The organism is Streptomyces sp. NPDC027672 (assembly GCF_055566335.1).
Window position 1 is genome coordinate 1 of sequence record NZ_JBVHSO010000015.1, and the last position, 56,754, is coordinate 56,754.

A 56,754-nucleotide genomic window follows, 5' to 3' on the forward strand; every position below is an offset into this window, starting at 1 on the left:
TGTGCGCAGCGGGTTGATCTCCGAGACGGCGCCGACGAACGTGGTCTTGCCCACGCCGAAGCCGCCCGCCACCACGATCTTCGCGGAGGTGGTGGAGCGGGAAGGACCGCCGCTAGAGCTTGCGAAGTCCACTGAGCACCCTTTCGAGCAGTGTCACGTCTGGCTGGCCACCGGCGTTCTCGTCGCCGCCGGGCTGATGGATGGCGACCAGGCCCGCCTCCGCCAAGTCGGCGACGAGGATCCTGGCCACGCCGAGGGGGATCGTCAGCAGGGCCGAGACCTCGGCCACCGACTTGATCTCCCGGCACAGGTTGCAGATCCGCTGATGCTCGGGCAGCTGGCCCTGCATCTGGTGCGGAGCAGCGGTGGTGTGCACCAGCGCCTCGATGGCGAGCTGGTAGCGCGGGCGGGTCCGGCCGCCGGTCATGGCGTACGGACGCACCAGGGGGTTGTTCGCGGCCGCCGGGGCCGGCTCGGGACGGCGCTGCGGCTGCACCGGCTGGATGCGCGGGGCCGGCGGCTGGTCGTACGGAGACGGGCCGGGGCCCTGCGGGACGTAGGGCTGACGGTGGCCGGGGGTGGAGGGGTAGCCGTACCGGTTCGCCGAACCGTCACCCTGGCCCTGTCCGGGGCCGTACGACCAGTTGCCCGTAGACGATCCGCCTGGGGGTGTTGCCACTTTCTCCTCCTCCGACTGCGCCGGGCCCCCATCCCTGGGGTGCCGCGTCCCGAAACCTTACGGTGCCGGGACACGCATACGCATCGTCCGATTACTAGTTGAGAAGGCTGCCCTGGAGCTCCGCGCGGAGATCCGGGGTGAGAACCGTGCCCGCGCGGTCCACCAGCAGGGCCATCTCGTACCCGATGAGGCCGATGTCCGCCTCCGGGTGCGCCAGGACGGCGAGCGACGAACCGTCGGAGATGGACATGATGAAGAGAAATCCTCGCTCCATCTCCACAACCGTCTGGTTCACGCTGCCGCCCTCGAAGATGCGCGAGGCACCCGCGGTCAGCGAGGTCAGACCGGAGGCGACGGCCGCGAGCTGGTCGGCACGGTCGCGGGGAAAGCCTTCGGACATCGCCAGAAGGAGTCCGTCGGCGGAGACCACCACCGTGTGGGACACCCCCGGGGTGTTGTCCACGAAGTTGGTGATCAACCAGTTCAGGTTCTGTGCCGCCTGGCTCATCGGGCTCACACTAACGCTCCTGGTTGTAGGTGCTGTCAGGACCGAAGCCCTGGCCGTTCGTTTCACTGCCTGCGCTGCGTCCGCGCTGGACGCCCCGGCGCAGGTTGCTCAGCCTGCCCCGGACGTCCTCCGGGGCGCGGGAGACCTGGGGGCCTCCCTGGGGGGTGGACTCGGCGGAACCCTCGACCAGGTTGGCCTTGGGCACCCGCCGCGGCAGACCGGAGGAGGTCACCCCGCCCGCCTTGGGCTTGCGGAGCTGCGCGGCCTGCTGCCACCGCTCGTCGTTCGCCGTGCGCCAGCCGCTGTCGCCGCCGGCGTCCGGTGCGTCGCCCGGTGCCGGGGCCGGCCCGTCCTGCCGCGCACGCGGCGTGCCGTTCGGGCTTCCGGCGTCGGGGGAGCCGCTCGCGGGGGCACCGCGGCGGGGCAGCCCGGCGTCGGTCAGCTCGTGGGCGGCGGGAGATGCCGTTCCCGGACGGTCGAAGCCTACGCGGTCCGGCTCGCTCACGTCACCGGCCTGCGGCGATCCCGTCTCCGGAGCGTACTGGGCCGGATAGCCGTTGCGGTAGCCGTCCTGCTGCGGCCAGTCGTCCTGGTAGGAGGGCGTCCGGGCGGGCTCCCCGTACGGGGCCCCGGACTCGCCGTAGCCGCCGGCCGGGGAGAAGCCCTCGTGCTGCGACGCCTCGCCGTCCGGCGCGTAGTACCGCTCGTCGTACGACTGCTCGTAGGACTGCTCGTACGCCGTGGAGTGCTGCTGCTCCTCGTACGCCGGCGCCCCGTACGCCTGCTGCGGCTGCTCGCCGTACGCCTGCTGCTGCTCCTGGTACGGCTGCTGCGGCTGCTCGCCGTAAGGTTCCTGCTCGCCGTAGGGCTGCTGCCGCTCCGGGTAGGCGTGCTGCCCGGTGAAGGGGTCCTGGTAGCCGGCCGGGGCCTCGGCGGACTCCTGCCGCGGCGCCTCGGACTGCTGGCCGTGGCCCTGGGCCTCCAGCGCGGCGCGGCGCTCCTCGCGCAGCCGCGTCCGGCCGACCGGGTCGAGATCCCGGGCGTCGTCGGGGACCTCGGTGTACCGGCTGTCGTCGAAGCCCAGTTCGGCGGCGGTGCGCTGCTGCGGCTGCTGCTGCCGGCCGAAGTCCTCACCCTGGAACTGCTGCTCCGGGATGATCTGCGAGACCGTGAACTCCTCGCGGTCCAGCGGCATCTCGCCGCCGCCGCCGTGCGTGATCGCGTCCGGGAGCATGACCAGCGAGGTCGTGCCGGCCTGCTCGCCCGAGGGGCGGAGCTGGACCCGGATGCCGTGCCGGTCGGACAGCCGGCCGACCACGAACAGGCCCATGCGCTGGGAGATCGCGGCGTCCACGGTCGGCGGGTTGGCCAGCTTGTGGTTGATGTCCGCGAAGTCCTCGGCGGTCAGACCGATGCCCTTGTCGTGGATCTCGACCATGACGCGGCCGTCGGGCAGCCGGGTCGCCGTCACCTTGACCTTGGTCTGCGGCGAGGAGAACGTGGTGGCGTTCTCCAGCAGCTCGGCCAGCAGGTGCACGAGGTCGGTGACCGCGCGGCCGTGGATCTCGGCCTCCGGTACGCCGGACAGCTCGATGCGCTCGTACTGCTCCACCTCGGAGGAGGCGGCGCGCAGCACGTCGACCAGCGGCACCGGCTGGTCCCAGCGGCGGCCGGGCTCCTCGCCGGCGAGGACCAGCAGGTTCTCGCCGTTGCGGCGCATACGGGTGGCCAGGTGGTCCAGCCGGAAGAGGTTCTCCAACTGGTCCGGGTCGGCCTCGTTGTTCTCCAGGTCGGTGATGAGGGTGAGCTGGCCCTCGATCAGCGACTGGTTGCGGCGCGAGAGGTTGGTGAAGATCGCGTTGATGTTGCCCCGCAGCAGGGCCTGCTCGGAGGCGAGCCGGACGGCCTCGCGGTGCACCTGGTCGAAGGCGCGGGCGACCTCGCCGATCTCGTCCTTGGTGGTGATCGGGATCGGCGTGACCCGGGTGTCGACCCGGCCGGGATCGGTGCGCGAGAGCTGGTCGACCAGCATCGGCAGGCGCTGCTCGGCGACGTTGAAGGCGGCGTTGCGCAGCCGGCGCATCGAGCGGCTCATCTGCCGGGCCACCAGCCCGGCCAGCAGGAACGCGGCGAGCAGGGCGATGACGACCACGGCGCCGGTGATGAAGGCGGAGGTCTTGGCGTCGTCGGCGATGTCCGACGCCTCGTTCACCGCCTTGTCGGCCATGTCCGCCTCGATCTGGCGGTAGGCCTTGTACTTCAGGGTGTTGACCGCCCACCAGTTCTCGACGGTGACGCCCTTGCCGGCCAGCGCGGCCCGGCTGGCGGCGCTGGTGTCCGGCATGGTGGCCAGCGCCGTGACCATGCCGGTGTCCCCGGCCGGCGGGGCGACGTACTGCGGGTTCTCCGCCTTCGCCTTCCGGGCCAGCTCGGCCGCGTCCGCCTCGATCTTCGTCTTGGCGTCCTTCAGCTTCTGCGCGTCCGCCTCGGTGCCGCCGCCCTTGTACTCCTCCAGGGCGATGCGCTCCAGATAGGCGTACGAGGACAGGGAGATCTGCTGGGTGGTGAGGTTCGGCGCGTCCGGACCGGGCTTGACCAGCAGGTGCGTGCCGATCGACCGCTCCAGCGACAGCGCCGCCTTGGTCAGCGAGATCGCGTAGACGGTACGGCCGTAGGAGGTGATGTTTCCGGTGCCGAGGCCGAGTTCGTTGGCGAACTCCATCAGCGGGTGGGCGACGGCGACGTAGCCCTCCTCCGACTGCACGCCGGTCATCCGGGAGGTGTACGCCGACTGCCGCAGCTGCGCCAGCGAGGGCTCGTCCTCGCGGAACAGCTTCAGCCGGCGGTTGAGGCCGGGCTCGTCCGGCATGCTCGCGGCCGCCTGGTCGAAGGCGTCGGCGGCCTGGTCCGTGGCCCGGCGGGCGGCGTCGACGGTCTGCTTGCCCGCCGCGTCCTTCTTGTTCAGCAGCAGCGGTGCCGCGGTGACGTCCCGCTCGTTCTCCAGGGCGTCGGCGTAGGCGAGGGCGGCACGCACCAGCCGCGCGGTGTTCTCCGCGTCCCGGGCCTGCTGCCAGGTGTCGATCGAACTCTTCACCTGGAAGCCGCCCATGACGAGGCCGACCGCCACGGGTATGAGAAGGATGGCGTTCAGCCGGGTCGGCACCCGCCAGTTCCGCGGGGAGAAACGGCCGCCGGCCGAGGGGGTGGCCGTCGGCTCCGCACCGGAAACGGGGGTGGGCGCCGCAGCGCGCGGCGGCGGGGTGAAGTTGCCCCGTGCCGACGGCTCGGGACCGTTCTTGCTTCGCCTCACTCGACCAACAACCTCTCGGCGGTCGGCACCTACGTCGTGCCGCAGTCTCTCAGAGCCCGGTTCGCCACAGACCAGTACGGAGTACGTCTAGGACCCATGGGCAGTTCAGGCATTCCAGCACGTGGACCAGCGCACTTCCAAACAGTGGAGGCCCGGTGACGGAGCGCTTGTAAACGCGAGATAAAACGGTCATATAGAGCGAGCCTTGCCAAAAGGCGGGACGAACGTGCGCGCAGGGGCACCGGACGACCGCGTCGAGTGGCGATCACCGGCGATTCCTCTGCCGAACTGTTATGAACACCGGAGCCGACCGTGTCAAAGGCCACAGCCGGCTCCGGAACCGGTACGGCAACTGCCCTACCGTCCGTCGTACTTGAGTGCTACTTCAAGCGTGCCATCAGGGCGTGTTCGACGAGGGTGATGAGGGCGCTCTTGGCGTCGGCGCGGTGGCGGGCGTCGGTGGTGATGATGGGGGTGTCGGGGCCGATCTGGAGTGCTTCGCGGACTTCGTCGGGGCTGTAGGGCTGTTGTCCGTCGAAGCCGTTGAGGGCGATGACGAAGGGCAGGCCGGAGTTCTCGAAGTAGTCGACGGCGGGGAAGCAGTCGGCGAGGCGGCGGGTGTCGACGAGGACGATGGCGCCGATGGCGCCGCGGACCAGGTCGTCCCACATGAACCAGAAGCGGTCCTGTCCGGGGGTGCCGAACAGGTAGAGGATGAGGTCCTGGTCCAGGGTGATGCGGCCGAAGTCCATGGCCACCGTGGTGGTGGTCTTGTCCCCGGTGTGGGTGAGGTCGTCGATGCCGGCGGACGCGGACGTCATGACGGCCTCTGTGCGCAGCGGGTTGATCTCCGAGACGGCGCCGACGAACGTGGTCTTGCCCACGCCGAAGCCGCCCGCCACCACGATCTTCGCGGAGGTGGTGGCCCGGCCCGCGTCAGAGCTTGCGAAGTCCACTGAGCACCCTTTCGAGCAGCGTCACGTCCGGAGCGCCGCCGTTGTTCTCGTCGCCACCAGGCTGGTGGATGGCGACCAGGCCGGCCTCGGCGAGGTCGGCCACCAGGATCCGGGCCACACCGAGCGGCATGGCCAGCAGCGCGGAGACCTCCGCGACCGACTTGACCTCGCGGCACAGGTGGCAGATCCGCTGATGCTCGGGGAGCAGCCCCATGAGCGCTGCCGGGTCGGCCGTGGTGCTGATCAGCGCCTCGATGGCGAGCTGGTAGCGGGGCCGGGTCCGGCCGCCGGTCATGGCGTACGGACGCACCAGCGGCTGGTCGCCCTCGTCCCCGTACGGTTCCGCGTACGGATCATGATGGGCGGTGGGCGGGGTCATGGATCCTCCGGGCGGGACAGCAAGTCGGTCAGTCAAGCCGTCTGACGGGGCCGGTGGGGGGATTGTGGCGGCCGGACGGTGTTTTTGTGAGGTGGGTGGTGCCGGGGCCGGTCAGTGAAGCAGACTGCCTTGGAGTTCGGCGCGCAGGTCCGGGGTGAGTACCGCACCCGCGCGGTCGACGAGCAGTGCCATCTCGTAGCCGACGAGACCGATGTCGCACTCGGGGTGGGCCAGGACCGCGAGGGACGACCCGTCCGAGACGGACATCAGGAAGAGGAACCCGCGTTCCATCTCGACGACCGTCTGCGCCACGGTGCCGCCCTCGAAGATCCGGGACGCCCCGGCCGTCAGCGAGGTCAGGCCGGACGCGACCGCCGCCAACTGGTCGGCGCGGTCCCGTGGGAAGCCTTCGGACATCGCCAGCAGAAGGCCGTCGGCGGAGACCACCACTGTGTGGGACACCCCGGGGGTGTTGTCCACGAAGTTGGTGATCAACCAGTTCAGGTTCTGTGCCGCCTGGCTCATCGGACTCAACTAACGCTCCTGCTGGTGAGTGGGGCTCGGGAAGCTGCCGGTCTGGCCGCTGCCGGCCTGACGGCCCTGAGCGATGCCCCGACGGAGATTGGTCAGCCGGCCGCGTACGTCGTCAGGCGCACGCGAGACCTGCGGACCGCTTTGGTGCTGTTGCTGCTGGGCCGTGCCCGGTACGAGGTTCGCCCGGGGCACCCGGCGCGGCAGGCCGGAGGTGGTGACCCCGCCCGCCGCGGGCTGCCGGACCCGCTCGGCCTGCCGGACGAGTTCGTCGTTCGGCGAGGTGCGCCAGGAACCGGTGCCCGGCCCGGACCGCTGCGGAGCGGACGCGGACTGCTGCGGTGACGCGGGCGCGCCCTCCTGCTGCCCGTTCTCCTGCTGCTGCTGGTGGAACCAGTTGGTCTCCAGCGTGTCGTACAGCGGGGTACGGCCGTCGCCCGGACCGCTGGCCGGCGGCAGGGCCCAGCCGTCACCCTGCGCCCGGCCCTCGTCGGGCCGCTGCGCGGCACCGCGGTGGTCGGGCTCCGGGTGGACCGGACGCTGCTGCGGGGCCGGCGGGCGCGGGGCGCCGAACTCGTCCCGGCCGGCCGGCTGCGGACGCTCGAACTGCCCGGTGTGGCCGGGGTTGTTCCGGGCGGGCAGGGCGTGCTGGCCGGTGGAGCCGCCGTCGTAACCGCCGTCGTACGCCTGCGGGGCCTGCGGGGCCGGGAACTGGCCGGTGTGCTGCGCGCCGCCGTCCGGCCGCCCGTTGGCCGGCGCGCTGCCGAACACATCGGAGCGGACGAACGGGTCGGAGCCGCCCTGCCGGCCGTCGGGCCCGTCGAACCGGCCCTGCTGCGGGTCGGCGTCGGGGCGCGGATACTGGCCGGTCTGCTGCGGGCTGTCGGGCCGCGCGAACGGGTCCGTCTGCCGGGCGCTGTCCGGGCGGGCGTACTGGCCGGTCTGCTGGGCGTCGTCCGGACGGGCGTACTGGCCCTGCTGCGGGTCGGCGTCGGGGCGCGGGTACTGGCCGGTCTGCTGCGGGCTGTCGGGCCGCGCGAACGGGTCCGTCTGCCGGGCGTTGTCCGGGCGGGCGTACTGGCCGGTCTGCTGGGCGTCGTCCAGGTGCGGGAACTGGCCCGTCTGCGGGGCGGAGCCGTCCGCGCCGGGCAGTTCGGCGCGCGGGAACGCGCCCGTCGCCGGTCCCTGGGCGTCGATCCGGGGCATCTCCGCGGTCGCGCCCGGACCCTGCCGGTCGTCGACGCGCGGCAGGTGCGAGGTCTGCGCCGGGTCCTGCTCGTCATGGCCGCGCGGCGTGTCCAGCGAGGCGCGGGACACCGGGGCCGGGCCGCCGGCCCAGTCCGGGGTGCGCGACTGCGGGGCACCGCCGGGCAGTTCGGCCCGCGGGCCGCCGCGCGGCGGAAGCTGGGGCCGGCGGCCCTGCTCCGCGGGCGCACCGGGCCGCTTCCGGCCGCCGCCGAAGAGGTCCTGCTGCGGGCCGCCGGGACGCGCGGCCTGCAAGCCCTGCGGCGCGCCGGGCGTCTGGCCGCCGAAGCCGCCCGCGCCGGACCCGGCCGTCGTCCGGCCGCCCTGCTGCGGGGCACCGCCGGGACCGCCCTGGGGACCGCGCGCTCCGCCCGGCGCACCGGGACGGCCGCCCTGGCCCGTGCCGGGCAGCGCCCGGGAGCCCGGGGCGGAACCGACCTGGCCGCGCGGGCCAGGCCCGCCGCCGAGCAGACCGCCGCCGGCCGGGGCACCGCCCTGGCCGCCGTTCTGCCGCCGGGCCGCGGCCGCGCCCGCGGCGGCCTGCGCGGCGGCCGGACCACCGGACACGGACCCGCCGGGCTTGCCCGGAACGGGCTTCTTGCCGCCCTGGGCCACGTCCACGGGCAGCATGACCAGCGCGGTCGTGCCACCGGAGTCGGACGGACGGAGCTGGATGCGGATGCCGTGGCGCTGCGACAGCCGGCCGACCACGAACAGACCCATGCGGCGCGAGACCGACACGTCCACGGTGGGCGGCGAGGCGAGCCGCTCGTTGATCGCCGCGAGGTCCTCGGGGGAGAGGCCGATACCGGTGTCGTGGATCTCGATGAGCACCCGGCCGTCGGGCAGCGCGTGGCCGGTGACCTTGACCTTGGTCTGCGGCGAGGAGAACGACGTCGCGTTCTCCAGCAGCTCGGCGAGCAGGTGCACGAGGTCGTTGACGACCCGGCCGGCGACCTCGGTGGTGGGCACCGAGGCCAGCTCGATGCGCTCGTACTGCTCCACCTCGGAGGCGGCGGCACGCAGCACGTCGACCAGCGGGACCGGCCGCGTCCACCGGCGGCCGGGCTCCTCGCCGGCGAGGACGAGCAGGTTCTCGCCGTTACGGCGCATACGGGTGGCGAGGTGGTCCAGCTTGAACAGGGAGGAGAGCTGGTCCGGGTCGGCCTCGCGGGACTCCAGCTCGGAGATCAGCGAGAGCTGGCGCTGGATCAGACCCTGGGAGCGGCGCGAGAGGTTGGTGAACATCGCGTTGACGTTGCCCCGCAGCAGGGCCTGCTCGGCGGCGAGGCGGACCGCCTCGCGGTGCACGTCGTCGAAGGCCGCGGCCACCTGGCCGATCTCGTCCCGGGAGTGCACACCGACCGACTCCACGGAGGTGTCCACGTCCTGCGGGTCGGACTCGGAGAGCTGCTTGACCAGCTCGGGCAGCCGGTCCTGGGCGACCTTGGTCGCGGTCTCCTGGAGCCGGCGCAGCGAGCGGATCATGGAGCGGGCCACGACGAACGCGCCGACCAGCGAGACACCGAGCACGAGCAGGATCAGCGCACCGGAGATGATGGCGTCACGCTGGGTGGCGCTCTTCAGCTCGCGGGCCTTCTGCTCCATCTCCTCCAGGAGCGTGTGCTCGATCTTCTTCATCTGCTCGATCTTGGTCGAGCTGTCGTCCACCCAGTCCTTGTAGGACCGCGCCGGAAGCTGCTGGAGACCGTCCGGGGACTCGAAGGACCGCTTGGCATAGGTGTCGGCGGACTCGATCGTCGGGTTGCCCTCGTCGATCGGCCGCAGCAGTTCCTCGGCGTCGTGGTCCGCGTAGATCTTGCGGAAGATCGCCAGCTCGGAGTTCTCGCTCTCGTACGCCGACTGGCCGTAGAGACGGTCGTTCTCCGTCAGGTCGCCCTTGGTGGCGGGCGTCGGGGGCAGCGCCGCGGCGATCATGGCGCGCTGCACGGACGCGTACTCCTTGGCGGTGGAGAACGCCGCCAGGGCACGGGTACGGGAGATCATCTCCGGGTTGCTGGACGCCTCGGCCATGTCCTGGGACAGGCCGATGAGCTGGGTGATGAGCCGGTGGTACGACTCGACCGTCTGCGAGGCGTTCTGCTTCGAGCCGTACGCCTTCTGGCGGATCTTGGCGAGGTCGTCGAGCTGGTTGGCGAGGCCGACGAGCGCGTCCCGCACACCCTGGAGGTTGCCGTTCTTGCTCGCCGCGTCGATCTCCTCGGAGGCGTCGAGGAAGTTGTCGCGGGCCCGGTCGCTCTTCTGCTGGTACGCCTTGATCTGGTAGTCGTTCGTCTTCAGGCCGCCGTGGGCCAGCGGGCCGGCGGACTGGTCGCGCTCGTCCTGGAGCGCCATGGCCAGCTCGGTGGCCTGCTTGGTCATCTCCGTCAGCAGCTTCATGTTGTCGAGCTGCTGGATGTCGTTCATGTTCTCGTTGATGCGCAGCGCGCCCAGCGAGGTGGCCGCGACCACGGGCAGCGCGAGCAGCGAGACCAGGCGGGTGGAGATGCGCCAGTTGCGCAGGTGCAGCCGGGAGCCGGGGCCGGTGGGTCCCTGCACGGGCTTGACCGTGGGCGTGGGGGTGCCCGCGGGGGTCGCCGTGCCGGACGCCGAGGAGGCCGCCGCGCCCGGACGTCCGCCCCGGTCACCGCCGTCGCCGGGCGGGGTCTGGCCCGGGTTCTGGGCGTGCTGGGGCGAGGAGCCGACGGCCTTGGGGCCAGTCCCGCCCTGCGGCTCCGGCTCCGCCGAAGCGCTGCCATCCCTCTTGAAACGTCCCTGCACTAGCGTCGCAACCTCTGGACCAGGCGCCCCTCCGCGTGAACGGAGGGACACGGTGTCGGCGTTGTGGAGAGCGCCCTGAATACGCCCCCCGGTGGTCTTGAGTGACCGGCGCTGGTTCCCCCTATCTCGCCGCCACTCGGCGCGGTGTCGCGCTCGCTGTGCGCCGGCTCGATCCTGCGGCGGTCCGTGAGATTCCAGCACAGTGCCGGATCTCCAACAAGGGCAGCGGGCCGAGCTGTGACCTACGTGACGGGGTGTGAGGGGCGGACTACCAGCCGTGGAACCGGTTTCGGCCAATAACGGGCATACCTTGGCGAGTCGTCGGCCGGTGCCTGGTGTCCCAGTCGCCATGATCAGGAGCGGAATGATGGCTTCAGTAGGCCAATGTCCGTTTCGTTAAGGCCGGTTGGCGGCCGGAATTGACCGGTTTGCCAGCGAGTTCGTGAGCAAACTCACAGGGTTCGCGGGGGCAGTTGGCGGCTTCGTCGGGGAATCGGATGTTTAGCCTGACGCTTTACAAGAGGGACGACTCTGCCAACCCCACTCGACCAGAGGCCACAGGACGACAACGGTGAAGACGACGATGATGTTCCACAAGATAGCCAACCCGCGACGCACGACCCTGGCGCACCTCAAGGACGCCGGCGAGCTGCACACGCCCCAGGTTCCGGAGCACACCGCCGACCTCCCGGCCCAGACGGCCAACCCCCGGCGCACCATCCTGATGGAGATCCCGGCCGGCGCGGGCGCCCCGGCCGGCGAGTGACCGACGGCTCCACCGGGCGCGGCGGACGGGACGGCACGAGCGTCCCCCCGGCCGCGCCCTCGTCGTATCCGGCCGCGCCGGTCTCCCCCCGGTTCCCTTCGTTCCCTTCGTTCCCTTCGTTCCCTTCATTCCCTCCCGGCCCGCCCCTGACCCGCCTCTGACCTGCGGCGACACCCCGGCAGCGGAGAAGCGCGTATAGCTCCGATAACCTGGGGCGTCAATACGCCGGTTCTCAGTGAGGGGCGCAGGAATCCCGTGCGCATCGCCAGGTTCTCCATCGACGGGAACGTAGCCTTCGGCGCGGTCGAGGGCGACAAGCAGGACGAACTCGTCCTCGACATCATCAAGGGCATCCCGTTCGCGGACCACGAGCTGTCCGGCACCAAGGTGCCGCTGAGCAAGGTCAGGCTGCTGCCGCCGGTCCTCCCCAACAAGGTCGTCGCGTTCGGCCGCAACTATGCCGAGCACGCGCGCGAGCTGGGCAACGAGGTGCCCGAGGCGCCGTTCGCCTTCTTCAAGCCGTCCACCTCGGTGATCGGCCCCGGCGACGCCATCCAGTACCCCGCGTTCACCCGGGAACTGCACCACGAGGCCGAGCTGGCCGTCGTCATCGGCCGGATGTGCCGCGAGGTCCCGCGCGACCGCGTCAAGGACGTCATCCTCGGCTACACCTGCGCCAATGACGTCACCGCCCGCGACGTGCAGCGGCGCGAGAAGCAGTGGGCCCGCGCCAAGGGCTTCGACAGCTCCTGCCCGCTCGGCCCCTGGGTGGAGACGGACCTCGACCTGGAGCGCGCGAACGACCTGACCATCCAGCTCACCGTCAACGGCGAACAGCGCCAGCTCGGCCGGACGAGCGAGATGATTCACCCCATCGAGGACCTGATCGTCAACATCTCGGAGGCCATGACCCTGCTCCCCGGCGACGTCATCCTCACCGGCACCCCCGCGGGGGTCGGCCCCCTCGGCGTCGGCGACGAGGTCGCCGTCACCATCGAAGGCATCGGCACTCTCACCAACAAGGTTGTCAAGCGTGGCTAGCGCACCCTCCCCCAAGCTCTCGACCCCGCTCGGGCAGGGGGTACCCCCCCGCGTCCGTTTCTGTCCCTCGCCCACCGGCAACCCGCACGTGGGCCTGGTGCGCACCGCCCTGTTCAACTGGGCGTTCGCCCGGCACCACCAGGGCACCCTGGTCTTCCGCATCGAGGACACCGACGCCGCCCGCGACTCGGAGGAGTCCTACCAGCAGCTCCTCGACGCGATGCGCTGGCTCGGCTTCGACTGGGACGAGGGCCCCGAGGTCGGCGGCCCGCACGCGCCGTACCGCCAGTCGCAGCGCATGGACATCTACGCCGACGTGGCGCGCAAGCTGCTGGACGGCGGCTACGCCTACCACTGCTACTGCTCCCAGGAGGAGCTGGACAGCCGCCGCGAGGCCGCCCGCGCCGCCGGCCGGCCCTCCGGCTACGACGGCCACTGCCGCGAGCTGACCGCCGCGCAGGTCGAGGAGTACCGCGCCCAGGGCCGCCAGCCGATCGTCCGCTTCCGCATGCCGGACGAGACGATCACCTTCACCGACCTGGTCCGCGGCGAGCTGACCTTCACCCCGGAGAACGTGCCCGACTACGGCATCGTCCGGGCCAACGGCGCCCCGCTGTACACGCTGGTCAACCCGGTGGACGACGCGCTGATGGAGATCACCCACGTGCTGCGCGGCGAGGACCTGCTGTCCTCCACCCCGCGGCAGATCGCCCTCTACAAGGCGCTGACCGAGCTGGGCATCGCCAAGGGGACCCCCGCCTTCGGCCACCTGCCGTACGTGATGGGCGAGGGCAACAAGAAGCTCTCCAAGCGCGACCCGCAGGCCTCCCTCAACCTCTACCGCGAGCAGGGCTTCCTGCCCGAGGGCCTGCTCAACTACCTGTCGCTGCTCGGCTGGTCGCTCTCCGCCGACCAGGACATCTTCACGGTGGAGGAGATGGTCGCGGCCTTCGAGATCTCCGACGTGAACCCCAACCCGGCCCGTTTCGACCTCAAGAAGTGCGAGGCGATCAACGGCGACCACATCCGCATGCTGACGGTGGAGGACTTCACCGAGCGCTGCCGTCCGTGGCTGCGGGCGCCGTTCGCCCCGTGGGCGCCGGAGGACTTCGACGAGGCCCGGTGGCAGGCCGTCGCCCCGCACGCCCAGACCCGGCTGAAGGTGCTCTCCGAGATCACCGCCAACGTCGACTTCCTGTTCCTCCCGGAGCCGGTCTTCGACGAGGCCTCGTGGACCAAGGCGATGAAGGAGGGCTCCGACGCCCTGCTGCGCACGGCCCGCGAGAAGCTCCAGGCCGCGGACTGGACCTCGGCCGAGTCGCTGAAGGAGGCCGTCCTGGCCGCCGGCGAGGCGCACGGCCTGAAGCTGGGCAAGGCCCAGGCGCCGGTCCGGGTGGCCGTCACCGGCCGCACCGTCGGCCTGCCGCTCTTCGAGTCCCTGGAGATCCTGGGCAAGGACAAGACCCTGGCCCGCATCGACGCGGCCCTGGCGAAGCTGACCGCCTGACCGCCCGACCGGCCCGTACGCGCGGGGCGGCACCCGGACCCCCGGGCGCCGCCCCGCACGCGTTCCCGCGCCCCGCGCGCACCGGCCGCGCCGGGGCCTGCCCGGGGCCGGTCCCGCGGCGGTACCGTCGGGGCATGACGATCAGAGCCGTGGTCTGGGACGTCGACGACACCCTCTTCGACTACACGACCGCCGACCGGGCGGGCATGCACGCCCATCTGCTGGCCGAGGGGCTGCTCGCCGCGCACGGCGGCGTGGAGCGGGCCCTGCCGCGCTGGCGGGAGATCACGGACGCCCAGTGGGCCCGGTTCGCCGCCGGCGAGGTGGACTTCGTCACACAGCGCCGCGACCGGATCCGCGTCTTCCTGGGCCGGGAGCTGGCCGACGAGGAGGCCGACGCCTGGTTCGCGCGCTATCTGGTCCACTACGAGGCCGCCTGGAGCCTGTTCCCGGACGTCCTGCCCGCCCTGGACGCCCTCGCGGCCGGCTACCGGCACGCGGTGCTGTCCAACTCCAGCCTCGTCGTCCAGGAGCGCAAGCTGCGCGCCCTCGGCCTGCACGACCGCTTCGAGACCGTCCTGTGCGCCGCCGAGCTGGGCGTCTCCAAGCCGGCGGCCGGCGCCTTCCTGGCGGCCTGCGAGGCGCTGGACCTGCCCCCGCACGAGGTGGCCTACGTCGGCGACCACCCGGAGATCGACGGGCGGGGCGCCGCCGAGGCCGGGCTGCTGTCCGTGTGGATCGACCGCGGGACGGTCCCGGCGCGGGCCGCCGGACAGGCCCTCGCGCACCGGATCGCGAGCCTCGCCGAACTCCCGGCGCTCGTCCGCGCGGATACCCGTTTTGGAGCCCCGTCCACCTTCGGGTAATGTTCTTTCTGCGCCGAGGGGCGCGGGCCGGAAGGCCGAAGCCCCGAGGAGCGAACTAGAACGAGAACCCCGCAGGGGGATTGAGTTCCAGTGGCCTATGGTGTAATTGGCAGCACGACTGATTCTGGTTCAGTTAGTCTTGGTTCGAGTCCAGGTAGGCCAGCTCGCAGAGCTCATCTGCAAAGCCCCCGTTGTGTAGCGGCCTAGCACGCTGCCCTCTCAAGGCAGTAGCGCCGGTTCGAATCCGGTCGGGGGTACTGATCTCGATCATGTCGGGATCGCTAGGGCCCCCGTTGTGTAGCGGCCTAGCACGCCGCCCTCTCAAGGCGGTAGCGCCGGTTCGAATCCGGTCGGGGGTACTGTCTGGTCTAAACCATCATTGGTCTATGGTGTAATTGGCAGCACGACTGATTCTGGTTCAGTTAGTCTTGGTTCGAGTCCAGGTAGACCAGCTCGGATCTGCGGAAACGCAAGATCCTCGCCCCCGTTGTGTAGCGGCCTAGCACGCCGCCCTCTCAAGGCGGTAGCGCCGGTTCGAATCCGGTCGGGGGTACGTGCGTACGGAAGCCTCTCAGTTATCTGAGAGGCTTCCGTCGTCTCGGATGCGCCAGCGGTCATCAGGTGGGGAGCCTCGATGACGCACGTGGCAGGGGCAGGGGGAGTGCGTGGCCGACTTTCAGGGCGTGGCCGGAGTGCGCGCGGCGGAAGCCAAGGCGCTGGCTGACTCGGGTCACTACCTCGGAGCCGTCTACTTGGCCGGTTACGTGGTCGAGTGTCGCTTGAAGACCTACTTGCAACTCAACGGTATCCGCTTCCCACGGGGCGGCAGCGAGGGGCACAACCTGCGAGGGTTGTGGCGGTCCGCCGAGTTCCCGCCACCGCGCGGCCATGCCGGCCTGTTCATCGCCCACTGGGGTACGGAACTGCGCTACGAGACCCGTTTGCCCGCCGAGGTGGACCCGAAAGACCTGCTCAAGGGCGGAAGGGAGCTGGCAAGCTGGGTGGCGACGCGTATCCGGCAGGCGAGCTCCCGACGAGGGACCGCCGGCCGTAGGTGGAACGAATCAGGAAGGCCGATGTGATGTCCGACCATGACTCCACTGAGAAGATCACGGCAGCCGTACGAGAGGTTGTTCCGTCGGCAGTGGTTCACGTGGTCCGTGACGCCGGAGGTCTCCTGGTGCGCGCCGAGAGCGACAGCTTCGGCCCGTGGACACCCGACGAGCGGAAGGCCAGGGTGGAGGCACAGCTCGACGGTGATGTGGTGCGCGAGGTGCACACCTGGGAACTGATCACGTCGGCGGAAGCCGAGTGGTACGGCGACTTGGGCCACACCGATGCCGATGATCGCGTGCCACACTGGACGTCCGCTCTGGAGCGCGCCCAGGATGCGAACCGCGCGCTGTCCACCGTGACCTTCGCCAGCGATCTGGACGAGGACCTCGACTCCGCGCCGGTCGTCACCTTCTACAGCCTGAAGGGCGGAGTCGGGCGCAGCACGGCACTGGTGTCGGTAGCGCGCCGTCTGAGCAGCGATCACGGGCTCACCGTCGTCTGCATCGACATGGACCTGGAGGCGCCCGGTCTCGACTCTCTCTTCGGGATCGAGAGCCAGGTCGACACCGACCAAGGCGTGGTGTCAGCTCTGCTGCACTACGAGTTCGGGGAACAGGGATCGGTGCTCAAGCACCTCATCCCGGTGGACGACGCGGGACGGTTGTACTGCATGCCCGCCGGCCGGATCGACAGTTCCTACGCCGCGCAGTTGCGGTCGCTTGAACCGGAGATCTGGTACCGGGAGCGGACCAACGCTCTGCATCGCCTCATCGACGAAGTACGTGAATCCAACCTGAGGCCCGATGTCATCCTGATCGACTCGCGCACCGGTGTGAGCCCTGTCGCCGCTCCTCTGCTGTTCGACGTGTCGGACATGGCGGTGATCTGCTTTCATCCGCATGCGCAAGCCCGGGCAGGCACCGAAATGCTGACCAAGGCCCTCTTGGGTGCCACCACGCGGCGCAGCACCGCCGACCGCGTCCTGACGCCCGAGCCGCGTTTCGTGGTGTCGCCGATGCCGCCCGGCATCAGCGCGACGCGCCTGGCCGAACGCGCCAAATCCTGGGTCGAGACGTGGACGGCGACCGCAGGCTCCCAGCGGCAGGATGCTCAGGCGCTGTCGGCCGAAGAGATCACGCACATGGTCCCGTACAACGCCGAGGTGGCTTTCGCCGACACGGTGAGCCCCTCCGGCAGTCGGCTGACCCCCTACGCACGTATCGCCGACTGGATCGTCCAGATCGTGCCCGAGCCCACGCCCACGCTGGCCATCCAGAACCAGACCTCCGCCAGCAAGGCCGAGGCGCTGCGGCAGCTGTCGTTCTCCACGGGTACGGCCGAGATCCTCGATCACGACGAGTTCTTGCAGGACTACGTCGTGACACGCCAGGTCAACGAGACGGCCGCCCCGGACGTGCCGTTGATCCTGGGCCGGAAAGGCACGGGCAAGACGGCCCTGTTCCGGTGGCTGGCGGCTGGAAAACTGGTCGGCTGGGAACCGGTGCTGGTGACGACGCCGAACCAGTACAAGGATCGCCCGGCCTGGTCCTTCGGGCCGGACAACTACGCGGCTGTCGGTGGTGCACTCGAACAGCGAGGTCTGGACTGGGGTTCCTTCTGGCAGGTGCTCATGGCTCTTGCCATCTACCGGTCCTACGCCCCGGCCTTGGAACACGGGGCTCCGCACCCGGCTCTCGCTGAACTGGGGGACGGCGACTTCGCGGTGACGCAGGCGGTCTTCGACGTTCTCGACGACCCCATGGGCCCGCTTCGGTGCGGAGACTGGCTGCGTCGTGTGGACGTCAACGGCGACCAGGGCCTCCTCCTGCTCTTCGACGGCTTGGACACGGCTTTCGGTCACTCGCCGGTTCAACGGTCGCGCAGGTCGGCCGCCATCGCCGGGCTGCTCACGAAGCAGGCGGACCTCGCGTCCCGCCTGCACAGGATTCGTCTCAAGGTTTTCGTAAGGCAGGACATCTGGCAGGGGCTGCGCTTCGAGAACAAGAGCCACTTCTTCGGTCTGTCCCGCCGTCTTCAGTGGGAGGACCGGGAGGACTACTTCAAGGTCGTGCTCAAGCGTGCCGTACGCGCCTCCGCCTTCGCGGATGTACTGGCTGTGCTCGATCCCGCTCTGTCCACGACGGAAGTGGCGGCCTGGAGCCCTGAACAGGTGGTCGTCGCCTGGAGTGCCCTGGTGGGCGAGCGCATGCGAGGCGAGCGCACGGCTTTCACGGCCAACTGGGTCTGGAACCGGCTCGCGGACGGCAACGGTGACCATTCGCCGCGTGCCCTGCTGCAGCTCTTCGCGGCCGCGCTGGACTGGGAGAGGGCGGAGGAGAAGCGCAGTGGTTACGACCGTTCCGTTCTCCGGCCACGCAGTCTCGCACTCAGCCTGGAGAGCGTGAGCGACAAGGCTCTGTCCGCCCTGCTCGACGAGGAGTTCCAGGAGCTCAGGGAGATGGCCGAGGCCTTGCGGGAGTACGGCCGGACGCCCGTCAGCGAGGATGCCCTGGGTGACATGGAGGAAGACCTCGTCGTGCTGGCTCAGGAGGCGGGACTGCTGGAGGCCCTCGACGGCGATGGGTCGGAGCGGTTGTTCAAGGTTCCGGATCTGTACCGGTGGGCACTTGGTGTGACCCGTCGCGGGCCGATGTAGGGGCTCGCGGCAGCGGCACGGGCGAGAAACAACGGGCCGGGCACGTGCGCGGTGAGGGCGGAAGCAGCCCTCACTCGAAGCCGTACCGCCGGGCCGACTCCTCCTCCTGGGCCAGCCGGCGCAGCGCCTGGAGCATCGGCTCGGTCAGCACGGCGCCGAGCACGGCCGTCTCCGCCTTCTCCGCCTCCGTGCGGTGCGTCTCCACGAAGTCCAGGTCGAGCCGGGCCGCCTCGTGCATCAACCGGGCGTACGAGGCGAGCAGTTCGGTGTCCCAGGCGTAGCCGATCCGGCGCAGCGCGGCGATCGCCACCACCAGCGAGCGGTAGGCGGGGGAGATCGTGGTCAGCAACTTCGCGCGGGACCACTCCAGCCGGTCCAGCAGCGCGTCCGCCTCCCGGTGCGCCGCCCGGACGAACTCGTCGTCCTCGTCCGGCTCCGGGACCTGCGGCAGCGCCCACAGGGCCGCGCCGAGCCGGAGGGTGCGGCCGAGGGAGTCGTCGTCCACGTGCCCCAGCACCTCGCGGACCGTCGCCACCGGCAGCCGGCCGACCTGGATCATCGCGCGCACCAGACGGAGCCGGCGCAGGTGCTCCTCGTCGTACTCCGCGGTCGTCGCGTTGACCTGGCGGCCCGGCGGCAGCAGGCCCTCGCGCAGGTAGTACTTGATCGTCGCGGCGGACACCCCGCTGCGTCTGCTGAGTTCGGCGAGCCGCATCCCTTGCGCCCCTTCTCGGATACCGGCACTATCCAAGCACCGGCCATTGGATAGCGCCGCTCACCGATAAGGGGGGAACCCATGGTGTCCCGTACGACCGCCGACGCGCGGGGCGAGGTCGTCGTCCTGCTGATCGGCATGCGCGTCAACCGTTTCCGGGCCGTCCACCTGTGGCTGCCCGTGCTGATCGCGATGATCCGCATGCTGCGGGAGCTGGAGCGCGACCCCGCCCGGGGCCTGCGCGCCAAGGTCCTGCTGACGGCCTCGCCGCGGACGTACTACGCCGTGCAGTACTGGGAGTCGAAGGAGAAGCTGTACGCCTACGCGACCGCGCCGGACGCCCTGCACCACCGGGCCTGGGCCCTGGTCAACCGCAAGGAGCGGCAGGGCGGGCTGCGCGGACAGGTCGGGATCTGGCACGAGACGTACGTCGTGCCGGAGGGCTCGTACGAGGCGGTCTACGGCGACATGCCGGCGTTCGGGCTGGCGGCGGCGCACGGACAGGTGCCGCTCGCCGCGCGGGGCCGGTACGCGAAGGACCGGTTCGCCCACCGCTCGGGAACGGACACGCGCCTCTAGAGACGGCCGGCCGCGGACGGACCTGTACCGGGGAAGGGTCCGCCGCGGCGTCGAGACGGGTTCCTTCCCGGCGGGGCCGTCCGCGCGGGCGGGGCCGGCCGTGCGCGGGGCAGTCTGTGCGGGCGGGGTCGTCCGTGCGTATGGGGCCGGCCATGCGCGGAGCCGGCCGTGTGCACACGGCGGTCCGTGCGGGCGGGGCTGGCCCTCCCGCGGGGCCGGCCGTGCGCTCAGGGCCCGCCCTCCGTCGATGCCGACGGTGGCGCCCGGCGGGGGCCGGCCCGTGCATGCGGCGGCCCGTGCGCGGGGCCGTCCGTGCCCGCGGGGCCGGTGGGGGCGTGCGGGGTGACGGTTTGGTCGGGCGCGCGGTCGGCCCCCCGGGGTCAGCCTGAGCGGCGCAGGGCCTCGGAGAGGCGGGTGGCCGCGTCGATGACCGCCTGGGCGTGCATCCGGCCCGGGTGGCGGGTCAGCCGCTCGATGGGCCCGGAGACGGACACGGCGGCCACCACGCGGTTGGAGGGACCGCGCACGGGCGCGGAGACGGACGCGACGCCCGGTTCGCGTTCGCCGATGGACTGGGCCCAGCCCCGCCGCCGTACGCCCGACAGCGCCGTCGCCGTGAAGCGGGCGCCCTGGAGGCCCCGGTGCAGGCGCTCGGGCTCCTCCCAGGCCATCAGGATCTGCGCCGAGGAGCCCGCCTTCATCGTCAGGGTGGAGCCGACCGGCACGGTGTCCCGCAGCCCGGAGAGACGTTCCGCCGCGGCCACACAGATCCGCATGTCGCCCTGGCGGCGGTAGAGCTGCGCGCTCTCGCCGGTGACATCACGGAGGTGGGTGAGCACGGGGCCCGCCGTCGCCAGCAGGCGGTCCTCGCCCGCCGCGGCCGCCAGCTCCGCCAGGCGCGGGCCGAGGATGAACCGGCCCTGCATGTCGCGTGCCACCATGCGGTGGTGTTCCAGGGCCACGGCCAGGCGGTGGGCCGTGGGTCGTGCCAGTCCGGTGGCTCCGACCAGACCCGCGAGGGTGGCCGGACCGGACTCCAGGGCGCTCAGGACGAGGGCCGCCTTGTCCAGAACGCCCACGCCGCTACTGTTGTCCATGCAACGATACTCACGTCTCACTCTGTGAAACGCAAGTTCAATTTTCCGTGGAACGCGCCACCCTGGAATCACACGACGGCCCGACGACCAGCGGGCCCGGCGGTGGACGCCCGGAATCACGACGTTCAGGGGCCCCCAGGTAGGGCAGCCACCGCCCCTCAAGATCTCTAGTTGGGTCGGTGGACGCTTGCCGGCCGGAGGGAAAGCGATGGGTAGGACACTCGCGGAGAAGGTCTGGGACGACCATGTCGTCCGGCGCGCCGAGGGCGAGCCCGACCTCCTCTACATCGATCTGCACCTGCTGCACGAGGTGACCAGCCCCCAGGCCTTCGACGGGCTGCGCAAGAGCGGGCGGAAGGTGCGCCGTCTCGACCTGACCATCGCCACCGAGGACCACAACACCCCGACCCTCGACATCGACAAGCCCATCGCGGACCCGGTCTCCCGCGCCCAGCTCGAGACCCTGCGCAAGAACTGCGCCGAGTTCGGCGTGCGGCTGCACCCGCTGGGCGACGTCGAGCAGGGCGTCGTGCACGTCGTCGGCCCCCAGCTGGGCCTGACCCAGCCCGGCACCACCGTCGTCTGCGGCGACTCGCACACCTCCACGCACGGCGCCTTCGGCGCGCTGGCGTTCGGCATCGGCACCTCCCAGGTCGAGCACGTGCTGGCCACCCAGACGCTGCCGATGGCCCGCCCCAAGACCATGGCGATCACCGTCGAGGGCGAGCTGCCCGACGGCGTCACCGCCAAGGACCTGATCCTGGCGATCATCGCGCGGATCGGCACCGGCGGCGGCCAGGGCTACGTCCTGGAGTACCGCGGCCCCGCCATCGAGAAGCTCTCGATGGAGGCCCGGATGACCATCTGCAACATGTCGATCGAGGCCGGCGCCCGCGCGGGCATGATCGCCCCGGACGAGACGACCTTCGCCTACCTCCAGGGCCGCCCGCACGCCCCCGAGGGCGCCGACTGGGACGCGGCCGTCGCGTACTGGAAGACCCTGCGCACCGACGACGACGCCGTCTTCGACGCCGAGGTCGTCATCGACGCCACGGAACTGTCGCCGTTCGTCACCTGGGGCACCAACCCCGGCCAGGGCGCGCCGCTTTCGGCGTCCGTCCCCGACCCGGCTTCGTACGAAGACGCTTCGGAGCGCCTGTCCGCCGAAAAGGCCCTGGAGTACATGGGGTTGGCGGCCGGACAGCCGCTGCGCAGCATCAGCGTGGACACCGTCTTCGTAGGCTCGTGCACCAACGGCCGCATCGAGGACCTGCGGGCCGCCGCGGACATCCTGCGGGACCGCAAAGTCGCCGACGGGGTACGGATGCTGGTCGTGCCGGGCTCCGCGCGGGTCGGTCTCCAGGCCGTCTCCGAGGGCCTGGATGTGGTCTTCAAGGAGGCCGGCGCCGAGTGGCGGCACGCGGGCTGCTCGATGTGCCTCGGCATGAACCCCGACCAGCTCGCCCCGGGCGAGCGCTCCGCCTCCACCTCCAACCGCAACTTCGAGGGCCGGCAGGGCAAGGGCGGCCGTACGCACCTGGTGTCGCCGCAGGTCGCGGCGGCCACCGCCGTCCTGGGCCACCTGGCCTCCCCGGCCGACCTGACCGACGTCCCCGCTGGAGTCCGATAACCATGGAAGCCTTCACCACCCACACCGGCCGGGCCGTCCCGCTGCGCCGCAGCAATGTGGACACCGACCAGATCATCCCCGCTCACTGGCTCAAGAAGGTCACCCGCGACGGCTTCGAGGACGGGCTGTTCGAGGCCTGGCGCAAGGACCCGGAGTTCATCCTCAACCGGCCCGAGCGGCAGGGCGCCACGGTCCTGGTCGCCGGCCCCGACTTCGGCACCGGCTCCTCCCGCGAGCACGCCGTCTGGGCGCTGCAGAACTACGGCTTCAAGACCGTGATCTCCTCCCGCTTCGCCGACATCTTCCGCGGCAACTCGCTGAAGAACGGCCTGCTCACGGTGGTGCTGGAGCAGCGCACCGTGGACGCGCTGTGGGAGCTGACCGAGCAGGACCCCACGGTCGAGGTCACCGTGGACCTCCAGACCCGTGAGGTGCGCGCCCCGGGCATCACCGCCTCCTTCGAGCTGGACGAGAACGCCCGCTGGCGGCTGCTGAACGGCCTGGACGACATCTCCCTCACGCTCCGGAACGAGGCGGACATCGCCGCCTACGAGTCCGGGCGCCCCGCCTACAAGCCGCGGACGCTCCCGGTCTGATCCGGCCGCCGGCCGGGCCCGCGAGGGTCGGGTTTCGGCCACCCCAACACTCCGTCTGTACCCCCGATCGCCACGATTGGGGGTACAGCCATGTCTGCCCCCGGACGGACCTGCGGTGATCTCCCCGCAGGGGCAACTCCCCACGTTAAAAAGGCCGTTGGCTGGGTAGGTGAGTGGTGCGTTCCGACCCGCCGCAAGTGCCTGGAAGGCCATTTGAGGCGGCAGTTACCACCCTGCGCAGGCGACAACTCGCCCCAGATGGCACAATCTGTGCATGGGACACGACGGCCAACTCCAGCTCTATACGGCGGTCGCGAACCAGCTCAAGGAAGCGCACTCCAAAGTGCGCGCACTGCAAGTCCCGGAGGGCGTACGGATGGCGCTGACCCGGAAGCTGCTGGTCATTACGGCCGCGGCCAAGCACGACCTGGCCGACGCGGCAAGGCGGCTCGACCGGTTCACGGCAGACCTCGACGCGGGTCGGATCCCCGGAGAGGACCACTGAACCGTCCGGTGCGGCCGAGTCCGTTGCGGCACAAGGGTGATAAGCCCGTTTCGTGTTTGATTTGCGGTATATATCTGCCTAACGTGCGAAAACGCTTGAACACTTTCGTTCTGGCAATGTCTCCGAAGGGGAAGACGTGAACAAGGCGCAGCTCGTGGAAGCGATTGCCGACAAGTTGGGGGGCCGCCAGCAGGCCGCCGACGCTGTCGATCATGTCCTGGACGCCATCGTCCGCGCGGTCGTCGCGGGCGAGCGGGTCTCGGTCACCGGCTTCGGGTCCTTCGAGAAGGTGGACCGCCCCGCCCGTTACGCCCGCAACCCGCAGACCGGCGAGCGGGTTCGGGTCAAGAAGACCTCCGTGCCGCGCTTCCGCGCCGGTCAGGGCTTCAAGGACCTGGTGAGCGGCTCCAAGAAGCTGCCGAAGGGCGGCGAGGTCGCCGTGAAGAAGGCGCCCAAGGGCAGCCTGTCCGGCCCGCCGCCCACCATCGCCAAGGCCGCCGGCAAGAAGGCCGCCGCCAAGAAGACGGCGGGTGCGGCGAAGAAGACCACGGCGAAGAAGGCGCCCGCCAAGAAGACCACGGCCACCGCCGCCGCGAAGCAGACCCAGGCCCCGGCGAAGAAGGCCCCCGCCAAGAAGACCACGGCGACCGCCAAGACCACCGCGGCCAAGAAGACCACCGCCAAGAAGGCCCCGGCGCAGAAGGTCACCGCGAAGAAGGCCCCGGCCAAGAAGTCGACGGCCCGCAAGACCACGGCCAAGAAGACGACCGCCCGCAAGGCGACGTCGTAAGGCCGCCAGGCACTCACGCGCCGGGCCGGACTCCCGTGGGGAGCCCGGCCCGCGGCGTGTGCGGGGACGGTTACAGGGTGTGCAGGGTGACGAGGGTGACCCGGGCGGCCTCGCCCTCGCCCTCGGTCTCGATCCGCACCCGCTGCCCGGGACGCAGCAGCAGCAGACCGCCGGCGTCGAACGCGGCGGCGCCGAACGGCACCGGGGTGCCGTCGTCGAGCAGCACCTGACCGCTGCGGGTCTGCGGGTCGTACGTGTACGCGGTCGCCTGCATGACGGCCAGCGTAGTGCCTCCCGCCGCACCCCGCCGGGCCCGTCCGCGGCCGCCCGCTCCCGTCACGGCCCCGGAATCAGCAGCCCCGCCGAGACCTTCGCCGTATACGGTCCGACGCCCAGCGCCAGCGCGGCGCGCAAGTCGTCCCCGGTGTCCACGTCCTGCCGTACCGAACCGACGCCCGCCGGCGAGAGTTCCGTCGCGCCCGACGCCCGGTGCCGGATACGGGAATCGGCGCCGAACGCGGGCCGCAGGGCCTGATCGCCGGCCGCCGTCAGCAAAGTCGTGCCCACTTCCGCGGCGTCCGGGAGAAATGCGCGCGGGAATTGCGCGGCCGAGTCCAGCACCCGGAACAGTTCGGTGGCGCGCAGCGCCGGCAGATCGGCGTTCAGGGCCGCCACCGCGGCGCCGGGACGGCCCTGGCGCACGGCCGCCGCGCCATGGGCCAGGGCGGCGTTCAGACCGGCGCCCGGAACGTCCGGGACGATCCGCGCGCCGAGCGCCGCCAGCTCCCGGCCGGCGAGTTCGTCGTCCGTGACGACCACCACATCCGACACCGCCGCGCAGGCCAGCGCCGCCGCCACGGTGTCCTGCGCGAACGCCAGCGCCAGAGCCGGGCGCACCCCGTCGTCCGCGGTGTCCGCCAGCCTGCTCTTCGCCCGGGCCAGGGGCTTCAGGGGGATGACCAAGGTCCACTGCACCGGCGTACCGTCCCTCTCTTGTCGCGTTCATTGTCCCCCGGGCCATCCGGTCCGACGGGAGGCGGGGCGTACGGTGTTCTCGACAGACCGGCGGCCCGGGGCCAGACTTGTGCGGCCCCCGCCGGGGTGGCAGTCCTAGAGGAAGGTGTCCTTGTGCCCCGCCGCAGAATCGGCTTCTGGTACCGCTTCGCCGCGGTGATCTGCAAACCACTGCTGGTGGTTCTGATCAAGCGGGACTGGCGTGGAATGGAGCACATTCCGGCCGAGGGCGGATTTATCACCGTGGTGAACCACAATTCCCACGTGGACCCCTTCGCATACGCGCACTATCAGTACAACACCGGACGGGTTCCGCGATTCCTGGCGAAGAGCGGGCTTTTCAAGAAAGGATTCGTCGGCGCCGCCATGCGCGGCACCGGACAGATCCCCGTCTACCGTGAGTCCACGGACGCGCTCAGCGCCTTCCGGGCCGCCATCGACGCCGTGCAGCGTGGCGAGTGCGTCGCCTTCTACCCCGAGGGCACCCTCACCCGCGACCCGGACGGCTGGCCCATGACCGGCAAGACCGGCGCCGCCCGGGTCGCCCTGGAGACCAGGTGTCCGGTCGTCCCGGTCGCCCAGTGGGGCGCCAACGAACTGCTGCCGCCGTACGCCAGGAAGCCGGACCTCTTCCCGCGCAAGACCCACCGCGTGCTGGCCGGCCCGCCGGTGGACCTCTCCCGTTTCTACGGCCGGGAGATGACCCCGGACGTGCTGAAGGAGGCCACCGAGGTCATCATGGCGGCCATCACCCGCCTGCTGGAGGAGATCCGCGGCGAGAAGGCGCCCGACAAGCCGTACGACCCGCGCCGGGAACGGATCGAGCAGCGCCGCCGCACCCAGGCCCAGGCACGGGCGCAGGCCCAGGCGCAGGAACAGGCGCGGACCCAGGCCAGGCAAGCGGAAGGGCAGAGCAAGTGAGCGAGCCTGTGCGGGCGGCCGTCATGGGCACCGGATCGTGGGGCACCGCCTTCGGCATGGTGCTCGCCGACGCCGGCTGCGACGTGACCCTGTGGGCCCGCCGGCCGGAGCTGGCCGAGGCGGTCAACTCCACCCGGACCAACCCCGACTACCTGCCCGGCGTGGCCCTTCCGGAGAACCTGCGTGCCACCGCCGACGCGGCCGCGGCGCTGCGGGACGCGGACTTCACCGTGCTCGCCGTCCCCTCCCAGACGCTGCGCGCCAACCTCGCCGGCTGGGCCCCGCTGCTCGCGCCGGACACCGTCCTCGTCTCCCTGATGAAGGGCGTCGAACTCGGCTCCACCATGCGCATGAGCGAGGTCGTCGAGGACGTCGCCAAGGTCGGCGCCGACCGCATCGCGGTGGTCACCGGACCCAACCTGGCCCGCGAGATCGCCGCCCGCATGCCCGCGGCGGCCGTGGTGGCCTGCACCGACGAACAGGTCGCGCGGCGGCTCCAGGCCGCGTGCCACACGCCGTACTTCCGGCCGTACACCAACACCGACGTGGTCGGCTGCGAACTCGGCGGCGCGGTCAAGAACGTCATCGGGCTCGCCGTCGGCATCGCCGACGGCATGGGGCTCGGCGACAACGCCAAGGGCTCGCTCATCACGCGCGGCCTCGCCGAGACCACCCGGCTCGGCCTCGCGATGGGCGCCGACCCGCTGACCTTCTCCGGACTCGCGGGCCTGGGCGACCTGGTGGCCACCTGCTCCTCGCCGCTGTCGCGCAACCACACCTTCGGCACCAACCTCGGCAAGGGCATGACCCTGGCGGAGACCATCGCGGTGACCCGGCAGACCGCCGAGGGCGTCAAGTCCTGCGAGTCCGTGCTCGATCTGGCCCGCCGGCACGGTGTCGACATGCCCCTCACCGAGACGGTCGTCGGCATCGTGCACGAGGGCAAGTCGCCGGTCGCCGCGCTCAAGGAGCTGATGGCGCGCAGCGCCAAGCCCGAACGGCGCTGACCGGCCCGCCCGGGCCCCGCCAGGGGGCCGTCCGCGACGCTGCGCGACCATCCGTGCGACGCTGAGCGACGGCCCCGCAGCGCGCGCTGACTTGCCGCCTGCCTCCGGGTACTCTCAACCCGATATGAGCACCGAGAACCTTCCCCAGAGCCCCGAGCAGCCGTCGCGCAAGCCGCGCGTGGCCGTCGTGTTCGGCGGACGCAGCTCCGAACACGGCATCTCCGTGGTCACCGCCGGCGCCGTCCTCAAGGCCATCGACCGGACGAAGTACGACGTCCTGCCGATCGGTATCACCACGGACGGCCGCTGGGCCCTGACGGCCGACGAGCCGGAGCGGATGGCCATCACCGACCGCCGCACCCCCAGCGTGGACCAGCTCGCGGAGTCCCACGAGGGTGCCGTGGTGCTCCCCGTCGACCCCACCAGCCGCGAGGTCGTCTACAGCGAGCCCGGCTCGGTGCCCAAGGCGCTCGGCGAGGTCGACGTGGTCTTCCCGGTGCTCCACGGCCCCTACGGCGAGGACGGCACCCTCCAGGGCCTGCTGGAACTGTCCGGCGTGCCGTACGTGGGCTCGGGCGTGCTCGCCTCGGCCGTCGGCCAGGACAAGGAGTACATGAAGCGGGTGCTCGCCTCCTTCGGGCTCAAGGTCGGCCCGTACCTGGTGATCCGGCCCCGCGAGTGGCAGCGCGACGAGGCCGCGGCCCGCAAGCGGATCGTCGACTTCGCGGGCGAGCACGGCTGGCCGCTGTTCGTGAAGCCGGCGCGCGCGGGCTCCTCCATCGGCATCACCAAGGTCGACGGCCTCGCCGGACTGGACGAGGCGATCGCCGAGGCCCAGCGCCACGACCCGAAGATCCTGGTCGAGGCCGCCCTGCGGGGCCGCGAGATCGAGTGCGGCGTCCTGGAGTTCGAGGACGGCCCGCGCGCCTCCGTGCCGGCCGAGATCCCGCCGCCGGACGCGCACGCGTACTACGACTTCGAGGCCAAGTACATCGACTCCACGCCCGGTGTCGTCCCGGCCCCGCTGACCGCGCAGGAGACCGCCGAGGTGCGCCGGCTCGCGGTCGAGGCGTTCGAGGCGGCCTCCTGCGAGGGCCTGGTCCGCGCCGACTTCTTCCTCACCGAGGACGGCGAGTTCGTGATCAACGAGATCAACACCATGCCCGGCTTCACGCCGATCTCGATGTACCCGCAGATGTGGCAGGCGGCCGGGGTCGCCTACCCCGAGCTGATCGACCGCCTGGTGCAGTCGGCGCTGAACCGGCCGACCGGGCTGCGCTGACCGCCCGCCGGTCAGTGCCGCATGGAGGCGAGCCCCTCGGGGATCGCCTTCTGCACGGCCGGCGCCAGGTCCTGCAGCACCTGCGTGCTGTCGTCCGCCCCGGACAGCTCCTTGTCCAGCGTCACCTGCACATACGCGCGGCGTCCGGACGTGGTGAACCGCCACGTCCCGTCGTCCTGCTTCTCCATCAGCCAGTCGACGTCGCCGACCCCGCCGCCGATGGCGTCCGGGTCCTCGCCCCGGGCCACCTTCGGATCGACCATCTTCGGCGGCCGGACGATGCCGCAGCGCAGTATGATCGCCGGGCTTCCCCAGCCCGCCGTGTAGGCGGACCGGGGCTCGGGGTCCCGGCGGGCCCGCCCGTCCACCTTGCGGGGCAGCACCTTCGCCAGGTCCCGGCACAGCGGGGCGGTTCTCGCGTCGGGGGTGGGTACCGGCACGGTGGCGCCGTGGTCCGCCGCGGAGCAGCCGGCGACCGCGAGGAGCAGCGCCGGCGCGAGCAGGCCGAGAGGCCGGTGACGGAAGATGTTCACCGGCCAAGCGTAGACGGGGGCTACAGATGCACGACCGGGCAGGTCAGGGTGCGCGTGATGCCGTCCACTTGCTGGACCTTGGCGACCACCATGCGGCCGAGTTCGTCGACCGTCTCTGCCTGGGCGCGCACGATCACGTCGTACGGACCCGTCACGTCCTCGGCCTGGAGCACTCCAGGGAGCTTGCCGATCGTGTCGGCGACGGTCGACGCCTTGCCGACCTCCGTCTGGATCAGGATGTACGCCTGTACCACGGAACCTCCAGGGCGGCCACGAGGATCATGTGGGGGAAAGGAACGCCACGGTATCGCGTCGCCGCCGCCCGCGGGGAGACCCGCGGGACGCGGGCTTGCGCGCCCGGGTGCGGACACGGCGGACAGACGGTCACCTGGACCGTACGGACGGTCGTCACGTCCGCGCCGACGGCCGGCGCGACCACGACGACGGACACCTCGACCGTATCGGGGACACTGAAGACGCGCGACCGGGCACGGCACGGGAGAGAAGGGGAGCCAAGGCACATGAAGGGCACTGTCGGTGAGCTAGGGGAGTTCGGGCTCATCAGGGAGCTGACCTCCCGTCTCACCACCACCGCGGCGGTCCGGGTCGGCCCCGGAGACGACGCCGCCGTGGTGGCCGCGCCCGACCGCCGGGTGGTGGCGAGCACCGACATCCTGCTGGAGGGCCGGCACTTCCGCCGCGACTGGTCCACGGCCTACGACGTCGGCCGCAAGGCCGCCGCGCAGAACCTCGCCGACATCGCCGCGATGGGCGCGGTGCCGACCGCGCTGCTGCTCGGCCTGGTCGTCCCGGCCGAACTGCCCGTCGCCTGGCCCACCGAGCTGATGGACGGCCTGCGCGACGAGTGCCAGGTCGCCGGCGCCTCGGTGGTCGGCGGCGACGTCGTACGCGGCGACACGATCATGGTGTCGATCACCGCGCTCGGCGATCTGCGCAACCACGAGCCGGTCACCCGCGCGGGCGCCCAGCCCGGCGACCTCGTCGCCGTCACCGGCTGGCTCGGCTGGTCCGCGGCCGGGTACGCGGTGCTCTCCCGCGGCTTCCGCTCGCCGCGCGCCTTCGTGGAGGCCCACCGGCGCCCCGAGCCGCCGTACCACGCCGGGCCGGCCGCCGCCGCGCTCGGCGCCACCGCGATGTGCGACGTGAGCGACGGCCTGATCGCCGACCTCGGGCACATCGCCGAGTCCAGCAAGGTCCGCATCGACATCCGGTCCGCCGCGATCGACATCCCGACCCAGATGCACGACATCGGCCAGGCCGTCGGCGTCGACGCGCTCCAGTGGGTGCTGACCGGGGGAGAGGACCACGCGATCGTGGCCACCTTCCCGCCGGACGTGAAGCTGCCGGCCCGCTGGAAGGTCATCGGCGAGGTCCTCAACCCCTCCGCGCTGCCCCAGGTGACGGTCGACGGGGCGCCCTGGACCAGCAAGGGCGGCTGGGACCACTTCGGGGACATCGAGTCGTGATCCCCCGGGTGCTCACGGTGGCGGGCTCGGACTCCGGCGGCGGCGCCGGCGTCCAGGCCGACCTGAAGACGATGCTCGCGCTCGGCGTGCACGGCATGAGCGTGCTCACCGCGGTGACCGCGCAGAACTCCCTGGGCGTCCAGGGCGCCTGGGAACTCCCGGTGGCGGCGGTCCGGGCGCAGTACCGCAGCGTCGTGGACGACATCGGCGTGCAGGCCGTGAAGACCGGCATGCTGGCCTCCGCGGAACTGGTCGAGGAGGTCGCCGACCTGATCGCCGGCACGGACGCGCCGGCCGTGGTGGACCCGGTGGGCGTCTCCAAGCACGGCGACGCGCTGCTGGCCGCCTCCGCCCTGGACGCCGTACGCACCAGGCTGCTGCCGGCGGCGACCGTCGCCACCCCGAACCTCGACGAGGTGACCCAGCTCACCGGGGTGCGCGTGCGCGACGAGGACGACCTGCGGCGGGCCGCGGCGGCCGTGCTGGCGTACGGGCCGCGCTGGGTGCTGATCAAGGGCGGGCACCTGGCCGGGGACGCCGTGGACCTGCTCACCGACGGCAGCGCGGAGTATCTGCTGCGCGCGCCCCGCTACGACAACCGGCACACCCACGGCACCGGCTGCACCCTCGCCTCCGCGATCGCCTGCGGCCTGGCCCGGGGCCGGTCCGTGCCGGAGGCGGTCACGGCGGCCAAGGAGTACGTCACCGGGGCGATCGCCGCCGGGTTCGCCCTCGGCGCCGGTATCGGCCCGGTGGACCACGGCTGGGCGCTGCGCCGGGACCCGTCCTGACGGCACGGCAAAAAGCCGGCCCACCTCTCGGTGGACCGGCTCAGTGCAGCGAACCAGCAGGCAGTGGCCGCGCGCTCAGCTGTAGCGTCAGCGCGAGACCTTGCCGGCCTTGATGCACGAGGTGCAAGCGTTCACGCGCTTCGGCGTCCCGCCGACCACGGTACGCACACGCTGGATGTTCGGGTTCCAGCGGCGGGGCGTACGGCGGTGCGAGTGCGAGATGTTGTTGCCGAAGCCCGGCCCCTTGCCGCAGACGTCGCAGTTGGCAGCCACGGGTCACTCCAAAGACTTCAGATGCACTTACGGTTGATCCCGGCATGCCGGGATCAAGATCCCACGAATGGGATCTGAGTGGCGGTGCCAGGGGAATGGCCCGATCGGATCGGGCAACCGGAGCAGCATACAACGACTGCGTCCGTTCAACGAAACTACCATGTCGGCCCAGGTCCCCGCCCCGGCCCGCTTCCGGAAGCCACCGGTCCGGGGTCTACGCTGCGTCCACGTCCAGCCAGCTCAGGGAGGCGCAGGTGGCGCAGGTGCCGCAGACATTCCTCGACGCTCCCGCGGTGCGCACCTGGTGCGGTCTGGCGCTGAGGGAACTGGGCCGGGCCCGCGAGGAGATCGACGCGATCAACGTCTATCCGGTGGCGGACGGCGACACCGGGACGAACCTGTACCTGACCGTGGAGTCGGCGGCGACGGCCGTGGAGGCGGTGTTCGCCGGGTACGGCACCGGCGGCGCGGAGCCCTCCCTCGCGGACGCGGTGCGTGCGATGGCCCACGGGGCGCTCATCGGGGCCCGGGGCAACTCCGGGACGATCCTCGCGCAGTTGCTGCGCGGGATGGCGCAGGTGCTCGCCGCGTCCGGTGACGCCTCCCGCGCCGACGGCACCGGACTGCGGCTGGCCCTGCGCCGGGCCGCCGACTCCGCCCGGCAGGCCGTGGCCCACCCGGTCGAGGGCACCGTGCTCACCGTGGCCTCGGCCGCCGCCGACGCCGCCGAGACGGCCGACGGCGACTGCCGGACGGTCGCGCGGGCCGCCTACGAGGGCGCGCGGACGGCCCTGGCGGCGACACCGGACCAGTTGACCGTGCTGCGGCGGGCCGGCGTGGTCGACGCGGGCGGCCGGGGGCTGGTGGCGGTGCTCGGGGCGCTGGTGGAGGCGTGCACGGGAGAGGCGGTGGGGCCCGCTCCGTCCCGGGGCGGGAGCGCCGGGCACCCGCGTGTGCCGGACCTGTCCGCCGCCGGTCCGGAGGAGACCGGCGCCGGAGGGACCCGCGCCGGGGCGGCCCACGGCCTCGCGGAAGCCGGCGTGACCGGGGCCGGCGGGTCCGACTGCGCCGGGGCGGCCGGGACCGGCGGGCCCGCCTTCGAGGTGATCTACCTGCTGGAGGCGGGTGACGCGGCCGTGGCCCGGCTGCGCGCCCGGCTCGATGCCCTGGGCGACTCGCTGGTCGTGGTCGGCGGCGACGGCCTGTGGAACGTCCATGTGCACGTCGACGACGCCGGCGCCGCCGTGGAGGCCGGGGTGGAGGCGGGACGGCCGTACCGGATCAGGATCACGCACTTCGGGCACGGCGACGCGCACACCGGCCGCGAGCGCCCGCCCCGCGAACGCGCCCAGCGCGCGGTCGTCGCCGTCGTACCCGGCGAGGGCCTGGCCGGGCTGTACGCCGAGGCCGGCGCGACCACCGTCCTCGCCCGCCCCGGCGAGCCGCCGGCCAGCGGCGAGCTGGTGCAGGCGCTGCGGCGGGCCCACGCCCGCGAGGTGGTGCTGCTGCCCAACGACGCCGAGCTGCGCCACACGGCCGCCGCGGCGGCCGAGCAGGCCCGCACCGAGGGCATCCGGGTGGCCCTGATCCCGACCCGCTCGGCGGTCCAGGGCATCGCCGCGCTCGCCGTGCACGAGCCGGGGCGCCGGTTCGACGAGGACGTGGTCCAGATGACCTCGGCGGCGGGCGCCACCCGGTACGGCGAGGTCGTCGTCGCCGAGCACCAGTCCTGGACGACGGCCGGCATCTGCCAGGCCGGGGACGTCCTCGGGCTGATCGACGGAGACGTGGCGGTGATCGGCGCGGACGTCACCGCCACCGCCCGCACCGTCCTGGACCGCATGCTCCAGGCCGGCGGCGAACTGGTCACGCTGGTCGTCGGCGAGGAGGCACCGGACGGCGTCGCCGGGCACCTGGAGGCCCGGGTGCGGGATTCCTACCTGGCGGTGGACACGGTGGTGTACCACGGCGGCCGCCAGGGAGCGCTGCTGCTCGTCGGCGTGGAGTGAGCGCCCGGCACTCCCGCCCGCCCGCTCACTCCCGCCGCCCGTCCCCCGCGTCCGGCGCGCCTTCCCGTGCCGCCTCCAGCATCTGGGCGGCCTCCTCCCGCCGCGCCCGCACCGTCTCGTCCCCGTCGCCGGCGTCCGCGTAGGCCGCGAGCACCGCCCGCGCGCGTGCCTCCGCCCGCGCCGGACGCCCGAGGTCGGCCTCCAGCCAGCCCGCGCCCAGCTCCGCGCCGGTACGGCTGTGCAGCCCGGCCGCGCCGAGCCCGGCGAACACCGCCGCGGCCCGGGTCATCTGCTCCAGTGCCGCCTCGAACGCGGCCCGGATCGCCGCGTCCTCGGCCTCCTCGGACGCCGAGCGGGCCAGCAGCTCGGCGAACTGCCGGTGGGTGCCGCCCAGTTCCTCGGCCAGCTCCGCGCGGTCCGCCTCCGGCGCCGCCGTGAGCGCCGTCTCGCACTCGCGCACCGCCGCCGCCATCAGCGTCCGCGCGGGTGCCGCGCCGGCCTCGCCGCCCAGCGCCAGCCAGGCGCGGGCGCGCAGCGAGCGGACCAGGAACGGCGCGTTGCCGAGCGCGCGCCACAGCTCGCCCGCCCGCGCGTACGCCCGGTCCGCCTCCACGGTCAGGCCGGCCTGGCCCAGCGACTCGGCGGCGAGATGGGCGAGCGTGGCGTGGTCCTGCTTCTCGGGCCAGTGCCGGGCCAGCTCGGCGGCCTGGAGCCGCTGTTCGGCGGCGGCCCGGTGGTCGCCCAGCTCACCCAGGCAGTCCCCGAGCCACCAGCGGGCCTGGACGACCGCTCCGTCGCCGTGCGTGCCGGCGTCCAGATCGGCCAGCGCGGAGTCCAGCACCTCGGCGGCCTCGGCGTACCGGCCCCGGCGCAGCAGGAAACCGCCGAGCTGCTGGCGGGCCCAGGCGCCCAGGGTGCCGCCCTCGCCGGCCTCGTCGGCCCAGTGGGCGGCCTCCCACGCGTGCTCGGCCGCCTCGCCGGGCTGGTCCAGGGCGCCGAGCACCTCGGCGAGCTGGAGATGGAGCTGGGCCCGCCCGACCGGCTCCACGTACGGCCCGCCGTGCGCCAGCGCCGCCCGCAGCGCCCGCTCGGCGCCGGCCAGGTCACCGGCCTGGTGGGCGAGGGCGGCCACCTGCACCCGGTACTCGACCGCGAACCACGGCAGCCCGGCGGCGACGTAGGCGTCGGCGGACCGCCGGAACAGCTCCGCCGCCCGCCCGGCGTCCCCGGTGAGCCCGGCCAGCTCGGCGAGCATCCCGTGCGCCTCGGCGGCCCGCGCCGCCAGCCGCACGTCCTCGCGCCCCCGTCCCCCGACGAGCGCCAGCACCTCCCGCACCGCGGCCTCGGCCTCCGCCACGGCCCGCCCGGCGTCCAGGCCGCCCGCGCCGGCCGCCGGCCCGCCCTCCTCGCCCGGCGCTCCCGCGGCCTGGTGCACCCGGCGCATCAGGACCCGGGCCCGGCTCATCACCACCGACGCGGTCTGCCGCACTCCGGTGCCCTCGTCGGCGTACAGCGCGAGCGCCTCGTCGTACAGGTCCGTGACCTGGGCCAGGGCCGCGTCGACGGCACCCGACAGCGCGCGGACGTACGCGCAGCGCGCCCGGGCCGCCAGGGCCTCGCCGGGGTCGCCCGCCTCCGCGTACAGCCGTGCCGCCCGCTCGAACAGGGCGAGCCCCTCCGGGCCGCGGGCCATCGCCTCGTGGTCGGCGATCTCCGCGCGGTCGCGCGGTTCGAGACCGGTGTCCCCGGCGGCCCGGGCGACCGCCGCCCAGGCCTCCAGCGCGTGCGGCCGCAGGCCCTCCGACTGCCGCCGCGCCTCGGCGAGCAGGGCCGGCAGACCGGGCTCCCCGGGACCGTCGTCCGCCGCCACGGGCGCGGGTGCGGGCGCGGGCACGGGGGCCGGTGCGGTCCGTGCCGCCCGTACGCCCAGCGGCAGCCGGTCCGCCAGCGGGCGCTGGTCCATCCGCGCGCGGACCCGGTCGCCGACGGCCCGGGTGCCGTTGCGGCGGTCGAACCGCTCGGCGAGGCCGGTCGCCTCCGCGCGGGCGTGCGCCGCCAGCTCCCCCGCGGTCCAGGTCCGCCCGGCCGGCCCCGGCACCCGCTGCCCGCCGAGCCCCAGCGCGGTCAGCCGGTCCATCAGCAGGGCCACCACGGCCAGGAACTCCAGCCGGCTGCGCGGATCCCCGGTGTCCGTGAAGTACGCCGGGCGCTCGGCCAGCAGCTCCAGGGCGCGCGCCTCGTTGCCGGTCAGCGCGCAGAACTCCACGTGCTCGGCGTACGCGCCGCGCATGCTCTCCATCGGGCGGACCAGCCGGAAGCCGCGCAGGTGGTGCGCGCGGGCCTCGTCCAGGCGGCCCAGCCGCAGCAGCGGCGCCAGCGAGGAGGCCAGCACGGAGTGCGGCTCGTGCGCGCAGGCGAACTCGCCCTCCAGCACCGGCTGCCACAGCCGCAGCGCCTGGGCGTCCCGGCCGCACCGGACCTGCCAGACACCCTGCCCGTGCAGCTCGCAGGCGTGGCAGTCGGCCATCTCGTCCCGGTCGGCGGCCAGCCACGCGGCGTACGCCCGCTCCGCGCGCGGCAGGTCGCCGATGTGCGCGGCCACGCTGAACTCGGCGCTGCGCACGGCCCGTTCGGAGTGCCCGGCGAGCCGGTAGCGGTGCTCCATCTCGCCGAGCCACTTCTCGATCGAGGACAGCGGGATGTGCGGCTGGTCCAGCATGCCCGCCGACATCCACTTGAAGACCCAGTGCAGCGTGTGCGTCTCGTACGCGTCGAACACCTCCGGCCGCTCGTCCCACAGGCGCAGCAGCCGCGCGAACGGGACGAACATCCGGTCCTTCTCGGAGCTGTAGTTGTAGACCTTCAGCTGGTGTCCGAGCGCCTCGACCACGGCGAGCGGGACGTCCAGCCGCTCGGCCTCGGCGAGCAACTGCTCCGCGCGCGCGTTGCGGGCCGGGCCCTCCGGCCGCTCGGCGTTCTCCGCCAGCGCCCGGCGCAGCGCGTCGATGTCCGTGATCTCACTCATCTTCCGTCCCCCTCCCCGTGGGTCGCCCAGGCGAGCAGCCCCATGAACGCCCGGTTGAGCAGCGCCGAGTCGGCGGGCCGCAGCGGGCGCTGCGCCCGCAGCAGCGCCTGCCCGTACAGCGACTCGGTCGCGGTGCCGATCAGCTCCGGGTCGCCGAGCGAACCGATCCGCCGGACCAGCGGGTTGAGCTGGTTCAGCACCAGACGCGCGCGCGGGGCGCTGCCGCGCAGCGAGCCCAGGATGCCCGCCCACAGGTCGTCGGCCCGCTCCTCGGCCGCCGCGCGGGCCTGCTCGTGCCGGGTGCCCCGGTCGTCCAGGTGCAGCGCGGGCACGGCCGGCGGGTGGAAGGCGCGCAGGACGACGTCGCAGCCCAGCGGGTCCAGCCGGTCGCGCGCGACGGCCAGGAACCCGGCCAGCGCCAGCTCCTCGGCCGGGTCGACGGTGTCCAGGTGCGCGGTCACGGTGTCCGCGTCCAGCTCGGCGACCACCGTGCCCGGCCGCACCCGCGGCAGCGCCTCGACCAGCTCGCTGTCGTAGGTGTAGCCGCCGTTGACCACGCCGACGCCCTGCGCCGAGGCGATCGGCGCGACCTGCCGGTACTCCTCGACCGTCCGCGTGAAGTGCACCACCGGGTGCCGCCGCGCGAACTCCTCCAGCGAGAGCTGCCCGTCGGTCGTCTCGAACGGCAGCCAGGGCAGCATCGTGCGCAGCATCTCCGCGTCGTGCCGGGCGAGCGACTTCACGCCCAGGTGGTGCACGGCGAGGAACGCCGACAGCCGCTCCGGGTCGCCGGCCGCGAGCCCCGACAGCCAGGACCGGATCCGGCCGCCGAGCGCCTCCCGGACGGCGGCCAGGGTCTCGTCCTCGTACAGCGCCTCGCGGGAGGCGGTGGGGCGCAGGCTGTCGGTGTCCAGGACGCAGCGCACGAAGAACGCCCAGTCCGGCAGGAGCTGTTCGGCCCGCTCGGTGAGCAGCATGCCCTTCAGGTGCACGCGGTGGGTCGCCCGCTGCGCCGGGCTGACCGCCGACGGCAGCACGTACGCCACCCCGCGGATCCCGGCCAGCGGCACGTCCAGGTCGATCGCGTCCAGCGGGGCGAAGCCGAACAGCTCCTGGCAGTGCCGGGCCAGCGCCGCCCGGCGGGCGCCCGGAGCCGGATAGGCGCGGTCCCAGGGCGCGGGCCGCTCGGTGACCGGCTCGTCGCCGACCCGGACGTCGTACGGCAGCAGGGAGCCGAAGTCCCGGGCCAGCGCGCGCACCCGGGCGGGCGCCAGCCACTCGGCCGCGCCGGCCCGCGCCGTCAGGTACACGGTCGTGCCCGGCTCGGGCCGCGCCGAGGCGGGCAGCGTGCGCACGGTGTACGACCCGTCGTCCCGGGCCGTCCACTCCACCGGCGGGGCGCCGGGCGTACGGGCGCTGCGGCTGACCACCCGGATGCGCTCGGCGACCACGAAGCAGGCGAGCAGGCCGATGCCGAACTGGCCGAGGAAGTCCGAGCGGGCCTCGTGCAGGCCGTCGGCCCGCTTGGAGCTGCGGCCGATGGTGGCCAGCAGGCCGTGCACCTCCGGCTCGGTGAGCCCGACACCGGTGTCCTCCACCCGCAGCCCGCCGTCCACCGCGTGCAGCCGGACCCGCGCCGGGGCGTCCGGTTCGCCGGCCCGCCGGGCGGTGATGGCGTCCACGGCGTTCTGCAGCAGCTCGCGCAGATAGACCCGGGGGCTGGAGTACAGGTGATGGGAGAGCAGGTCCACCAGACCGCGCAGGTCGACCTGGAAGGTATGGGGCTGGTGGGGCGGCTGGGGCGGCTGGGATGCCTGTGAGGTCTGGGAGTCCATCGTCACTGCGCCGGCAGAGGGGGAGCGCGTGCGGCGCGGGGTCGGGCGGTCCCGGCGGGGCGGTGACCGCGAAGGATGGCCGGAGCCGGTCATCCTAGGGCCGCACCAGCCCGTCTGACCAGGAGTTTCCCTGATGTTTACAGCGTCACGGCGGGAACCGTCCGGCGCCGGGTCCGGAAACCGCCAGGGCGGCGGCTACGGCATTGTCAGTGCCGTGGTGTGCAATGGATCTCGTGCCCGCACTGCAAGAACCGCTCAAGAAGGTGCTCGGCCCCGCCACCGCGAAGGTGATGGCCGAGCACCTCGGCCTGCACACCGTCGGCGACCTCCTGCACCACTACCCGCGCAGATACGAGGAGCGCGGCCAGCTCACCCACCTCGCCGACCTGCCCATGGACGAGCACGTCACGGTGGTCGCCCAGGTCGCCGACGCCCGCCTGCACACGTTCGCCTCCGCCAAGGCCCCGCGCGGCAAGGGCCAGCGCCTGGAGGTCACGATCACCGACGGCAGCGGCCGGCTCCAGCTCGTCTTCTTCGGCGCGGGCGTGCACAAACCCCACAAGGAGCTGCTGCCGGGCACCCGCGCGCTGTTCGCCGGCAAGGTCTCCGTCTTCAACCGCCGCCTCCAGCTCGCCCACCCGGCGTACGAACTGCTGCGCGGCGACGGCGAGGAGACCGTCGAGACCTGGGCCGGCGCGCTGATCCCGCTGTATCCGGCGACCGCCAAACTGGAGTCCTGGAAGATCGGCAAAGCGGTCCAGACGGTGCTGCCCAGCGCCCAGGAGGCCGTCGACCCGCTCCCGGAGTCGCTGCGCGCCGGCCGCGGCCTGGTGTCCCTGCCCGAGGCCCTGCTCAAGATCCACCGGCCGCACACCAAGGCCGACATCGCCGACGCGCGCGCCCGCCTGAAGTGGGACGAGGCGTTCGTCCTCCAGGTCGCCCTGGCCCGCCGCCGGCACGCCGACACCCAGCTCGCCGCCGTGCCCCGCGTGCCCCGCCCGGACGGCCTGCTCACGGCCTTCGACGACCGCCTCCCCTTCACCCTCACCGACGGCCAGCGCAAGGTCTCCCAGGAGATCTTCGACGACCTCGCCACCGCCCACCCGATGCACCGCCTGCTCCAGGGCGAGGTCGGCAGCGGCAAGACCCTCGTCGCCCTGCGCGCCATGCTCGCCGTGGTCGACGCGGGCGGACAGGCGGCCCTGCTGGCGCCCACCGAGGTCCTCGCCCAGCAGCACCACCGCTCCATCACGGAGATGATGGGCGAACTGGCCGAGAAGAACATGCTGGGCGGCGCCGAGCACGCCACGAAGGTGGTGCTGCTCACCGGCTCGACGGGCACGGCGGCCCGCCGCCAGGCGCTGCTCGACCTGGCCACCGGCGAGGCCGGTGTCGTCATCGGCACCCACGCCCTGATCGAGGACAAGGTGCTCTTCCACGACCTCGGCCTGGTCGTGGTCGACGAACAGCACCGCTTCGGCGTGGAGCAGCGCGACGCCCTGCGCGGCAAGGGCAAGCAGCCGCCGCACCTGCTCGTCATGACGGCCACGCCCATCCCGCGCACGGTCGCCATGACGGTCTTCGGCGACCTGGAGACCTCGGTCCTGGACCAGCTCCCGGCCGGCCGCTCGCCGATCGCCAGCCATGTCGTCCCGGCCGCCGACAAGCCCCACTTCCTGGCCCGCGCCTGGGAGCGGGTCCGCGAGGAGGTCACGGCCGGCCACCAGGCGTACGTGGTCTGCCCGCGGATCGGGGACGAGGAGGACGACCCGAAGAAGGCGGGCAGGAAGAAGCCCGCCGCGGACGAGGCGGACCGCCGCCCGCCGCTGGCCGTGCTCGACGTGGCCGCCGAACTGGGCCGCGGGCCCCTGAAGGGCCTGAAGGTGGAGGTCCTGCACGGCCGGATGCACCCGGACGACAAGGACGCCGTGATGCGCCGCTTCGCGGCCGGCGAGACGGACGTCCTGGTCGCCACCACCGTCATCGAGGTCGGCGTCAACGTCCCGAACGCCACGGCCATGGTCATCATGGACGCGGACCGCTTCGGCGTCTCCCAGCTCCACCAGCTCCGCGGCCGGGTCGGCCGCGGCTCCGCACCGGGCCTGTGCCTGCTGGTCACCGAGGCGTCCGAGGCCGCTCCGGCCCGCCAGCGGCTGAGCGCGGTCGCCGCCACCCTGGACGGCTTCGAGCTGTCCCGCATCGACCTCGAACAGCGCCGCGAGGGCGACGTCCTCGGCCAGGCCCAGTCCGGCGCCCGCTCCAGCCTGCGGGTGCTGGCGGTCATCGAGGACGAGGAGGTCATCGCCCAGGCCCGCGAGGAGGCGGCGGCGGTGGTCGCGGCCGACCCGGAACTGACCGGCCTCCCGGGCCTGCGCACGGCCCTGGACGCCCTGCTGGACGAGGAGAGGGAGCAGTATCTGGAGAAGGGGTGAGGGAGACTCCTAGGGGCTCTGGGGCGCGGGGAACCGCGCGACCGGCCACACTGAACCCGAAGACGCTCACCAGCAAGGACCGAAGATGACCCGCGTGATCGCCGGCGCAGCCGGCGGACGTCGCCTCGCCGTCCCGCCCGGCACCGGCACCCGCCCCACCTCCGACCGCGCCCGCGAAGGTCTCTTCTCCACCTGGCAGTCCCTGCTGGGCGGCCCGCTGGCCGGCGAGCGGGTCCTCGACCTGTACGCCGGCTCGGGCGCCGTGGGCCTGGAGGCCCTGTCCCGGGGCGCGGGCCACACCCTCCTGGTCGAGGCGGACGCCAGAGCCGCGCGGACCGTCCGGGAGAACGTCAGGAACCTGGGCCTGCCCGGCGCGGAGGTCAGAGCGGGCAAAGCGGAACAAGTCATCCGGACCGCACCGCCCGCCGAGCCGTACGACCTGGTCTTCCTCGACCCGCCGTACGCCGTCACCGACGACGATCTTCGGGAGATCCTGCTCACACTCCGCTCGGAACGCTGGCTAGCCGACGGCGCCCTCGTCACCGTGGAGCGCAGCACCAGAGGCGGCGAATTCCGCTGGCCGGACGGCTTCGAGGCGATCAGGTCCCGTCGCTACGGCGAGGGAACGTTTTGGTACGGTCGCGCCGCCTCTACGTGCGAAGACGCACGATGACCGGACCGGAGAGCGAGGGATCACAAGTGCGCCGCGCCGTCTGTCCCGGGTCGTTCGACCCGATCACCAACGGACATCTCGACATCATCGCCCGAGCCTCCCGTCTCTACGACGAGGTGTACGTCGCGGTGATGATCAACAAGTCCAAGAAGGGCCTGTTCGACATCGACGAGCGGATCGAGCTGATCCGCGAGGTCACCTCCGCGTACGCCAACGTCCGCGTCGAGGCGTTCCACGGCCTCCTCGTGGACTTCTGCAAGCAGCGCGAGATCCCCGCCATCGTCAAGGGCCTGCGCGCCGTCAGCGACTTCGACTACGAACTCCAGATGGCCCAGATGAACAACGGCCTCACCGGCGTCGAGACGCTGTTCGTGCCCACCAACCCCACCTACAGCTTCCTCTCCTCCTCGCTCGTCAAGGAGGTCGCGGCCTGGGGCGGCGACGTCTCGCACCTGGTGCCCGCCCCGGTCCTCCAGGCGCTGAACCAACGTCTCGCCAAGGGCTGATGGGGCTACAGTCGTCCCGTCCGTTGCCCATCCGGCCGTAGAGAGTGGCGAGCACAGGTGGACGTGCAGAAGAAGCTGGACGAGATCGTCTCCGCGGTCTCCGGCGCCCGGTCCATGCCCATGTCGGCGTCGTGCGTGATCAACCGCGCCGAACTGCTCGCGCTGCTCGAAGAGGTGCGCCAGGCGCTGCCCGGTTCCCTCGCCCAGGCGCGGGAGCTGATCGGCGACCGCGAGCAGATGGTCGAGCAGGCCCGGCAGGAGGCCGAGCGGATCATCGAGAGCGCGCACGCCGAGCGCGGCTCGCTGATCTCCGGCACCGAGATCGCCCGCCGCTCCCAGGCCGAGGCCGACCGGATCCTCGCCGAGGCCCGCAAGGAGGCCGAGGAGATCCGCGCCGAGGCCGACGACTACGTCGACTCCAAGCTGGCCAACTTCGAGGTCGTCCTCACCAAGACCCTGGGCTCGGTCGGCCGGGGCCGCGAGAAGCTGCTCGGCACGGGCCCCGGCCTGGACGAGGCGGGCTACGCGGACGAGGACGCCCCCGAGCGCAGTCACGACCCGGAGACCCTGCGCCGCGACGCCGACGCCTACGTGGACGCCAAGCTGGGCGCCTTCGAGGCGGTCCTCGCCAAGACCCTGGAGGCCGTCGGCCGGGGCCGGCAGAAGCTGCACGGCCGGATCGCCACCGACGACCTCGGCGCGCTCGCCGACGACACCACGACCTACCAGCACTCCAGCGACGCCGACTACCTCGCCGACCTCGCGGCCCTCGCCGACAGCGACCGCGCCGGCCGGCAGCCCGAGCGGTCCGCGCCGGACCGGCCCGCCTACGCGCCGCAGCCCGCCTACGCGCCCGCCGCCGGCTACGACCCGCCGGCCGGCGCCGTCCCGCAGCAGCCGGACCCGTACGGGGGCTATCCCCAGCAGCCGGAGTACGCCGCGCCGCAGGACCCGTACGGCTACCAGCAGGCCGACCCCTACGCCTACCAGGGCTACGACCCCCAGCAGCCCGCCTACGACCCCCGGCAGGCCGCGCACCAGCCGCAGCCCCACGGCCAGGCGCCCGCGCAGGCCCCGGCCCGGCAGGACTACGCCCTGGACGAGACCAGCCTCTTCGACACCGGCATGATCAGCGCGGAGCAGATGCGGGCGTACGAGGAGGGCCGGGGACGGTAGCCGGGAGCCCGATTGGGCGCTGAGCGAAAGGTCCAGTATCCTGGCTCTTCGGTCGCGCGTATGTCCGCGATCACCGCTGCCCGCACCACCGAGGGGCGGCGTCCCTCCGAGTTCGCAGATCGAAAGCAGGAATGGCTCCCAACGCCCGCCTCGACCACCGCAACCCCCTCGTGATCGACACGCACGAGCTGGGCCGGCGTCCTGGCGCGCTGCAGCGCCTGACCCGCGAGATCGACGCTCCCCGGGATCTCGGCATCCAGGGAGTCATCGGAGTGCCGGAAGGCACCCCGCTGGAACTCGACCTCCGTCTGGAGTCGGTCTTGGAAGGGGTGCTTGTCACAGGCACCGCCCGTGCCACGGCCGAGGGGGAGTGCGTAAGGTGTCTGGAGCCGGTCGGGCTGGAGCTCGAAGCGGACTTCCAGGAGATGTTCTCGTACCCTGACGCCGACGACCGGGGCCGCGTGATCGCGGAACCGGGCGACGACGCCGAGGACGACGAGGACAGGCTCTTCATCGAGGACGGTCTGATCGACCTCGAGCCTGTGCTGCGTGATGCGGTGGTGCTCGCACTGCCGATGCAGCCGGTGTGCCAGGACGACTGCCCGGGCCTGTGCTCCGAATGCGGAGTGCGGCTCGCGGACGACCCGGACCACCACCATGACGCCGTCGACATCCGTTGGGCGGCTTTGCAGGGACTCGCCGGCTCCACGAAGGACGGCGAGAAGGACGAGATGAGCGGCGCCGAAGCGGGCGTCGACGAGAAGCAGGAGAAGTAGCCGTGGCTGTTCCGAAGCGGAAGATGTCGCGCAGCAACACGCGCCACCGCCGGTCGCAGTGGAAGGCTGCGGTCCCCACCCTGGTTGCGTGCGAGCGCTGCCACGAGCCCAAGCAGCAGCACATCGCGTGCCCGTCTTGCGGCACCTACAACAAGCGCCAGGTCCTCGAAGTCTGAGTGGCTGGTGAGAGGCCCGATGACTGACGCGAAAGCAGCTAGTCCCCGCCAGCGCGGGGGTAGTCCGCAGGCCTCGTCCCACACGCTTCTGGAAGGGCGGCTCGGCTACCAGCTCGAGTCCGCCCTTCTGGTGCGTGCGCTGACCCACCGTTCCTACGCGTACGAGAACGGCGGTCTGCCGACGAACGAGCGGCTGGAGTTCCTCGGGGACTCCGTGCTCGGCCTCGTCGTCACGGACACGCTGTACCGCACCCACCCCGACCTGCCCGAAGGCCAGCTGGCCAAGTTGCGGGCCGCGGTGGTCAACTCGCGTGCGCTGGCGGAGGTCGGCCGTGGCCTGGACCTGGGCGCCTTCATCCGGCTCGGCCGGGGTGAAGAGGGCACGGGCGGCCGGGACAAGGCGTCCATCCTCGCCGACACCCTCGAAGCGGTGATCGGCGCGGTCTATCTCGACCAGGGCCTCGACGCGGCCTCCGAACTGGTGCACCGCCTGTTCGACCCGCTGATCGAGAAGTCCTCCAACCTCGGAGCCGGCCTGGACTGGAAGACCTCCCTCCAGGAGCTCACCGCGATGGAGGGACTCGGCGTGCCCGAGTACCTGGTCACGGAGACCGGCCCCGACCACGAGAAGACCTTCACTGCTGCCGCCCGCGTCGGAGGCGTCTCGTACGGCACCGGCACCGGCCGCAGCAAGAAGGAGGCGGAGCAGCAGGCCGCCGAGTCCGCCTGGCGGTCCATCCGGGCCGCGGCGGACGAGCGCGCCCACGTGGCGAAAGAGCCTGTGAAGGAGACGGCCGACGCGGCCGTCCAGGACGGCGACACGTCGTCCGCCACCGCCTGACCCGCAGTATCCGAGCGCCCGCTCCGGCCGTCCACGCCGGCGCGGGCGCTCACCTCATCCACCGGTCCGTACGGTTCTCACGGGGGTCCCGATGCCCGAGCTGCCCGAGGTCGAGGTCGTCCGGCGCGGCCTGGAGCGCTGGGTCGCGCACCGGACCGTCGCCGCGACCGAGGTGCTGCACCCGCGCGCCGTCCGCCGGCACCTCGCCGGACCCGACGACTTCGCGCACCGGCTCAAGGGCCACCACATCGGCACCCCGCGGCGGCGCGGCAAGTACCTGTGGCTGCCGCTGGAGGAGACCGGCCAGGCGGTCCTCGCCCACCTCGGCATGAGCGGCCAGCTCCTGGTCCAGCCGCACGACGCGCCGGACGAGAAGCACCTGCGCATCCGCGTCCGGTTCGCCGACGCGCTCGGCACCGAACTGCGCTTCGTCGACCAGCGCACCTTCGGCGGGCTGTCGCTGCACGACACCACCGACGACGGCCTGCCCGACGTCATCGCCCACATCGCCCGCGACCCGCTGGACCCGCTCTTCGACGACGAGGCCTTCCACCAGGCACTGCGCCGCAAGCGGACCACGATCAAGCGGGCCCTGCTGGACCAGTCGCTGATCAGCGGCGTCGGCAACATCTACGCCGACGAGGCGCTGTGGCGCTCCCGCGTCCACTACGAACGCCCGACGGCGCACTTCACCCGCCCGGCCACGGCGGAACTCCTCGGCCACGTCCGGGACGTGATGAACGCGGCCCTCGCCGTCGGCGGCACCAGCTTCGACAGTCTGTACGTCAACGTCAACGGCGAGTCGGGCTACTTCGACCGCTCGCTGGACGCGTACGGCCGCGAGGGGCTGCCCTGCAAGCGCTGCGGCACACCCCTGCGCCGCCGGCCCTGGATGAACCGCTCCAGCTACTTCTGCCCGAAGTGTCAGAGGGCGCCGCGCGTCTCGTCGTAGCGCGCGCGGGCCGCGAGGACGTCGTCCATCGCGCCCTCCACACAGTGGATGAGCGACAGCAGCCGCTCGGCGACCCGGTGGCCCAGCGGCGTCAGTTCGTAGTCCACGCGCGGCGGGTTCGTCGGCTGCGCCTCGCGGTGCACCAGCCCGTCGCGCTCCAGCGCGTGCAGCGTCTGGGACAGCATCTTCTCGCTCACCCCGTCCACCCGCCGGCGCAGTTCGTTGAAGCGCAGCGAGCCCTCGTGGAGCGCGCCGAGCGTCAGCCCGCCCCAGCGGCCCGTGACGTGCTCGAGCGTGCCGCGCGACGGGCAGGCCTTGGCGAAGACGTTGTACGCGAGGTCGTCGTGGTCCTGGGTGATGGCGGTCATACCCCGAGGATACGCCTCCACAGCACTGACCGCAGGGTTGCACTAACTTCTGGTTAGTGCTTTCCTTTGGTCATCGCCAGTGAGTGACACGCCTTCAAGGAGCCCCGTATGACCACGCCCGTGGTGTCCATCGCCTACCACTCCGGTTACGGCCACACCGCCGTCCTCGCCGAGGCCGTCCGCGCCGGTGCCGCCGACGCGGGTGCCGAGGTGCGGCTGATCAAGGTGGACGAGATCACCGACGAACAGTGGGAGGCGCTGGACCGCTCCGACGCGATCGTCTTCGGCTCGCCCACCTACATGGGCACCGCCTCCGGTGCCTTCCACGTGTTCGCGGAGGCGACCTCCAAGCGCTGGTTCGGCCAGGACTGGCGGGACAAGCTGGCCGCCGGCTTCACCAACTCCGCCTCCAAGAGCGGCGACAAGCTGCACACCCTGCAGTTCTTCCAGACGCTCGCCGCCCAGCACGGCATGCACTGGGTCAACCTCGGCCTGCTCCCCGGCTGGAACAGCACCACCGCCTCCGAGAACGACCTCAACCGTCTCGGCTTCTTCGCCGGCGCCGCCGCCCAGTCCCCGAGCGACCAGGGGCCCGAGGGCGTCCACAAGGCGGACATAGCCACCGCCGAACACCTGGGCCGCCGGGTGGCGGAGACGACGCGGACCTTCCTCCTCGGCCGCACCGCCGCCTGACGGCCGCACCGCACGGGCCGCGCGCGGGCGGCCCGCGCCGGACGGCGGTCCTAGGACCCGTCGGACGGCGGTCTCAGGGTCCGCCGGATGGTGGTCTCAGGACCCGAAGTCCACGGTCCACCACGGCCCGCCCGGGCCGAAGTGGACACCGGCGCCGACCGTCTGGAAGCCGCAGTTCAGGATGTTGGCGCGATCGGCGGCACTGTTCATCCAGGCCGTCACCGCGGCCGCCGCGCCGGCCTGGCCGCGGGCCGTGTTCTCGCCGCCCAGGCCGGTGATGCCGGCCTTGGCCGCCCGGTCCCACGGCGTGCGGCCGTCCGGGTCGATGTGACCGAAGAAGTTCCGCGCGGCCATGTCGTCGCTGAACGCCTCGGCCAGCCCGGTCAGCGCGGAGTTCGCCGCGAGCGGGGTGCAGCCGGCCTTCGCCCGCTCGCCGTTGACCAGCTTCAGCATCTCGGCCTCGGCGGCGGCCTCCCGCGACACCGTCACGGGCCCGGAGGGGGGCACCGGCGCCTTGGTGGCCGTACGGGACGGGGTGGGCTTGGGCTTGGCGGGGGTGGCCTTCGGCTTCGTGGGAGTGGGCTTCGGCTTGGCCGGGGTGGGCTTCGGCTTCGGGGCGGAAGCGGAGGCGGAGGGCTTGGCGGGGGTGGGCTTCGGCTCGGCCGGAGTCGCCTTCGGCGTGGCGGGGGTGGGCTTCGGCTCGGCCGGGGTCGTCTTCGGACCGTTCGGGCTCGTCTTCGATCCACCCGGGGCCGTCCCCGAACCGCCCGGCCTGCTCCTCGCGGGCGCGGGCGTCTGCGTGGCCGGCTTCTGCCCGGCCGGCTTCTCCGTCGCCGTCTTCGGCGGGGCCGGCGGGGCGGCGGCCGGCTTCGAGGCGGAGGGAGAAGGGGAGGAGGCGGACGGAGAAGGGGACAGGGAGGCGGACGGGCTCGCGGAGGCGGTGGGGGTTGCGGTACCGCCCTGGGCGGAGCCCGCGGTGGGGCCGCCGATACGGGGTTCCGCGCCGCCCGAGGTGCCACCCTGCTCGCTCGCCGTGTAGCCCGGGGATGCGACGGCCGTCGTCTGCTCGCCGCCGGTGGTGTGCGTGCCGCCGCCGAGCTGGTAGTGCTCCAGGCCCGGCACCACGGCGGGCACCACTCCGGTGACCGTCGCGACCGTGCCCAGGGTGACGGCCACGGTCAGCCCGAGCAGACCCGCGCGCACCGGCCGTGCGGCCCCGCTCCGACGCTCCCGGGCGGACACCGGTCCGTCAGCCGGACCGGCCGAGGGTGCGGGTGCGGCCGGTGCCTGGCCGTCGTCCGGCGTCTCGCCTGATGCGTCGTCCGGCGTGTCGTCCGACGCGAAGAGGTACGCCTGCGCCTTCGCGGTGGCCTCGGCGTACGCCTCCGGGTCCGGGCCGGGCGCGACGCCCATGGGGACGGTGCGCGGAGCGTCACTGCCGGTGCCCTGGTCGGTGCCCTGGCCGGTGTGCCGGCCGGCGTCGGCCGCCGTGGCGCGGCCCGTGGCGGCGCGGCCGGCGGCGGAGCGTCGGTGGCGTCCCATGTCCTTGCCTTCTTCCTCGTGCGTGCGGCCGGCCGGCGTGGCCCCCCTTGATCAACCCGGCTCAACCCGACTCACTCGATCGAGTGAGTTTCCCGCTGCGGTTCACCGCTTCCGGACCGTACCCGATGAAGCGCCGGGGCGATGTGTCCCGAATGACACCGGCCGGTTAGGTTGCAGCCATGAGCGAGGACGTACGACTGGTCGCCTGGGTGCGCGGACACGTGCAGGGCGTGGGTTTCCGCTGGTTCACGCGGGCCAAGGCGCTGGAGATCGGCGGATTGAGTGGTTTTGCTCTCAATACGGCCGACGGCCGGGTCCAGGTGGTCGCGGAGGGGTCACAGGAGGGGTGCGAGAGGCTGCTGAGCTGGCTCCAGGGCAGCGACACGCCCGGGCGCGTGGACGGTGTGACCGAGATCTGGGACACACCGCGCGGCGGCTACGACGGTTTCGCCATCCGCTGATCCGGCCCCCGGGGCCCTCCGCGGCGGCGGCCTCCACGGCGCCGAGGTCGCGTGCCGGAGTGGAAACGCCCAGGTGGTTGCCAATCCGGGCGGGTCATGGCAGGCTCCGCTGGTACTGCTGGCCGCCGCACCCCGAGGGGCCCGGGCAGGCGCCGCACCGTCGTGTTCCCGGCCGTGCGCCCCGGTTCGCCCCCGATACAGGGCGTGATCGTGTTGACCGTCAAACTTTTTGGTGAGACGCTGAAAGCCCCGCGCACCTTAGCTGTTTGGCATGGAACAACAGCAGAGCACCACCCCGTGCCAAGCACCGCGGGTGCGAATCCCTCACGACCCAACCGCATCGGTCGGTCACTCATTGTGGAGGACCATCCATCATGGCAAAGGCGCTTCTCGGTTACGTCGGCGGCTCCGACCCTCGACTCCTCGCCGAGATGCGACGGCTGCAACAGCGCGTTCAGGACCTGGAGTCCGAGCTGGTCCGGATCCAGGCGGAGAACCAAGCGCTGACGGCTGCCGCCTCTCAGGACAGGATCATGGAGAGCATCGACGCACACCAGGCGGAGCCTGCGCTCACCTGATCACTGCCAACGCTCCACAACAGCAGACACAGCGATCGGGCTGTCCGTATCAACCGCTCAGTTGATCGGACGACTGCGATCCAGTCGTCAGAGTTGCAAGGGACGCTTCGGCGTCCCTTCGTTCTTTCCCCCCGGCATCCTTTCACCTTCTTCACCATCTGGTGTGCCCTGCGTGCCTGGTGACGAAACCGCGCGGCCACCAGGGTTCGTGGAGCGGGGCATCGGCGGCGGGTAAAGTCCGGCGGCGTGCACCTCAAGGCCCTGACCCTGCGTGGTTTCAAGTCCTTCGCCTCGGCGACCACGCTCCGCTTCGAACCGGGCATCACGTGTGTCGTCGGCCCGAACGGCTCGGGCAAGTCCAATGTCGTGGACGCGCTCAGCTGGGTCATGGGCGAGCAGGGTGCCAAGTCGCTGCGCGGCGGCAAGATGGAGGACGTCATCTTCGCCGGCACCACCGGCCGCCCGCCGCTCGGCCGCGCCGAGGTGTCCCTGACCATCGACAACTCCGACGGGGCCCTGCCCATCGAGTACGCCGAGGTCACCCTCACGCGGATCATGTTCCGCAACGGCGGCAGCGAGTACCAGATCAACGGCGACACCTGCCGTCTGCTGGACATCCAGGAACTCCTCTCCGACTCCGGCATCGGCCGCGAGATGCACGTCATCGTCGGCCAGGGCCAGCTCGACTCCGTCCTGCACGCCGACCCCATGGGCCGCCGCGCCTTCATCGAGGAGGCGGCCGGGGTCCTCAAGCACCGCAGGCGCAAGGAGAAGGCGCTGCGCAAGCTGGACGCGATGCAGGCCAACCTCGCGCGCGTGCAGGACCTCACCGGCGAACTGCGCCGCCAGCTCAAACCGCTGGGCCGGCAGGCGGCGGTCGCCCGCCGGGCCGCCGTCATCCAGGCCGACCTCCGCGACGCCCGGCTGCGGCTCCTGGCCGACGACCTCGTACGGCTGCGCGAAGCCCTCCGGGCCGAGATCGCCGACGAGGCGGCCCTGAAGGAGCGCAAGGAGAGCGCCGAGCAGGCACTGAAGCAGGCCCTGCACCGCGAGGCCCGGCTGGAGGACGAGGTGCGCCGGCTCAGCCCGCGCCTGGCGCGCGCCCAGCAGACCTGGTACGAGCTGTCCCAGCTCGCCGAGCGGGTCCGCGGCACGGTCTCGCTGGCCGACGCCCGGCTCAAAAGCGCCACCTCCGCCCCGCCCGAGGAACGGCGCGGCCGGGACCCCGAGGACCTGGAGCGCGAGGCCGCCCGCGTCCGCGAGCAGGAGGCCGAGCTGGAAGCCGCGCTGGAGGCGGCCCGGCGGGCCCTGGACGACACCGTCGCCCACCGCGCGGAACTGGAGCGCGAGCTGTCCGCCGAGGACCGCCGGCTGAAGGACGCCGCCCGCGCCATCGCCGACCGCCGGGAGGGCCTGGCCCGGCTGTCCGGGCAGGCCGCCGCGGCCCGCTCGCGCGCCGCCTCCGCCCAGGCGGAGATCGACCGGCTGGCCACCGCCCGCGACGAGGCCCGGCAGCGGGCGGAGCAGGCGCAGGAGGAGTACGAGACCCTGCGGGCCGAGGTCGACGGCCTGGACGCCGGCGACGCCGACCTGGCCGGACAGCACGAGGCCGCCAAGCGGCGGCTCGCCGATGCCGAGGCCGCCCTCGGCGCGGCCCGCGAGGCGGCCGGCGCCGCCGAACGCCGGCGCGCCGCCACCCAGGCCCGGCACGAGACGCTGTCGCTGGGCCTGCGCCGCAAGGACGGCACCGGGATACTGCTCGGCGCCCGGGACCGGCTCACCGGAGTCCTCGGCCCGGCGGCGGAGCTGCTGACGGTCACCCCGGGCTACGAGATCCCCGTGGCGGCCGCCTTCGGCGCGGCGGCCGACGCCCTCGCCGTGACCAGCCCCGCGGCGGCGGCCGAGGCGATCACCCTCCTGCGCAAACAGGACGGCGGCCGGGCGACCCTGCTCCTGGCGGATGCTCCCGAGACACCCCGGGAGGGCGCGGAGGACGGCGGCGACGCGGCAGCCGCCCGCCCGCCCGGCGCCCCCCTCTTCGCCGCCGGTCTCGTCCGCGGCCCCGCCGGCCTCCTGCCCGCCGTACGCCGGCTGCTGGCGGACATCGTCGTGGTGGACACCCTGGAGGACGCCGAAGCCCTGGTCTACGCCCGTCCGGAGCTGACCGCCGTCACCGCCGAGGGCGACCTGCTCGGCGCACACCTCGCGCACGGCGGCTCCGCCGGTGCGCCCAGCCTGCTGGAGGTCCGGGCCGCCGTGGACGAGGCCGCCGCCGAGCTGGCCGGGCTGGCGGTCCGCTGCACCGCGCTGGCCGAGGAGGAGCGGGCCGCGGCGCAGCACCGTGACGAGGCCGCGGCCCTCGTCGAGGAGCTGGGCGAACGGCGCCGCGCCGCCGACCGGGAGAAGTCGGCCGTAGCCCAGCAGCTCGGACGCCTCGCCGGACAGGCACGGGCCGCCGCCGGCGAGGCCGAGCGGTCCGCCGCGGTGGCGGCGCGCGCCCAGGAAGCGCTGGACACGGCCGTACAGGAGGCCGAGGAGCTGGCCGAGCGGCTGGCCGTGGCCGAGGAGGCGCCCGCGGAGGAGGAGCCGGACACCTCGGTGCGGGACCGGCTCGCCGCCGACGGGGCCAACGCCCGGCAGACCGAGATGGAGGCCCGGCTCCAGGTCCGTACGCACGAGGAGCGGGTCAAGGGGCTCGCCGGCCGCGCCGACGCGCTCGACCGGACGGCCCGCGCCGAACGCGAGGCCCGCGCCCGCGCCGAGCAGCGCCGGGCCCGGCTACGGCACGAGGCGGCCGTGGCCGGGGCCGTCGCCTCCGGCGCCCGGCAGCTGCTCGCGCACGTGGAGGTGTCGCTCGGCCGCGCCGAACGCGAGCGCGCCGCCGCCGAGGCCGCCAAGGCGCGGGGCGAGCGGGAGCTGACCGCCGCGCGGACGGCCGGCCGTGAACTGAAGGCAGAACTCGACAAGTTGACTGATTCGGTTCACCGCGGCGAGGTACTAGGAGCAGAGAAGCGGCTGCGCATCGAGCAGCTCGAGACCAAGGCGCTGGAGGAACTGGGTGTCGAACCGGAGGGGCTGGTGGCGGAGTACGGTCCGCACCGGCTCGTGCCGCCCTCGCCCCCCGCCGAGGGCGAGCGGCTGCCGGACGACCCGGAGGACCCGCGCCACCAGCCCCGTCCCTTCGACCGCGCCGAGCAGGAGAAACGGCTCAGGGCCGCCGAGCGGGCGTACCAGCAGCTCGGCAAGGTCAATCCGCTGGCGCTGGAGGAGTTCGCCGCGCTGGAGGAGCGCCACCAGTTCCTCAGCGAGCAGCTGGAGGACCTGAAGAAGACCCGCGCCGACCTGCTCCAGGTGGTGAAGGAAGTCGACGAGCGCGTGGAGCAGGTGTTCTCCGAGGCCTACCGGGACACCGCCCGCGAGTTCGAGGGCGTCTTCGGCCGGCTGTTCCCCGGCGGCGAGGGCCGCCTCGTGCTGACCGACCCGGACGACATGCTCACCACGGGTGTGGACGTGGAGGCGCGTCCGCCGGGCAAGAAGGTCAAACGGCTCTCCCTGCTCTCGGGCGGCGAGCGCTCGCTGACGGCGGTGGCGCTGCTGGTGTCGATCTTCAAGGCCCGGCCGAGTCCGTTCTACGTCATGGACGAGGTCGAGGCCGCGCTCGACGACACCAACCTCCAGCGGCTGATCGGGATCATGCGGGAGCTCCAGGAGACCTCGCAGCTCATTGTGATCACGCACCAGAAGCGCACCATGGAGGTGGCGGACGCGCTCTACGGCGTGTCCATGCAGGGCGACGGCGTGTCCAAGGTCATCTCCCAGCGGCTGCGCTAGCGCTTTGTGCACGTCCCCTACAAGATCATCTGACTCGGTGTTCAGTTCTTGAACGCAGATCGTTAAGCCGTATCTGAAAACTCACAGTCGTTGAACTATTGACTTCGAAACTTGAAGGCATAGTCTCTGCAACGTTGCTTTTACCTTCAGGTGTAAGCGGCGCCTCCGTATGCGCCACTGGAGACCTGGAAGGGCTCGCCCCCACCCGGCAGCGTTGCCGTGGCCCGAGGAGTTACACCGTGACCAGCACAGCGCAGGCACCTCAGTCAGGAGCCAGAACGGCTCACCCCGAACATCTCGGGCACGTCATCTTCATCGCGGCGGCTGCCGCCATGGGCGGCTTCCTCTTCGGCTACGACAGCTCCGTGATCAACGGCGCCGTCGAGGCCATCCGCGGCCGTTACGACGTCGGCTCCGCCGCCCTCGCCCAGGTGATCGCGATCGCGCTGATCGGCTGTGCCATCGGCGCCGCCACCGCCGGCCGGATAGCCGACCGGATCGGCCGTATCCGCTGCATGCAGATCGCCGCGGCCCTGTTCACCATCAGCGCCGTCGGCTCCGCGCTGCCCTTCGCGCTGTGGGACCTCGCCTTCTGGCGCATCGTCGGCGGCTTCGCCATCGGCATGGCCTCCGTCATCGGCCCGGCCTACATCGCCGAGGTCGCCCCGCCCGCCTACCGCGGCCGGCTCGGCTCCTTCCAGCAGGCCGCGATCGTCGTCGGCATCGCCGTCTCCCAGCTCGTGAACTGGGGCCTGCTGAACGCCGCCGGCGGCGACCAGCGCGGCAAGCTGATGGGCCTGGAGGCCTGGCAGGTCATGCTCGGCGTGATGGTCGTCCCGGCCGTCCTCTACGGCATGCTGTCCTTCGCGATCCCCGAGTCCCCGCGCTTCCTGCTCTCCGTCGGCAAGCGTGAGCGCGCCCGCGCGATCCTCGCCGAGGTCGAGGGCAAGGAAGTCGACCTCGACGCCCGCGTCGCCGAGATCGAGCACGCGATGAAGAGCGAGCACAAGTCCAGCTTCAAGGACCTGCTCGGCGGCTCCTTCTTCTTCAAGCCGATCGTCTGGATCGGTATCGGCCTGTCGGTCTTCCAGCAGTTCGTCGGCATCAACGTCGCGTTCTACTACTCCTCGACGCTGTGGCAGTCGGTCGGCGTGGACCCGACGGACTCGTTCTTCTACTCCTTCACGACCTCGATCATCAACATCGTCGGCACCGTGATCGCGATGATCTTCGTGGACCGCGTCGGCCGCAAGCCGCTCGCCCTCATCGGCTCCGTCGGCATGGTCGTCGGCCTGGCGCTGGAGGCGTGGGCCTTCAGCTACCACCTGGTCGACGGCAAGCTGCCGGCCACCCAGGGCTGGGTGGCCCTGATCGCCGCCCACATCTTCGTCCTCTTCTTCGCCCTGTCCTGGGGCGTGGTGGTCTGGGTCTTCCTCGGCGAGATGTTCCCGAACAGGATCCGCGCCGCCGCCCTCGGTGTCGCCGCCTGCGCGCAGTGGATCGCCAACTGGGCCATCACGGCCAGCTTCCCGTCGCTGGCCGACTGGAACCTGTCCGGCACGTACGTGATCTACACCGTGTTCGCCGCGCTCTCCATCCCGTTCGTCCTGAAGTTCGTCAAGGAGACGAAGGGCAAGTCCCTGGAGGAGATGGGCTGACCCGCGGCTCCCCGAACTCGGGGAGAAGGGCCAAGTCCCCGCTGCCCCTCTCCTCGTACCCTCCGCCGCCCCCGGCCCGGCCACTGCCCGGACCGGGGGCGGCGGTGCGTACCCGGCCCAACGGGCCCGCCGCGATCTCGGCCCCCGCCCACCCCCGCCCGCGGCCTCGGGGCCGCCCACCGACTACGGCACCGGGCGCGCCCGGTCCGACCCCGGGGCACGGGCCGGGGCCCGGCGACACGGGCGCGCACCGCCGTCGGCTACGCCGGGTTTGGGGGAGGGGCGGTGGTGGAGTTCCGGTGGCCGGTGTCTGGTGCCAGGTGCCGTGCTGCGGAGGCGTCCGGCCGTTGGGGGCCTGGTCCCGGCTTGCTGCGGTGGCTGTCCGCCGTACCCGGCTCGTGGCGGGTTCGGGGGCCGGGTGTCTGACACCTGGTGCCGTACTCGACTCGTGGTCGGTGTGGCGGCGGGGTTGCAGGGGCCGGTGTCTGGTGCCGTGGGGGCGGACGCCGGTCCGGAGTTCCCGGGGGGCGGCCTCGGTTAGGGCCGGCCGGGGCGAGGCGCGGCGGCGGGCCTGGGCGATCGGCGTGAGTGCCCGGCGCCGGAGCCGTCCTCACGGCCCTGGGAACCGCCTGACCATTCCCGTCCGCCGCGCGACGCCATTCACGCACTCGCCGCGGTGACCCCGGAGCCGAGTACGTCCAGTACGAGAGCCTGAGACCGGCACGCCAGAGCACCCCCCGGCCTGGGAGGCGCCGCCCGGGACTCTCACGAGGCAGGTGCTCGCCGCACAGGCGACGCGGCCCCGGCGACCGACGGGACCAGTGCCCGACCCTCTCGCCGCCCGCAGGCACCGATCCGGGCACGGTACGGCGGCGGGTACCCGCCCGGCCCGGTGCCGTGCCCGGTGAACCCGCCGAGGGCGGTTGCCCGCCGGTGGGCCGGTCGGGTCACTGCCGGGTGGCGTTGGGCAGGGCGTAGTGGTGGGCGAGCCCTCGGTCGCGGCGGGCGGTCAGCGCCGGCACCGTCCGGCCGGGGCCGGGGAGTCGGTCGTACCGCCGCCACGCGCCGCCGGGTGGCGCGGGGCAGGGCGTGCGGGGGTCGAGCCTGGCCGGTCGCGGCGGGCTGTCAGTCCCGGAGCCCTCCGGCCGGGGCCGGGGAGCCAGTCGTACTGCCGCCACGCGCCGCCACGCGCCGCCACGCGCCGCCACGCGCCGCCACGCGCCGCCACGCGCCGCCGGGTGGCGCCGGGCCGAGCCCGGCCGGTCGCGGCGGGCGGTCAGCCCTGGCACCGTCCGGCGGGGGCCGGGGAACCAGTCGTATCGCCGCCACGCGCCGCCGGGCAGGAGTAGTCCTCGGGTGGTGGGGAGTTGGGCCCCCGGCCGCCCGGCCGCCCGGCCGCCCGGCCGCCCGGCCGCCCGGCCGCCCGGCCGCCCGGCCGGTCGCGGCGGGCGGTCGGCGCCGGCACCGTCCGTCGGGGGCGGGGGCCGGTCGCGTCGCCGGGCCGGGCGTGGGTCTCGGGGGCGTCGTGGACTGCCTGGATGTGCGGCGTCCCCCTCCGGTGGGGCTCGGTGGAGGGGGACGGCAGGGGTGGTCTAGGTCAGACGCCGGCGGGCGCCGGCCGGTCCGCGGGGTCGGCGGCCGGGGCCGGTGTGACCGCCGGCTTGGGCAGCACCAGGTACAGCACGCCCGAGATCACGATGGTCGCGACCCAGCCGAGGCCG

At 72.6% G+C, this 56,754-nt stretch carries 49 protein-coding genes, 5 tRNA genes and 1 pseudogene (1 of these 55 only partly in view); 35 read left to right on the top strand and 20 right to left on the bottom strand.

Annotated elements, in window-relative coordinates:
* From ACZ4SV_RS29765 to ACZ4SV_RS29800, 8 genes and pseudogenes are all read right to left on the bottom strand, one after another.
* Positions 1-132: pseudogene (locus tag ACZ4SV_RS29765) on the bottom strand (ATP-binding protein); the annotation flags it as partial.
* Entirely contained in the window at positions 113-679 is a 567-nt protein-coding gene (locus ACZ4SV_RS29770; protein WP_468007884.1) for a DUF742 domain-containing protein, read from the bottom strand. The pseudogene ACZ4SV_RS29765 and the gene ACZ4SV_RS29770, both read right to left, overlap by 20 nt.
* Before the next feature lie 94 nt (positions 680-773).
* Positions 774-1,187, bottom strand: coding sequence for a roadblock/LC7 domain-containing protein (locus ACZ4SV_RS29775; RefSeq protein ID WP_004983065.1), 414 nt, complete (start codon positions 1,185-1,187; stop codon positions 774-776).
* A 10-nt stretch (positions 1,188-1,197) separates the two neighbouring features.
* Positions 1,198-4,497, bottom strand: a complete 3,300-nt coding sequence (locus ACZ4SV_RS29780) for a nitrate- and nitrite sensing domain-containing protein (protein WP_468007886.1) — start codon at positions 4,495-4,497, stop codon at positions 1,198-1,200.
* A gap of 380 nt (positions 4,498-4,877) precedes the next feature.
* The gene (locus ACZ4SV_RS29785) at positions 4,878-5,453 is read right to left on the bottom strand and encodes a GTP-binding protein (protein WP_181793988.1); all 576 of its coding nucleotides are present in this window, start codon (positions 5,451-5,453) and stop codon (positions 4,878-4,880) included.
* Positions 5,434-5,832: a DUF742 domain-containing protein gene (locus tag ACZ4SV_RS29790; protein WP_009190816.1), complete on the bottom strand. Its 399-nt coding sequence runs from the start codon at positions 5,830-5,832 to the stop codon at positions 5,434-5,436. Before ACZ4SV_RS29790 ends, ACZ4SV_RS29785 begins: the two co-directional genes overlap by 20 nt.
* Before the next feature lie 111 nt (positions 5,833-5,943).
* Positions 5,944-6,357 (bottom strand): roadblock/LC7 domain-containing protein, encoded by a 414-nt coding sequence (locus ACZ4SV_RS29795; protein ID WP_023546525.1) that lies wholly within the window; start codon positions 6,355-6,357, stop codon positions 5,944-5,946.
* Between the two features lie 9 nt (positions 6,358-6,366).
* A complete protein-coding gene (locus tag ACZ4SV_RS29800; protein WP_468007889.1) occupies positions 6,367-10,389 on the bottom strand; it encodes a sensor histidine kinase in 4,023 nt (1,340 codons plus the stop codon).
* Between the two features lie 571 nt (positions 10,390-10,960).
* On the opposite strand from ACZ4SV_RS29800, the gene ACZ4SV_RS29805 reads away from it, so the two are divergent.
* The 11 genes from ACZ4SV_RS29805 to ACZ4SV_RS29855 all read left to right on the top strand — a co-directional run bounded on the left by ACZ4SV_RS29805 (position 10,961) and on the right by ACZ4SV_RS29855 (position 18,281).
* Positions 10,961-11,155 (top strand): hypothetical protein, encoded by a 195-nt coding sequence (locus ACZ4SV_RS29805; RefSeq protein WP_365880278.1) that lies wholly within the window; start codon positions 10,961-10,963, stop codon positions 11,153-11,155.
* A gap of 255 nt (positions 11,156-11,410) precedes the next feature.
* On the top strand, positions 11,411-12,196 hold the full coding sequence (locus ACZ4SV_RS29810; protein WP_365880280.1) for a fumarylacetoacetate hydrolase family protein: 786 nt from the start codon (positions 11,411-11,413) through the stop codon (positions 12,194-12,196).
* On the top strand, positions 12,189-13,703 hold the full coding sequence (gltX, locus tag ACZ4SV_RS29815; RefSeq protein WP_468007892.1) for a glutamate--tRNA ligase: 1,515 nt from the start codon (positions 12,189-12,191) through the stop codon (positions 13,701-13,703). The genes ACZ4SV_RS29810 and gltX overlap by 8 nt, the downstream gene beginning before the upstream one ends.
* 134 nt (positions 13,704-13,837) lie before the next feature.
* The gene (locus ACZ4SV_RS29820) at positions 13,838-14,569 is read left to right on the top strand and encodes an HAD family hydrolase (protein ID WP_397970214.1); all 732 of its coding nucleotides are present in this window, start codon (positions 13,838-13,840) and stop codon (positions 14,567-14,569) included.
* A gap of 91 nt (positions 14,570-14,660) precedes the next feature.
* Positions 14,661-14,732 (top strand) — tRNA-Gln (locus ACZ4SV_RS29825).
* A 21-nt stretch (positions 14,733-14,753) separates the two neighbouring features.
* Positions 14,754-14,826 (top strand) — tRNA-Glu (locus ACZ4SV_RS29830).
* 29 nt (positions 14,827-14,855) lie between these two features.
* Positions 14,856-14,928: transfer RNA gene (locus tag ACZ4SV_RS29835), tRNA-Glu, on the top strand.
* A 21-nt stretch (positions 14,929-14,949) separates the two neighbouring features.
* A tRNA-Gln gene (locus ACZ4SV_RS29840) sits at positions 14,950-15,021 on the top strand.
* A gap of 28 nt (positions 15,022-15,049) precedes the next feature.
* Positions 15,050-15,122: transfer RNA gene (locus ACZ4SV_RS29845), tRNA-Glu, on the top strand.
* A gap of 112 nt (positions 15,123-15,234) precedes the next feature.
* Complete coding sequence (locus ACZ4SV_RS29850; RefSeq protein WP_468007894.1) at positions 15,235-15,651, top strand: HEPN domain-containing protein; 417 nt, start codon at positions 15,235-15,237, stop codon at positions 15,649-15,651.
* Positions 15,651-18,281 carry a tyrosine-protein kinase family protein gene (locus ACZ4SV_RS29855; protein WP_468007896.1) on the top strand — a complete coding sequence of 877 codons (2,631 nt, stop codon included), beginning with the start codon at positions 15,651-15,653 and terminating at the stop codon, positions 18,279-18,281. Before ACZ4SV_RS29850 ends, ACZ4SV_RS29855 begins: the two co-directional genes overlap by 1 nt.
* A gap of 70 nt (positions 18,282-18,351) precedes the next feature.
* On the opposite strand, the gene ACZ4SV_RS29860 is transcribed toward ACZ4SV_RS29855, so the two are convergent.
* A complete protein-coding gene (locus ACZ4SV_RS29860) occupies positions 18,352-18,996 on the bottom strand; it encodes a MerR family transcriptional regulator (protein ID WP_468007898.1) in 645 nt (214 codons plus the stop codon).
* Between the two features lie 81 nt (positions 18,997-19,077).
* On the opposite strand from ACZ4SV_RS29860, the gene ACZ4SV_RS29865 reads away from it, so the two are divergent.
* Entirely contained in the window at positions 19,078-19,575 is a 498-nt protein-coding gene (locus tag ACZ4SV_RS29865; protein WP_397970222.1) for a DUF4188 domain-containing protein, read from the top strand.
* Positions 19,576-19,955: 380 nt separating this feature from the next.
* On the opposite strand, the gene ndgR is transcribed toward ACZ4SV_RS29865, so the two are convergent.
* Positions 19,956-20,672, bottom strand: a complete 717-nt coding sequence (ndgR, locus tag ACZ4SV_RS29870; RefSeq protein ID WP_365883002.1) for an IclR family transcriptional regulator NdgR — start codon at positions 20,670-20,672, stop codon at positions 19,956-19,958.
* A gap of 208 nt (positions 20,673-20,880) precedes the next feature.
* On the opposite strand from ndgR, the gene leuC reads away from it, so the two are divergent.
* From leuC to ACZ4SV_RS29890, 4 genes are all read left to right on the top strand, one after another.
* Positions 20,881-22,302, top strand: coding sequence for a 3-isopropylmalate dehydratase large subunit (leuC, locus tag ACZ4SV_RS29875; RefSeq protein ID WP_365883001.1), 1,422 nt, complete (start codon positions 20,881-20,883; stop codon positions 22,300-22,302).
* Positions 22,303-22,304: 2 nt separating this feature from the next.
* Positions 22,305-22,898: a 3-isopropylmalate dehydratase small subunit gene (leuD, locus tag ACZ4SV_RS29880; protein ID WP_365883000.1), complete on the top strand. Its 594-nt coding sequence runs from the start codon at positions 22,305-22,307 to the stop codon at positions 22,896-22,898.
* Positions 22,899-23,172: 274 nt separating this feature from the next.
* Positions 23,173-23,403, top strand: a complete 231-nt coding sequence (locus ACZ4SV_RS29885; protein ID WP_365882999.1) for an SCO5555 family protein — start codon at positions 23,173-23,175, stop codon at positions 23,401-23,403.
* A 136-nt stretch (positions 23,404-23,539) separates the two neighbouring features.
* Positions 23,540-24,193: an HU family DNA-binding protein gene (locus tag ACZ4SV_RS29890; RefSeq protein WP_468007902.1), complete on the top strand. Its 654-nt coding sequence runs from the start codon at positions 23,540-23,542 to the stop codon at positions 24,191-24,193.
* 70 nt (positions 24,194-24,263) lie between these two features.
* Here ACZ4SV_RS29890 and ACZ4SV_RS29895 read toward each other — a convergent pair whose 3' ends face one another.
* Both ACZ4SV_RS29895 and cofC read right to left on the bottom strand, forming a co-directional pair.
* The gene (locus ACZ4SV_RS29895; protein WP_365882997.1) at positions 24,264-24,467 is read right to left on the bottom strand and encodes a hypothetical protein; all 204 of its coding nucleotides are present in this window, start codon (positions 24,465-24,467) and stop codon (positions 24,264-24,266) included.
* Positions 24,468-24,529: 62 nt separating this feature from the next.
* A complete protein-coding gene (gene cofC / locus ACZ4SV_RS29900; protein WP_468007904.1) occupies positions 24,530-25,168 on the bottom strand; it encodes a 2-phospho-L-lactate guanylyltransferase in 639 nt (212 codons plus the stop codon).
* Between the two features lie 153 nt (positions 25,169-25,321).
* On the opposite strand from cofC, the gene ACZ4SV_RS29905 reads away from it, so the two are divergent.
* From ACZ4SV_RS29905 to ACZ4SV_RS29915, 3 genes are all read left to right on the top strand, one after another.
* Positions 25,322-26,128, top strand: a complete 807-nt coding sequence (locus ACZ4SV_RS29905) for a lysophospholipid acyltransferase family protein (RefSeq protein ID WP_468007906.1) — start codon at positions 25,322-25,324, stop codon at positions 26,126-26,128.
* The gene (locus tag ACZ4SV_RS29910; protein WP_365941719.1) at positions 26,125-27,135 is read left to right on the top strand and encodes an NAD(P)H-dependent glycerol-3-phosphate dehydrogenase; all 1,011 of its coding nucleotides are present in this window, start codon (positions 26,125-26,127) and stop codon (positions 27,133-27,135) included. The genes ACZ4SV_RS29905 and ACZ4SV_RS29910 overlap by 4 nt, the downstream gene beginning before the upstream one ends.
* 124 nt (positions 27,136-27,259) lie before the next feature.
* On the top strand, positions 27,260-28,417 hold the full coding sequence (locus ACZ4SV_RS29915) for a D-alanine--D-alanine ligase family protein (RefSeq protein WP_468007908.1): 1,158 nt from the start codon (positions 27,260-27,262) through the stop codon (positions 28,415-28,417).
* 11 nt (positions 28,418-28,428) lie between these two features.
* Here ACZ4SV_RS29915 and ACZ4SV_RS29920 read toward each other — a convergent pair whose 3' ends face one another.
* Together ACZ4SV_RS29920 and ACZ4SV_RS29925 are read right to left on the bottom strand one after the other, a co-directional pair.
* On the bottom strand, positions 28,429-28,950 hold the full coding sequence (locus ACZ4SV_RS29920) for a DUF3515 domain-containing protein (protein WP_468007910.1): 522 nt from the start codon (positions 28,948-28,950) through the stop codon (positions 28,429-28,431).
* 20 nt (positions 28,951-28,970) lie between these two features.
* Complete coding sequence (locus ACZ4SV_RS29925) at positions 28,971-29,204, bottom strand: Lrp/AsnC family transcriptional regulator (RefSeq protein WP_365883330.1); 234 nt, start codon at positions 29,202-29,204, stop codon at positions 28,971-28,973.
* Positions 29,205-29,471: 267 nt separating this feature from the next.
* Here ACZ4SV_RS29925 and ACZ4SV_RS29930 point away from each other — a divergent pair, with 267 nt between their 5' ends.
* Positions 29,472-30,437: a thiamine-phosphate kinase gene (locus tag ACZ4SV_RS29930; protein WP_365883334.1), complete on the top strand. Its 966-nt coding sequence runs from the start codon at positions 29,472-29,474 to the stop codon at positions 30,435-30,437.
* Positions 30,434-31,228, top strand: a complete 795-nt coding sequence (thiD, locus tag ACZ4SV_RS29935) for a bifunctional hydroxymethylpyrimidine kinase/phosphomethylpyrimidine kinase (protein ID WP_468007913.1) — start codon at positions 30,434-30,436, stop codon at positions 31,226-31,228. Before ACZ4SV_RS29930 ends, thiD begins: the two co-directional genes overlap by 4 nt.
* Before the next feature lie 87 nt (positions 31,229-31,315).
* Here the strand turns inward: thiD and rpmB are convergent, their stop codons facing one another.
* Entirely contained in the window at positions 31,316-31,501 is a 186-nt protein-coding gene (rpmB, locus tag ACZ4SV_RS29940) for a 50S ribosomal protein L28 (protein WP_004924906.1), read from the bottom strand.
* A 254-nt stretch (positions 31,502-31,755) separates the two neighbouring features.
* Here rpmB and ACZ4SV_RS29945 point away from each other — a divergent pair, with 254 nt between their 5' ends.
* Positions 31,756-33,510 (top strand): DAK2 domain-containing protein, encoded by a 1,755-nt coding sequence (locus ACZ4SV_RS29945; protein WP_468007915.1) that lies wholly within the window; start codon positions 31,756-31,758, stop codon positions 33,508-33,510.
* A gap of 25 nt (positions 33,511-33,535) precedes the next feature.
* On the opposite strand, the gene ACZ4SV_RS29950 is transcribed toward ACZ4SV_RS29945, so the two are convergent.
* Positions 33,536-36,535, bottom strand: coding sequence for a tetratricopeptide repeat protein (locus ACZ4SV_RS29950; RefSeq protein WP_468007917.1), 3,000 nt, complete (start codon positions 36,533-36,535; stop codon positions 33,536-33,538).
* Positions 36,532-38,370: an HSP90 family protein gene (locus ACZ4SV_RS29955; RefSeq protein WP_468007919.1), complete on the bottom strand. Its 1,839-nt coding sequence runs from the start codon at positions 38,368-38,370 to the stop codon at positions 36,532-36,534. The genes ACZ4SV_RS29950 and ACZ4SV_RS29955 overlap by 4 nt, the downstream gene beginning before the upstream one ends.
* Positions 38,371-38,594: 224 nt before the next feature.
* On the opposite strand from ACZ4SV_RS29955, the gene recG reads away from it, so the two are divergent.
* The 8 genes from recG (at position 38,595) to mutM (ending at position 45,902) form a co-directional block, all read left to right on the top strand.
* On the top strand, positions 38,595-40,802 hold the full coding sequence (gene recG, locus ACZ4SV_RS29960; RefSeq protein WP_468007921.1) for an ATP-dependent DNA helicase RecG: 2,208 nt from the start codon (positions 38,595-38,597) through the stop codon (positions 40,800-40,802).
* An 85-nt stretch (positions 40,803-40,887) separates the two neighbouring features.
* Positions 40,888-41,475: a 16S rRNA (guanine(966)-N(2))-methyltransferase RsmD gene (gene rsmD, locus ACZ4SV_RS29965; protein ID WP_468007923.1), complete on the top strand. Its 588-nt coding sequence runs from the start codon at positions 40,888-40,890 to the stop codon at positions 41,473-41,475.
* Between the two features lie 26 nt (positions 41,476-41,501).
* Positions 41,502-41,981 carry a pantetheine-phosphate adenylyltransferase gene (gene coaD, locus ACZ4SV_RS29970; RefSeq protein ID WP_365883960.1) on the top strand — a complete coding sequence of 160 codons (480 nt, stop codon included), beginning with the start codon at positions 41,502-41,504 and terminating at the stop codon, positions 41,979-41,981.
* A 57-nt stretch (positions 41,982-42,038) separates the two neighbouring features.
* Complete coding sequence (locus tag ACZ4SV_RS29975; RefSeq protein ID WP_468007925.1) at positions 42,039-43,157, top strand: ATP synthase F0 subunit B; 1,119 nt, start codon at positions 42,039-42,041, stop codon at positions 43,155-43,157.
* A gap of 131 nt (positions 43,158-43,288) precedes the next feature.
* On the top strand, positions 43,289-43,933 hold the full coding sequence (locus ACZ4SV_RS29980) for a YceD family protein (protein WP_365941723.1): 645 nt from the start codon (positions 43,289-43,291) through the stop codon (positions 43,931-43,933).
* A 2-nt stretch (positions 43,934-43,935) separates the two neighbouring features.
* Positions 43,936-44,109: a 50S ribosomal protein L32 gene (gene rpmF / locus ACZ4SV_RS29985; RefSeq protein WP_003951102.1), complete on the top strand. Its 174-nt coding sequence runs from the start codon at positions 43,936-43,938 to the stop codon at positions 44,107-44,109.
* A 19-nt stretch (positions 44,110-44,128) separates the two neighbouring features.
* Positions 44,129-44,950, top strand: coding sequence for a ribonuclease III (rnc, locus tag ACZ4SV_RS29990; RefSeq protein WP_365880955.1), 822 nt, complete (start codon positions 44,129-44,131; stop codon positions 44,948-44,950).
* A gap of 91 nt (positions 44,951-45,041) precedes the next feature.
* Positions 45,042-45,902, top strand: a complete 861-nt coding sequence (gene mutM, locus ACZ4SV_RS29995; protein ID WP_468007927.1) for a bifunctional DNA-formamidopyrimidine glycosylase/DNA-(apurinic or apyrimidinic site) lyase — start codon at positions 45,042-45,044, stop codon at positions 45,900-45,902.
* Here the strand turns inward: mutM and ACZ4SV_RS30000 are convergent.
* Complete coding sequence (locus ACZ4SV_RS30000; RefSeq protein ID WP_365880959.1) at positions 45,875-46,270, bottom strand: winged helix-turn-helix transcriptional regulator; 396 nt, start codon at positions 46,268-46,270, stop codon at positions 45,875-45,877. The genes mutM and ACZ4SV_RS30000 overlap by 28 nt on opposite strands.
* Before the next feature lie 108 nt (positions 46,271-46,378).
* Here ACZ4SV_RS30000 and ACZ4SV_RS30005 point away from each other — a divergent pair, with 108 nt between their 5' ends.
* On the top strand, positions 46,379-46,963 hold the full coding sequence (locus tag ACZ4SV_RS30005) for a flavodoxin family protein (RefSeq protein ID WP_468007930.1): 585 nt from the start codon (positions 46,379-46,381) through the stop codon (positions 46,961-46,963).
* Positions 46,964-47,059: 96 nt separating this feature from the next.
* On the opposite strand, the gene ACZ4SV_RS30010 is transcribed toward ACZ4SV_RS30005, so the two are convergent.
* On the bottom strand, positions 47,060-48,505 hold the full coding sequence (locus ACZ4SV_RS30010) for a CAP domain-containing protein (RefSeq protein ID WP_468007932.1): 1,446 nt from the start codon (positions 48,503-48,505) through the stop codon (positions 47,060-47,062).
* A 179-nt stretch (positions 48,506-48,684) separates the two neighbouring features.
* Here ACZ4SV_RS30010 and ACZ4SV_RS30015 point away from each other — a divergent pair, with 179 nt between their 5' ends.
* The 4 genes from ACZ4SV_RS30015 (at position 48,685) to ACZ4SV_RS30030 (ending at position 55,033) form a co-directional block, all read left to right on the top strand.
* Entirely contained in the window at positions 48,685-48,966 is a 282-nt protein-coding gene (locus ACZ4SV_RS30015) for an acylphosphatase (protein ID WP_468007934.1), read from the top strand.
* A 374-nt stretch (positions 48,967-49,340) separates the two neighbouring features.
* Positions 49,341-49,544: a hypothetical protein gene (locus tag ACZ4SV_RS30020; RefSeq protein ID WP_365880967.1), complete on the top strand. Its 204-nt coding sequence runs from the start codon at positions 49,341-49,343 to the stop codon at positions 49,542-49,544.
* Between the two features lie 246 nt (positions 49,545-49,790).
* On the top strand, positions 49,791-53,375 hold the full coding sequence (smc, locus tag ACZ4SV_RS30025) for a chromosome segregation protein SMC (RefSeq protein WP_468007936.1): 3,585 nt from the start codon (positions 49,791-49,793) through the stop codon (positions 53,373-53,375).
* A gap of 239 nt (positions 53,376-53,614) precedes the next feature.
* Positions 53,615-55,033, top strand: coding sequence for a sugar porter family MFS transporter (locus ACZ4SV_RS30030; protein ID WP_468007938.1), 1,419 nt, complete (start codon positions 53,615-53,617; stop codon positions 55,031-55,033).
* 1,597 nt (positions 55,034-56,630) lie between these two features.
* Here ACZ4SV_RS30030 and ACZ4SV_RS30035 read toward each other — a convergent pair.
* Positions 56,631-56,754, bottom strand: partial view of a cytosine permease gene (locus ACZ4SV_RS30035; RefSeq protein ID WP_365883679.1) — the 3' end only. 1,325 nt of this gene lie beyond the right edge of the window; only the last 124 of its 1,449 coding nucleotides appear in the window; its start codon lies beyond the right edge, outside the window; its stop codon occupies positions 56,631-56,633.

Excerpts from the sequence above, each read along its gene's own strand:
- ACZ4SV_RS29775 (WP_004983065.1), bottom strand. The coding sequence starts at position 1,187 with ATGAGCCAGGCGGCACAGAACCTGAACTGGTTGATCACCAACTTCGTG.
- ACZ4SV_RS29790 (WP_009190816.1), bottom strand. The coding sequence starts at position 5,832 with ATGACCCCGCCCACCGCCCATCATGATCCGTACGCGGAACCGTACGGG.
- ACZ4SV_RS29795 (WP_023546525.1), bottom strand. The coding sequence starts at position 6,357 with ATGAGCCAGGCGGCACAGAACCTGAACTGGTTGATCACCAACTTCGTG.
- ACZ4SV_RS29820 (WP_397970214.1), top strand. The coding sequence starts at position 13,838 with ATGACGATCAGAGCCGTGGTCTGGGACGTCGACGACACCCTCTTCGAC.
- ACZ4SV_RS29855 (WP_468007896.1), top strand. The coding sequence starts at position 15,651 with ATGTCCGACCATGACTCCACTGAGAAGATCACGGCAGCCGTACGAGAG.
- ACZ4SV_RS29860 (WP_468007898.1), bottom strand. The coding sequence starts at position 18,996 with ATGCGGCTCGCCGAACTCAGCAGACGCAGCGGGGTGTCCGCCGCGACG.
- ACZ4SV_RS29865 (WP_397970222.1), top strand. The coding sequence starts at position 19,078 with ATGGTGTCCCGTACGACCGCCGACGCGCGGGGCGAGGTCGTCGTCCTG.
- ndgR (WP_365883002.1), bottom strand. The coding sequence starts at position 20,672 with ATGGACAACAGTAGCGGCGTGGGCGTTCTGGACAAGGCGGCCCTCGTC.
- leuC (WP_365883001.1), top strand. The coding sequence starts at position 20,881 with ATGGGTAGGACACTCGCGGAGAAGGTCTGGGACGACCATGTCGTCCGG.
- leuD (WP_365883000.1), top strand. The coding sequence starts at position 22,305 with ATGGAAGCCTTCACCACCCACACCGGCCGGGCCGTCCCGCTGCGCCGC.
- ACZ4SV_RS29885 (WP_365882999.1), top strand. The coding sequence starts at position 23,173 with ATGGGACACGACGGCCAACTCCAGCTCTATACGGCGGTCGCGAACCAG.
- ACZ4SV_RS29895 (WP_365882997.1), bottom strand. The coding sequence starts at position 24,467 with ATGCAGGCGACCGCGTACACGTACGACCCGCAGACCCGCAGCGGTCAG.
- ACZ4SV_RS29915 (WP_468007908.1), top strand. The coding sequence starts at position 27,260 with ATGAGCACCGAGAACCTTCCCCAGAGCCCCGAGCAGCCGTCGCGCAAG.
- ACZ4SV_RS29930 (WP_365883334.1), top strand. The coding sequence starts at position 29,472 with ATGAAGGGCACTGTCGGTGAGCTAGGGGAGTTCGGGCTCATCAGGGAG.
- ACZ4SV_RS29950 (WP_468007917.1), bottom strand. The coding sequence starts at position 36,535 with ATGAGTGAGATCACGGACATCGACGCGCTGCGCCGGGCGCTGGCGGAG.
- ACZ4SV_RS29955 (WP_468007919.1), bottom strand. The coding sequence starts at position 38,370 with ATGGACTCCCAGACCTCACAGGCATCCCAGCCGCCCCAGCCGCCCCAC.
- recG (WP_468007921.1), top strand. The coding sequence starts at position 38,595 with ATGGATCTCGTGCCCGCACTGCAAGAACCGCTCAAGAAGGTGCTCGGC.
- rsmD (WP_468007923.1), top strand. The coding sequence starts at position 40,888 with ATGACCCGCGTGATCGCCGGCGCAGCCGGCGGACGTCGCCTCGCCGTC.
- ACZ4SV_RS29980 (WP_365941723.1), top strand. The coding sequence starts at position 43,289 with ATGGCTCCCAACGCCCGCCTCGACCACCGCAACCCCCTCGTGATCGAC.
- rnc (WP_365880955.1), top strand. The coding sequence starts at position 44,129 with ATGACTGACGCGAAAGCAGCTAGTCCCCGCCAGCGCGGGGGTAGTCCG.
- mutM (WP_468007927.1), top strand. The coding sequence starts at position 45,042 with ATGCCCGAGCTGCCCGAGGTCGAGGTCGTCCGGCGCGGCCTGGAGCGC.
- ACZ4SV_RS30000 (WP_365880959.1), bottom strand. The coding sequence starts at position 46,270 with ATGACCGCCATCACCCAGGACCACGACGACCTCGCGTACAACGTCTTC.
- ACZ4SV_RS30005 (WP_468007930.1), top strand. The coding sequence starts at position 46,379 with ATGACCACGCCCGTGGTGTCCATCGCCTACCACTCCGGTTACGGCCAC.
- ACZ4SV_RS30010 (WP_468007932.1), bottom strand. The coding sequence starts at position 48,505 with ATGGGACGCCACCGACGCTCCGCCGCCGGCCGCGCCGCCACGGGCCGC.
- ACZ4SV_RS30015 (WP_468007934.1), top strand. The coding sequence starts at position 48,685 with ATGAGCGAGGACGTACGACTGGTCGCCTGGGTGCGCGGACACGTGCAG.
- ACZ4SV_RS30020 (WP_365880967.1), top strand. The coding sequence starts at position 49,341 with ATGGCAAAGGCGCTTCTCGGTTACGTCGGCGGCTCCGACCCTCGACTC.